General features: G+C 68.0%; 50 protein-coding genes (1 of these 50 running past the window's edge). 25 read left to right on the top strand and 25 right to left on the bottom strand.

Annotated features, from left to right (window positions below; genetic code table 11):
• From VFW04_18650 to VFW04_18635, 4 genes are all read left to right on the top strand, one after another.
• On the top strand, positions 1-24 hold the final stretch of the coding sequence (locus VFW04_18650; GenBank protein ID HEX5181358.1) for an MFS transporter. Its footprint begins 1,176 nt before the window's first position; the window shows 24 of its 1,200 coding nt (coding positions 1,177-1,200); the start codon falls outside the window, past its left edge; it ends in the stop codon at positions 22-24.
• A gap of 97 nt (positions 25-121) precedes the next feature.
• A complete protein-coding gene (locus VFW04_18645) occupies positions 122-1,330 on the top strand; it encodes an amidohydrolase (protein HEX5181357.1) in 1,209 nt (402 codons plus the stop codon).
• Positions 1,327-1,536, top strand: a complete 210-nt coding sequence (locus VFW04_18640) for a DUF3311 domain-containing protein (GenBank protein ID HEX5181356.1) — start codon at positions 1,327-1,329, stop codon at positions 1,534-1,536. Before VFW04_18645 ends, VFW04_18640 begins: the two co-directional genes overlap by 4 nt.
• Positions 1,533-3,002, top strand: a complete 1,470-nt coding sequence (locus tag VFW04_18635; protein ID HEX5181355.1) for a sodium:solute symporter — start codon at positions 1,533-1,535, stop codon at positions 3,000-3,002. Before VFW04_18640 ends, VFW04_18635 begins: the two co-directional genes overlap by 4 nt.
• Here VFW04_18635 and VFW04_18630 read toward each other — a convergent pair.
• Positions 2,953-3,525: a Uma2 family endonuclease gene (locus tag VFW04_18630; GenBank protein HEX5181354.1), complete on the bottom strand. Its 573-nt coding sequence runs from the start codon at positions 3,523-3,525 to the stop codon at positions 2,953-2,955. The two genes, VFW04_18635 and VFW04_18630, sit on opposite strands and share 50 nt — an antisense overlap.
• Positions 3,526-3,651: 126 nt before the next feature.
• Between VFW04_18630 and VFW04_18625 the strand changes: the two genes are divergently transcribed.
• Entirely contained in the window at positions 3,652-5,904 is a 2,253-nt protein-coding gene (locus VFW04_18625) for a hypothetical protein (GenBank protein ID HEX5181353.1), read from the top strand.
• A 238-nt stretch (positions 5,905-6,142) separates the two neighbouring features.
• On the opposite strand, the gene VFW04_18620 is transcribed toward VFW04_18625, so the two are convergent.
• The 4 genes from VFW04_18620 to VFW04_18605 all read right to left on the bottom strand — a co-directional run bounded on the left by VFW04_18620 (position 6,143) and on the right by VFW04_18605 (position 10,045).
• Positions 6,143-6,502, bottom strand: coding sequence for a hypothetical protein (locus VFW04_18620; GenBank protein HEX5181352.1), 360 nt, complete (start codon positions 6,500-6,502; stop codon positions 6,143-6,145).
• Positions 6,503-6,578: 76 nt separating this feature from the next.
• Positions 6,579-7,472, bottom strand: a complete 894-nt coding sequence (gene nadC, locus VFW04_18615) for a carboxylating nicotinate-nucleotide diphosphorylase (protein ID HEX5181351.1) — start codon at positions 7,470-7,472, stop codon at positions 6,579-6,581.
• On the bottom strand, positions 7,472-8,476 hold the full coding sequence (gene nadA / locus VFW04_18610) for a quinolinate synthase NadA (GenBank protein ID HEX5181350.1): 1,005 nt from the start codon (positions 8,474-8,476) through the stop codon (positions 7,472-7,474). Before nadA ends, nadC begins: the two co-directional genes overlap by 1 nt.
• A gap of 12 nt (positions 8,477-8,488) precedes the next feature.
• Positions 8,489-10,045, bottom strand: coding sequence for an L-aspartate oxidase (locus VFW04_18605; protein HEX5181349.1), 1,557 nt, complete (start codon positions 10,043-10,045; stop codon positions 8,489-8,491).
• A 236-nt stretch (positions 10,046-10,281) separates the two neighbouring features.
• On the opposite strand from VFW04_18605, the gene VFW04_18600 reads away from it, so the two are divergent.
• The 10 genes from VFW04_18600 (at position 10,282) to VFW04_18555 (ending at position 22,481) form a co-directional block, all read left to right on the top strand.
• Entirely contained in the window at positions 10,282-11,289 is a 1,008-nt protein-coding gene (locus VFW04_18600) for an AAA family ATPase (protein HEX5181348.1), read from the top strand.
• On the top strand, positions 11,286-12,167 hold the full coding sequence (locus VFW04_18595) for a DUF58 domain-containing protein (GenBank protein HEX5181347.1): 882 nt from the start codon (positions 11,286-11,288) through the stop codon (positions 12,165-12,167). The genes VFW04_18600 and VFW04_18595 overlap by 4 nt, the downstream gene beginning before the upstream one ends.
• Before the next feature lie 2 nt (positions 12,168-12,169).
• A complete protein-coding gene (locus VFW04_18590) occupies positions 12,170-13,129 on the top strand; it encodes a hypothetical protein (protein HEX5181346.1) in 960 nt (319 codons plus the stop codon).
• Positions 13,116-14,144, top strand: coding sequence for a VWA domain-containing protein (locus tag VFW04_18585; GenBank protein ID HEX5181345.1), 1,029 nt, complete (start codon positions 13,116-13,118; stop codon positions 14,142-14,144). Before VFW04_18590 ends, VFW04_18585 begins: the two co-directional genes overlap by 14 nt.
• Positions 14,145-14,146: 2 nt before the next feature.
• Entirely contained in the window at positions 14,147-15,913 is a 1,767-nt protein-coding gene (locus tag VFW04_18580) for a VWA domain-containing protein (GenBank protein ID HEX5181344.1), read from the top strand.
• Between the two features lie 245 nt (positions 15,914-16,158).
• Positions 16,159-17,622, top strand: coding sequence for a hypothetical protein (locus VFW04_18575; GenBank protein HEX5181343.1), 1,464 nt, complete (start codon positions 16,159-16,161; stop codon positions 17,620-17,622).
• Between the two features lie 70 nt (positions 17,623-17,692).
• Positions 17,693-18,121: a DUF983 domain-containing protein gene (locus VFW04_18570; GenBank protein ID HEX5181342.1), complete on the top strand. Its 429-nt coding sequence runs from the start codon at positions 17,693-17,695 to the stop codon at positions 18,119-18,121.
• 136 nt (positions 18,122-18,257) lie between these two features.
• Positions 18,258-18,989: a Bax inhibitor-1/YccA family protein gene (locus VFW04_18565; protein ID HEX5181341.1), complete on the top strand. Its 732-nt coding sequence runs from the start codon at positions 18,258-18,260 to the stop codon at positions 18,987-18,989.
• Positions 18,990-19,013: 24 nt separating this feature from the next.
• Positions 19,014-19,871: a sugar phosphate isomerase/epimerase gene (locus tag VFW04_18560; protein HEX5181340.1), complete on the top strand. Its 858-nt coding sequence runs from the start codon at positions 19,014-19,016 to the stop codon at positions 19,869-19,871.
• Positions 19,872-19,940: 69 nt separating this feature from the next.
• Complete coding sequence (locus VFW04_18555; protein HEX5181339.1) at positions 19,941-22,481, top strand: ADOP family duplicated permease; 2,541 nt, start codon at positions 19,941-19,943, stop codon at positions 22,479-22,481.
• Between the two features lie 57 nt (positions 22,482-22,538).
• Here VFW04_18555 and VFW04_18550 read toward each other — a convergent pair whose 3' ends face one another.
• Positions 22,539-23,195 (bottom strand): NAD(P)-binding domain-containing protein, encoded by a 657-nt coding sequence (locus tag VFW04_18550; protein ID HEX5181338.1) that lies wholly within the window; start codon positions 23,193-23,195, stop codon positions 22,539-22,541.
• A gap of 77 nt (positions 23,196-23,272) precedes the next feature.
• Entirely contained in the window at positions 23,273-24,445 is a 1,173-nt protein-coding gene (locus VFW04_18545) for an alanyl-tRNA editing protein (protein HEX5181337.1), read from the bottom strand.
• A 108-nt stretch (positions 24,446-24,553) separates the two neighbouring features.
• On the opposite strand from VFW04_18545, the gene VFW04_18540 reads away from it, so the two are divergent.
• Complete coding sequence (locus VFW04_18540; GenBank protein HEX5181336.1) at positions 24,554-25,774, top strand: nucleoside permease; 1,221 nt, start codon at positions 24,554-24,556, stop codon at positions 25,772-25,774.
• Between the two features lie 14 nt (positions 25,775-25,788).
• Complete coding sequence (locus VFW04_18535; protein HEX5181335.1) at positions 25,789-27,129, top strand: Gfo/Idh/MocA family oxidoreductase; 1,341 nt, start codon at positions 25,789-25,791, stop codon at positions 27,127-27,129.
• On the opposite strand, the gene VFW04_18530 is transcribed toward VFW04_18535, so the two are convergent.
• Positions 27,126-28,703: an FAD-dependent monooxygenase gene (locus VFW04_18530; GenBank protein ID HEX5181334.1), complete on the bottom strand. Its 1,578-nt coding sequence runs from the start codon at positions 28,701-28,703 to the stop codon at positions 27,126-27,128. The two genes, VFW04_18535 and VFW04_18530, sit on opposite strands and share 4 nt — an antisense overlap.
• A 26-nt stretch (positions 28,704-28,729) precedes the next feature.
• Positions 28,730-29,971: a Gfo/Idh/MocA family oxidoreductase gene (locus VFW04_18525; protein ID HEX5181333.1), complete on the bottom strand. Its 1,242-nt coding sequence runs from the start codon at positions 29,969-29,971 to the stop codon at positions 28,730-28,732.
• Between the two features lie 392 nt (positions 29,972-30,363).
• On the opposite strand from VFW04_18525, the gene VFW04_18520 reads away from it, so the two are divergent.
• Positions 30,364-32,907 (top strand): PAS domain S-box protein, encoded by a 2,544-nt coding sequence (locus tag VFW04_18520; GenBank protein ID HEX5181332.1) that lies wholly within the window; start codon positions 30,364-30,366, stop codon positions 32,905-32,907.
• Positions 32,908-32,911: 4 nt separating this feature from the next.
• Here the strand turns inward: VFW04_18520 and VFW04_18515 are convergent, their stop codons facing one another.
• From VFW04_18515 to VFW04_18505, 3 genes are read right to left on the bottom strand one after another with little or no spacing between them, the layout of a single operon-like run.
• Positions 32,912-33,559, bottom strand: a complete 648-nt coding sequence (locus VFW04_18515) for a gluconate 2-dehydrogenase subunit 3 family protein (protein HEX5181331.1) — start codon at positions 33,557-33,559, stop codon at positions 32,912-32,914.
• Positions 33,556-35,250, bottom strand: coding sequence for a GMC family oxidoreductase (locus VFW04_18510; GenBank protein HEX5181330.1), 1,695 nt, complete (start codon positions 35,248-35,250; stop codon positions 33,556-33,558). The genes VFW04_18515 and VFW04_18510 overlap by 4 nt, the downstream gene beginning before the upstream one ends.
• Before the next feature lie 13 nt (positions 35,251-35,263).
• Complete coding sequence (locus VFW04_18505) at positions 35,264-36,022, bottom strand: DUF1080 domain-containing protein (GenBank protein HEX5181329.1); 759 nt, start codon at positions 36,020-36,022, stop codon at positions 35,264-35,266.
• A 140-nt stretch (positions 36,023-36,162) separates the two neighbouring features.
• Here VFW04_18505 and VFW04_18500 point away from each other — a divergent pair, with 140 nt between their 5' ends.
• Positions 36,163-38,511, top strand: a complete 2,349-nt coding sequence (locus tag VFW04_18500; GenBank protein HEX5181328.1) for a carbohydrate binding family 9 domain-containing protein — start codon at positions 36,163-36,165, stop codon at positions 38,509-38,511.
• Here the strand turns inward: VFW04_18500 and VFW04_18495 are convergent.
• Genes VFW04_18495 through VFW04_18480 form a run of 4 tightly spaced genes read right to left on the bottom strand, consistent with a single transcriptional unit; the run spans position 38,508 to position 42,635 of the window.
• A complete protein-coding gene (locus VFW04_18495; protein ID HEX5181327.1) occupies positions 38,508-39,467 on the bottom strand; it encodes a glycosyltransferase in 960 nt (319 codons plus the stop codon). The two genes, VFW04_18500 and VFW04_18495, sit on opposite strands and share 4 nt — an antisense overlap.
• Positions 39,461-40,465, bottom strand: coding sequence for a polysaccharide pyruvyl transferase family protein (locus VFW04_18490; GenBank protein HEX5181326.1), 1,005 nt, complete (start codon positions 40,463-40,465; stop codon positions 39,461-39,463). Before VFW04_18490 ends, VFW04_18495 begins: the two co-directional genes overlap by 7 nt.
• A 45-nt stretch (positions 40,466-40,510) precedes the next feature.
• On the bottom strand, positions 40,511-41,731 hold the full coding sequence (locus VFW04_18485) for an ABC transporter ATP-binding protein (protein ID HEX5181325.1): 1,221 nt from the start codon (positions 41,729-41,731) through the stop codon (positions 40,511-40,513).
• A gap of 1 nt (position 41,732) precedes the next feature.
• Positions 41,733-42,635 (bottom strand): ABC transporter permease, encoded by a 903-nt coding sequence (locus tag VFW04_18480; GenBank protein ID HEX5181324.1) that lies wholly within the window; start codon positions 42,633-42,635, stop codon positions 41,733-41,735.
• A gap of 213 nt (positions 42,636-42,848) precedes the next feature.
• Between VFW04_18480 and VFW04_18475 the strand changes: the two genes are divergently transcribed.
• Both VFW04_18475 and VFW04_18470 read left to right on the top strand, forming a co-directional pair.
• Positions 42,849-44,177 (top strand): APC family permease, encoded by a 1,329-nt coding sequence (locus tag VFW04_18475; GenBank protein HEX5181323.1) that lies wholly within the window; start codon positions 42,849-42,851, stop codon positions 44,175-44,177.
• 144 nt (positions 44,178-44,321) lie between these two features.
• A complete protein-coding gene (locus VFW04_18470; GenBank protein ID HEX5181322.1) occupies positions 44,322-44,921 on the top strand; it encodes a hypothetical protein in 600 nt (199 codons plus the stop codon).
• A gap of 3 nt (positions 44,922-44,924) precedes the next feature.
• On the opposite strand, the gene VFW04_18465 is transcribed toward VFW04_18470, so the two are convergent.
• Complete coding sequence (locus VFW04_18465) at positions 44,925-45,686, bottom strand: FliA/WhiG family RNA polymerase sigma factor (GenBank protein HEX5181321.1); 762 nt, start codon at positions 45,684-45,686, stop codon at positions 44,925-44,927.
• 284 nt (positions 45,687-45,970) lie between these two features.
• On the bottom strand, positions 45,971-47,398 hold the full coding sequence (locus tag VFW04_18460) for a sigma-54 dependent transcriptional regulator (protein HEX5181320.1): 1,428 nt from the start codon (positions 47,396-47,398) through the stop codon (positions 45,971-45,973).
• Between the two features lie 144 nt (positions 47,399-47,542).
• Between VFW04_18460 and VFW04_18455 the strand changes: the two genes are divergently transcribed.
• The gene (locus tag VFW04_18455) at positions 47,543-47,761 is read left to right on the top strand and encodes a hypothetical protein (protein HEX5181319.1); all 219 of its coding nucleotides are present in this window, start codon (positions 47,543-47,545) and stop codon (positions 47,759-47,761) included.
• 7 nt (positions 47,762-47,768) lie between these two features.
• Here the strand turns inward: VFW04_18455 and VFW04_18450 are convergent, their stop codons facing one another.
• Both VFW04_18450 and VFW04_18445 read right to left on the bottom strand, forming a co-directional pair.
• A complete protein-coding gene (locus tag VFW04_18450) occupies positions 47,769-48,443 on the bottom strand; it encodes an alpha/beta hydrolase (GenBank protein HEX5181318.1) in 675 nt (224 codons plus the stop codon).
• 145 nt (positions 48,444-48,588) lie between these two features.
• A complete protein-coding gene (locus VFW04_18445; GenBank protein ID HEX5181317.1) occupies positions 48,589-49,113 on the bottom strand; it encodes a hypothetical protein in 525 nt (174 codons plus the stop codon).
• 157 nt (positions 49,114-49,270) lie between these two features.
• On the opposite strand from VFW04_18445, the gene VFW04_18440 reads away from it, so the two are divergent.
• Positions 49,271-49,864 carry a YetF domain-containing protein gene (locus VFW04_18440; protein HEX5181316.1) on the top strand — a complete coding sequence of 198 codons (594 nt, stop codon included), beginning with the start codon at positions 49,271-49,273 and terminating at the stop codon, positions 49,862-49,864.
• A 5-nt stretch (positions 49,865-49,869) separates the two neighbouring features.
• Here the strand turns inward: VFW04_18440 and VFW04_18435 are convergent, their stop codons facing one another.
• The 4 genes from VFW04_18435 to VFW04_18420 all read right to left on the bottom strand — a co-directional run bounded on the left by VFW04_18435 (position 49,870) and on the right by VFW04_18420 (position 54,256).
• The gene (locus VFW04_18435; GenBank protein HEX5181315.1) at positions 49,870-51,573 is read right to left on the bottom strand and encodes an amidase; all 1,704 of its coding nucleotides are present in this window, start codon (positions 51,571-51,573) and stop codon (positions 49,870-49,872) included.
• A gap of 85 nt (positions 51,574-51,658) precedes the next feature.
• Positions 51,659-52,690, bottom strand: a complete 1,032-nt coding sequence (locus VFW04_18430; protein ID HEX5181314.1) for a dihydrodipicolinate synthase family protein — start codon at positions 52,688-52,690, stop codon at positions 51,659-51,661.
• On the bottom strand, positions 52,687-53,763 hold the full coding sequence (locus tag VFW04_18425; GenBank protein ID HEX5181313.1) for an NAD(P)-dependent oxidoreductase: 1,077 nt from the start codon (positions 53,761-53,763) through the stop codon (positions 52,687-52,689). Before VFW04_18425 ends, VFW04_18430 begins: the two co-directional genes overlap by 4 nt.
• A 34-nt stretch (positions 53,764-53,797) precedes the next feature.
• Entirely contained in the window at positions 53,798-54,256 is a 459-nt protein-coding gene (locus VFW04_18420) for a SufE family protein (protein HEX5181312.1), read from the bottom strand.
• 176 nt (positions 54,257-54,432) lie between these two features.
• Between VFW04_18420 and VFW04_18415 the strand changes: the two genes are divergently transcribed.
• Positions 54,433-54,864, top strand: a complete 432-nt coding sequence (locus tag VFW04_18415) for an OsmC family peroxiredoxin (GenBank protein HEX5181311.1) — start codon at positions 54,433-54,435, stop codon at positions 54,862-54,864.
• 24 nt (positions 54,865-54,888) lie between these two features.
• Here VFW04_18415 and VFW04_18410 read toward each other — a convergent pair whose 3' ends face one another.
• Positions 54,889-56,868 carry a chloride channel protein gene (locus tag VFW04_18410; protein HEX5181310.1) on the bottom strand — a complete coding sequence of 660 codons (1,980 nt, stop codon included), beginning with the start codon at positions 56,866-56,868 and terminating at the stop codon, positions 54,889-54,891.
• Positions 56,869-57,228: 360 nt separating this feature from the next.
• Between VFW04_18410 and VFW04_18405 the strand changes: the two genes are divergently transcribed.
• A partial coding sequence (locus VFW04_18405; GenBank protein HEX5181309.1) for a transposase occupies positions 57,229-57,671 on the top strand: 443 nt, incomplete at its 3' end.

Here is a 57,671-nt window from a genome sequence, read left to right as displayed (position 1 = left end):
CAGCTCGAGGCGGCCGTGAGATGACGCCGCCGGCACTGGCATCGGCTCTGTACGACGGTCACATTCGCTTGTGTCCCGTTGAGCGTTTCCGCACGGTGATGGCTTCGGACCGGAGAACTTCATGACATCGACGCTGCCTGCGTCCACCCTGTCGCCCCGAGAGCACGCCGCGCAGCTGCGCGACACCGTCGTCGGTTGGCGGCGTCATCTGCACAGGCATCCCGAGCTCTCATATCACGAGGAGCAGACGGCGCAGTTCGTCTACGAGACGCTGCGCGCGATGGGTGGCTTCGAGTTGACGCGCCCGACCAGGACGAGCGTTGTCGCGCGGCTGCGCGGCGTGCACGACGGACCGGTGCTCGCCGTTCGCGCGGACATGGACGCCCTGCCGATTCTCGAGAAGAGCGAGGTCGAGTACGCCTCGCAGGCGCCCGGTGTGATGCACGCCTGCGGACACGACGGCCACACGGCCATGCTCCTCGGCGCCGCCACTGCGTTAGGCCAATTGCGCGAGCGGCTGCACGGCGAAGTCCGCTTTCTCTTCCAGCACGCCGAAGAGCTGTATCCGGGCGGCGCGGAAGAACTGGTCGCCGCGGGCGTCATGGCGGGCGTCGACATGGTGATTGGCTCCCATCTGTGGTTGCCGATGGAATTCGGCAAAGTGGGTGTGGCATCCGGTCCGCTCATGGCGTCGCCCGACGTGTTCGATCTCGTCATTCACGGACGCGGCGGACACGCGGCGGCGCCGCACGAAACCGTGGACGCGATCGCCGTGGCCGCGCAGGTGGTGACGAACCTGCAGCACATCGTCTCGCGCAACGTGGACCCGATCGAGCGCGCGGTCGTGTCGGTCACGCGCATCGCGGGGGGCACGACGTACAACGTGCTGCCCGGTTCGGTCGAGCTCGCGGGCACGATCCGTACGTTCGATGCGGGATTGCGCGATGAGATCCCGGTGCTGTTCGATCGCATCGTGCAGGGCGTGACGAGCGCGCACGGCGCGACGTACACGCTGAAATTCGATCGGGGCTACCGTCCGGTGGTCAACGAGGCCCGTGCGACGGCGTTCCTGCAGCGGGTGGTCGAGCGAACGTTAGGCGCAGCCGCGGTGGTCCAGGCCAGGCCGACCATGGGCGGCGAAGATTTCTCGGCGTACCTCCAGAAGACGCCCGGCTGCTTTTTCTTCATCGGCGCGCGCAACGAAGCGCGCGGCATCGTGCACCCGCACCACCACGAGCGCTTCGACATCGACGAGCGCGCGCTCGAATCCGGCGTCGCGATCTTCATCGGCGCGGCGCTCGACTATCTGAGCGGAGCGCGCGCCGCGTGAAGTGGTACCGATGGCTGGCCGTCGTGCCGGCCATCGGCATGTTGGGCGGCGTGCCGTTCGCCAACCGGGTCACGCCGTACGTGTTGGGCCTGCCGTTCCTGTTGTTCTGGGTCACCGCGTGGGTCGTGCTGACGTCGGTGATCATGTGGATCATCTACGTGCTCGACCGGGCACGTGAGCCACGCAGCGAGCGCGCGCAGCCGTGAATCCGGCGCTCCTGCTCATCGGGATCAGCTTTCTCGCGGCGCTTGCGTTAGGCATCCGGGCGCGGCGCGGCCACCCGATGACGCTCGAGCAGTGGAGTGTCGGCGGCCGCGGCTTCGGCACGGTGTTCGTCTTCGTGCTCATGGCCGGCGAGATCTACACCACCTTCACGTTCCTCGGCGGCAGCGGGTGGGCGTACGGGAAGGGCGCGCCCGCATTCTATATCCTGTGTTACGGCACGCTGGCCTATGGCATGTCGTACTTCCTGCTGCCGGTGATCTGGCGCTACGCCAACGCGCACGCGCTGGTCTCGCAGGCGGACTTTTTCGTGCAGAAGTACGAGAGCGAATCGTTAGGCGTAATCGTCTCGCTGGTGAGCGTCGCCGCGATGATCCCGTATCTGGTGCTCCAGCTCAAAGGCCTCGGCATCATCGTGTCCGAAGCCTCGGCCGGCGCGATCTCGGCCGGACAGGCGGTGTGGGCGGGAAGCGTCGTGCTGGTGATCTATGTCGTCGCATCGGGCGTGCGCGGCTCGGCGTGGACCGCCGTGCTCAAGGACATACTCATCCTGGCGGTCGCACTGGTGCTGGGCATCTATCTCCCCGCGCGGCTGCACGGCGGCTACGGGGCGATGTTCGCCGACATCAATCGCGCCCATCCCGGCTTCCTCACGTTGCCGCGAACCGGTATGAGTCCGGCGTGGTTCATTTCGACCGTCGTCCTGACGACGTTAGGCTTCTACATGTGGCCGCACACCTTCGGATCGTGCTATACGGCGCGCAACGAGAACGTGTTCCGGCGGAACGCGGTGGTGATGCCGCTCTATCAGCTCGTCCTGCTGTTCGTGTTCTTCACCGGCTTCGCCGCGCTGCTCGAGGTGCCGGGCCTCACGGGAACGTCGGTGGACCTCTCGCTGCTGCGCGTCACACGCCACGCGCTCGGCCCGTGGATGCTCGGCGTGGTGGGCGCGGCCGGTCTGCTGACGGCGCTCGTGCCGGGCTCGATGTTGCTCATGTCGGCGTGCACGATTCTGTCGAAAAACGTGTACGCGAAGCTGGCGTCTCCCGAGATCCCTGAGGCCGAGGTGACGCGGCTGGCACGCGCCCTGGTGCCGGCGGTGGCGCTCGTGTCGGTGCTGCTGACCTTGCGCGGCGGATCGACGCTGGTCAAGCTGCTGCTGGCAGCGTACAACGTGGTGACGCAGCTCTTCCCGGCGCTGATGTTGAGTCTGCCGAACCGGCCGATCGCCAGCCGTCAGGGCGCGATCGCGGGAATTCTGGCCGGCGAGGCGACGGTGGCCGCGCTGACGCTCACCGGAGCGACGATGGAATCGCTCTTTCCGTCGTGGCCGGCGGTGATCACCGATCTCAACGTCGGCATCATTGCGATGCTCGTCAACGTGGTGGTGCTGTTCGTGGTCAGTGGATTGACCGGTCGTCGCCCCACAGTTCCGCAAACAGCGCTTTGAGATCGAGCTCGAAGGGTTCGGTCGCCGGTGCCGGTTCCCAACAGAGCCGCTCCTCGACAATTTCCGGTCGCTCATCGTCCGGGCGCCAGCGCTCGACGAGCCGCGAATCGAGATCGACGATCCAATATTCGGGGACCCGGGCGCGCTGATATCGGCGACGTTTAAGCTGGCGATCGTATCGCGCCGTTGATGGCGAGAGCACCTCGATCACCAGGAGCACGGCGCTAATCTCTGCCCAGTCGCGCGGATGGTTGCCGCCGGCGGTGCGATAGACGAAGAGGTCGGGCTGCAGCAGCTCGTCTTCGCCTAACGACAGGTCGGACGGCGAGGTGAGAATCCGGCCCACGCCCGTGCGCTCGAGCCACGTGCGTATACTCCACAGGAGCTCGGCCACCGCCACTTGATGGATGGCACGAGGGGACGGCGTCACGACGAGCTCGCCGGAGATGAGCTCGTGGCGATTCCCATCCTCGGGCAGGGCCCGCACTTCTTCCGCGGTCCAGCGGTGCGCAGCGGCTGGCATACCCATAAGGCTCCGCTCGGCTGTAGAAAAAGACAAGTGCTCACGCGCGCACGGTGGCGCCGGCCCGCGTAAAGATCGTGATCGAATCCTTCCGGTCATCATCGCTACCTCGCACATTGCCGAGCCATGGCGGATTTCGGCGGCCTTTTCGATGTGACCGCGCATGGCGCGACGGCCGGCGTGTCGGGCGACGCGTCGGCCGCGCTGCGCGAGCTCGCGCGCACGATCCCGGCGTGGGGCGGTACGATGTACTTCCCGCCCGGTGAGTACGCGCTCGCCGCGGATCTCGAGATCCCGCGCAACGTCGCGGTGTGGCTGGTGAACGGCGCTCGGTTCGTCGCCCGTGCGGGCGCGAACCCGACGCTCCTCGTGCGCGGCGCGATCCAGGCCGGCCTGCACCAGATCTTCGGGGCCGGTCTAACGGTGCGCTTCGTGCCGCCGAACATCACCGGAACCAACACGCGCTCCGCGCTTCTCTCCGACGTGCTGCCGGAGTGGTGGGGCGCGCACGGCGACGGCGCCACCGACGACACCGTCGCGCTGCAATCGTGCATCGACGCCTGCTGCGGTTCGCCGTTCGAGCCGTTCACCGCGCTGCCGGCCTCCGGCGCCGTGCTGCCCACCACGAAAGGGCCGCCGCGCTGGGCCACGGCGCGCATTCGGTTAGGCGCGGGCGCCGTCTACCGGATCACGCAGCCCCTGCGCATCGTGAGCACCGAGGGCTTTGCGATCACCGGCGCGGGCATGGAGAACTCCGTGATCCGTGCGCACGGCAAGCCGGCCGCGCGCGCGAGCGGCGGCTCGGTCAACACCATCGCCCGCGCCGGCGCCGCATGGCGCACCGATGAGCTGCGCGACATGTGGGTGTGCATGACGGGCGGCACCGGTGTCGGCCAGAGCGCGAAGGTCGCGAGGAACACCTCCGACTTGATCACGTTCACGAAGGCGCTGCACGTGGCGCCGGATGCGACGACGATGTTCGTCGTGCTGCCCGAGGCCGTGCTCGACCTGGACGGCTGCTTCGAGGGGTCGTTCGACCGCTTCAGCGTCGAAGGTGCGTCCGAGGCCGGCGCCTACACCGGCATCTATTACCACCGCAATCCGGAGCTGACCGCGCGCGGATCGTCGTCCACCAACTTCGCGTTCGTCAAAGTTGGCGGCCTAACGTGGGAGGCCGCGTGGCAGATCGGCGGACTCGACGACCGCTACGACAATTTCCAGGAGGACATTACGGAATTCCTGAATTGTCGCGCGCGCGGCGCCGGCGGGCCGGCCTACGCCGGACCGTGGTATCGCAACGGTTGGGTCTTCGGCACCGGCACGTTCGCCAACAATCTCAATCACAACGTACACGGCATCGACGCCGTGCGCTATGGATACAACGTCTCGGTGCGCGCGACCAACGTCGCGATCTACGGCGGCACGCTGCAAACCGCGGGGCACGCGGACATCCAGATCGTGAACGGGCTGCAGGGCTACTTCACGGTGTCGGGGATCCGCTCAGAGGGGAGCCGGGCGTTCCTCGCGTATGCGTACAGCCCGTACAACGTATTCTGGTCGATCCGCGTGGCCGACATCGAGATCGATTCGCCGGCGCTCGTGCCTAACGCAGCTCAGCGCGAGGCCGGCGGCGACGTGATCACGACCGCGGCGCACTACACGGACCTGTCGGGGGTCCGCGTGCTCAACCCGCCGATGGTGGTCAAGCAGTCGACGACATCGGGGACGCGGACATCGATCACCAGAGCCGGCGCCGGCTGGGCGCCGCACCGGTTCACCGGCTGGACGTGGGTGGCCACCGACGGCACGGGGAAGGGCCAGACGGCCGACGTGAGCGACAACACCGCCGACATGATCACCTTTCGCGAGCCGTTAGGCACCCCACCCGACGCGACGACGCAATGGGACGTGTTCGTGCGCCCACTCATTCGCGTCACCAAAGATGGTGCGGTGCTGCGCGTGAGCGGAGTCGCGATGGCCGGCGGATCGATCGACAAGTCGCTGGTCGTGGCCCAGCACGCGTCGAACGTGCACGCGACGGTCGAGGGGTTTTGCGAGCTCGCGTATGCCGGCGCGACGGTCACGAGGATGTGGCCGGGGCCGATCGTGCTCGCGCCTCCCGGTGCCCCGGAGGGCGCAACGGTATCGTTAGGCGAATTCGGCGCGCGGCCGGCGGCATTCCTCGCCCGTGCGGCCGATGGCACCATGCAGGTCCCGGGCTCCGTGGTCCTGGGCGCCGGAGCAGGTGCGCGCCTCGGCTTCTTCGGAGCAGCGCCGGTGGCGCGGCCACGCGTGTCGGGCGGATCGACCGCGGACGCGCTCAGGAGCCTGATCGATGCGCTCGCGGCGCTGGGCTTGATCACCGACGGTACTCGTTAGGCCCCGCTTCGGGCGGCTGGTGGACTGCGTCTGAAATGGTGATCGCATCGGGACAATGCCTCCTGCACGAAAACACAGCGACTGTCGTTCAAGACGCGGCGGAAGTGAGCTCGCGCCAGCGCGGTGCGCGCCCGGCAGCGGAGCGGTCCGTGCCATGCCCGGAGGATCGTGCGTTGCCCGTGTCTTCATGGGCGTCACTACCAGAACCAGATGCTGCCCGGCACTCAGACGCGCTTTACTAGGCGCTCCAGAACGCGACGATCCCGCCGCCGATCACGATCAGCGCCCCGCCCACGCAGATCGGCAGCGTCGGCGCGGTGCGGAAGAACGCGAAATTGATGATCTGCCACACCACGAACAGCGTTGCGATGTAGAGCCCGACGACGCGGCGAAACTCGAGCGCGGTCAGATTCACGAAGCTGCCGTACCCGAAGAGGAACGCGGCGCCTAACGCGAACAATCCGAACCGGGCGACCGTGATGCCCGGACGATCATAGAGGGCGATACGCACGATCGCGTCGCCCGTCACTTCCAGCGTGGTTGCAACGAGCAAAACGACAATCGGGGGAATGGCGCGCAGTGTCGTGATCAGATCCATTGCTCGCACTCCGAAAACGGGAGTCACGGTGATGAGCATCGCGGCCGTGCCGTGGCGTTCGCGTGCTACCGGAAATTCAGGAGTTGAACGACGACAGGTAGTCCAATCCCAGGTCCAGCGCGGGCGGCGAGTGCGTCAGCCCGCCAACGGAAATCCGATCGACGCCCGTCTCCGCGATTGCCCGCACGCGCTCGAGCGTCACGCCGCCCGACGCCTCGAGCGGGACACGTCCCGCCACGCGCGCCGCGCACGCGCGCATCGCATCGAGCGACATGTTGTCGAGCAGGATGACGTCCGCACCGGCCGCGAGGGCGGCATCGACCTGCGCGACGTCGTCGCACTCGACTTCGATACAGATGCCGGGCCGCCCCGCCCCGCGCGCCCGGCGCACCGCGAGCGCGATGTCGCCGCCTAACGCAGCGAGGTGGTTGTCCTTGATCAAGACCCCGTCGGCCAGATCAGCGCGGTGGTTGACGCCGCCGCCGCACCGCACCGCGTACTTCTGGAGCGCCCGTAACGTCGGCGTCGTCTTCCGCGTGTCGTAAATGCGAGCCGCGGTCCCGCGCGCGGCCTCGACGTACCGCGCGGTCAGCGTCGCCACCCCGGACAACCGCTGCACGAAATTGAGCGCTACGCGCTCGGCGCTCAGCAGCGCGCGCCACGGGCCCGCGACTTCGGCCACCACGCTGCCGGCGCCGACGTGCTCGCCGTCGCCCGACACGACGTGCACGGTCACATCACGGCTCATGGTTTCGAACGCCGTGATCGCGAGCGGCAGCCCCGCGATCACGCCGGCCGACCGCGCGACGATCGCCGCACGCCCCTCCGCCTCGGCGGGCACCGTGGCGAGCGTCGTCACGTCCTCGAATGCCCGGTCCTCATCGAGCGCCGCCCGCACCAGTGCGCGCGTCGCGGCCGCCGACAACGGGAAGCCTAACGATAGACTCGTCCCGGCCAGATCGGAGGCCATCACTCCCCCACCATCGCCGCCGGCGCGCTCGCCGCGGGCGCGGCGCCGCCGATCGCCACCATCCGATCAATCGCCCCGCGCGCCCGATCCGCAATCTCCCGCGGCACCGTGATGCGGTACTCCATCGCCTCGAGCGAGTGCTTCACCTTCGGCAGCGTCGTGACCTTCATGTACTGACACGATGCGCGATCGTCGGCGGCAAGGAAGGTTCGATCGGGATACGCCCGCTCGAGGCGATGCAGGATGCCCACTTCCGTGGCCACGATGAACGTGTCCGCGCTCGATTGCGACGGCCGTCGAATCATTCCTTCGGTGGACAATATCTGCACCCCCGACGGATCGATGTCGCCCGCCGACATCGCTTCGAGCAGGCTCGTCGAGCAGCCGCACTCGGGGTGCACGAGAAACTCGGCCTCGGGATGCGCCGCGCGCTGCTCGGCCACGCGTGCGGGCGTGATGCCCGCGTGCACGTGGCACTCGCCCATCCATACGTGCATGTTGGCCCGCCCCGTGAGGCGCCTAACGTGCGCGCCGAGGAACATGTCGGGGAGGAACAGGATCTCGCGGTCGGCCGGCACCGATTGCACCACTTCCACGGCGTTGCCCGACGTGCAGCAGTAGTCGCTCTCGGCCTTGACCTCCGCCGTCGTGTTCACGTAGCTCACGACCACCGCGCCCGGGTGCTCGGCTTTCCACGCGCGCAGCTGCGTGGCATCGATGGTCGCCGACAACGAGCAGCCGGCGCCGAGGTCCGGGAGCAGTACGGTTTTCTGCGGCGCGAGAATCGCCGCCGTCTCGGCCATGAAGTGCACGCCGCAGAACACGATGACGTCGGCATCCGTCCGCGCCGCTTCGCGCGATAGGCCTAACGAGTCGCCGACCACGTCGGCCACGTCCTGCACTTCGGGCCGTTGATAATTGTGGGCGAGAACGATCGCGTTGCGATCGCGCGCCAGCGCGCGAATCTCGTCCTGTATGTCCGAATATCGATCAGTGGATGACATAAGGTCTCCGGATCACGTCGTCACGAGCGCACCGCTGCCCCGCCATAACACGTGCCGGTGCTGCCAGCTGGGACGCGGGTGCGGGAAATCGGTGCGGTAATGTCCGCCGCGCGACTCTTCGCGCAGCAGCGCCGCCAGCGCGATGAGGCGCGCCGTCTCGACCAGATTCGCCTCTTCGGTGGCGCCTTCGGGAAGCCGGCGCTCGATGTCCTCGAGCGTGGCGAGGCAAGTGCCCAACCCGTACGCGGAGCGCACGATGCCGGCGTATTTCCACATCGTATCGCGGACCATATTCGCCGCCACTTGGGCCGCGCCACGGTCGGTGAGCGGCGGTACGCGCCAGTCGCGAGCCGGCGGCGTTGCATCCAGCGGAGACACGGTCTCGAGATCGCGCGCCACGCGCTCGGCGAACACGAGTCCCTCGAGCAGGGAATTGGACGCGAGCCGATTCGCGCCGTGCACGCCGGTGCGCGCCACTTCGCCGCACGCGTAGAGGCAATGCAGGGTGGATCGTCCCGCGAGGTCGGTCACGATGCCGCCCATCGCGTAGTGCGCCGCCGGGGTGACGGGGATGGCCTCGACGCGCGGGTCCACGCCCCGCGCCATGCACAGCGCGAAAATGCCGGGGAAGCGCTGGGCGAACCCGGCGCCTAACGACGTCGCATCGAGCCGCACGGCGCCGGTGGCCTGCTGCTCGCGAAACACCTCGCGCGCCACCACGTCGCGCGGCGCGAGCTCGGCGTCGGGGTGGCGGCCCGGCATGAAGCGCTCGCCTAACGCATTGACCAGGGTCGCGCCTTCGCCGCGCACCGCTTCCGAGATGAGCGCCAGCGGCGTCTCGGGCGTGTCCAGCGCCGTCGGATGGAACTGGACGAATTCCATGTCCTCGAGCTCGGCCCCGGCGCGGTGCGCCAGCGCGAGCCCATCGCCGGTCGCGACAACGGGATTCGTCGTGTAGCGATAGACCTGACCGCATCCACCCGTCGCCAGCACGGTCGCGTCGGCGTGAATCTCGAGCGGCGCGCCCGCCTGGCTCGCGCGCACGCCGAAACAGACGCCGTCTTCGACGATCAGCTCGAGCGCCCGCGTCCGTTCGAGCACCGTCACCCGGCTCGTCGCCCGCACGCGCTCGACCAGCGCGCGCACCACTTCGGCGCCCGTCTGGTCGCCGTGCGCATGCACGATGCGCCGCTCCGAGTGCGCCGCTTCCTTGCCTAACAGAAACTCGCCGCGCGGGTCGAGGTCGAAATGCACGCCGGCCGAGCTCAGCTCTCTCACGCGCGCCGGCCCTTCGCGCACCAGCACGTCCACCGCCGCGCGGTCGCACATCGCGGCGCCGGCGGCGAGCGTGTCCTGTTGGTGCAGCTCCGGCGAATCACCGGCGCCAATGGCCGCGGCAATGCCGCCCTGGGCGTACGCCGTGGCGCTGTCGAAGAGCGACCGCTTCGTGAGCAGCACGACGTCCCCCGACAGCGACGCGCGCCATGCCGTGTGCAGTCCGGCAACCCCGCTGCCGATGACCAGGTAGCGGCACCGAAGTGCTCGCCGTTCTATTGAAGACCCAAGCATAATGTCGCCGAACGGACGGTGAACGTCCGGTCGGTACTATGCGAACGGGTTGATCGGGCGGAGCGTTCGGGCGCGTAGGTTCATCTGATCTCCCATTGGTGATGAGTGGAACCGAGCTGGGGGGCCGGTTGGGAAACGCCTTGGTTCCGCGGTGCGGAACCCTCCCAGCACCTACAAATATAGCAGCTTGACGGCCAAACGGCGCCACGCGCTGCTCTCCCTTCTATAGTTACGTCATGGCCCTGGACCTCCGAACCGCGACAGATCTCGACGAGCTCAACGCACGCGTGCGCGGCGAAAGTTCCTTCGCCGAGCGTATTCGCGCCGAGCTCGCCGGCGTGGTGATCGGGCAGCGCGCGATGCTCGACCGGCTGCTCGTTGGGCTGCTGGCCGATGGACACGTGTTGCTCGAGGGCGTGCCCGGCCTGGCAAAAACGCTGGCCGTGCGAGCGCTCGCCGCCTCCATCGACGCATCGTTCCGTCGCGTCCAATTCACGCCGGATCTGCTGCCCGCGGATCTCGTCGGCACGATGATCTATGACCAACGGAGCGGCGGGTTCACGGTCCAGCAAGGTCCCATCTTCGCCAACATTATACTCGCCGACGAGATCAATCGCGCGCCGGCCAAAGTGCAGAGCGCGCTGCTCGAGGCGATGCAGGAGAAGCAGGTGACGATCGGCGGCGTGACGTATCCGCTCGAGGAGCCGTTCCTCGTGCTCGCGACGCAGAATCCGATCGAGCAGGAAGGCACGTATCCGCTGCCCGAAGCGCAGGTCGACCGCTTCATGATGAAGCTGATCGTCACCTATCCGGCGAGGGACGAAGAGAGCGCTATGCTCGACCGGATGACCGGCGGCGCGCTGCCGGTGGTGCAACCGGTCGTCGATGCCGCACGCATTCTCGCGGCGCGCCGCATGGTGGACCAGATCTATCTCGACCCCCGCGCGCGAGAGTACGCGCTCGATCTGGTGCGGGCGACGCGCGATCCGGCCGCGGCCGGTCTGGCGTCGTTAGCACCGTTGGTCGCGTACGGCGCCAGTCCGCGCGCGGCGATTGCGTTGGTCCGCGCGGCGAAGGCGCATGCCTTTCTCGAGGGACGCGGCTACGTCGCGCCATCGGACCTCAAGACGCTCGCGCACGACGTGCTGCGCCACCGCGTCATTCTCACCTACGAGGCGGACGCCGAGAGCGTGACGGCCGATCAAGTCCTCGACCGCATCCTCGACGCGCTGCGCGTGCCGTGAGTCTGCCCGACGTCCTGCGACAGGTCCGCCAGCTCGAGATCCGGAGCCGGCGACTGGTGCAGGATGTATTGGCCGGCGAGTACTCGAGCGTGTTCAAGGGCCGGGGCGTCGAGTTTGCCGACGTGCGGCCCTACCTGCCCGGGGACGACGTCCGCACCATCGACTGGCGCGTCACCGCGCGCACGGGCGCGCCTTACGTTAGGCGATACACGGAAGAGCGGGAGCTCACCGTGCTCTTTCTCATCGACCACAGCGCCTCGGACGCGTTCGGCACGCGCCGCCGCACGAAAGCGGAGCTGGCCACGGAAGTCAGCGCGGTCCTCGCGCTGGCCGCCGTGCGCAACAACGACCGCGTGGGTGCGATCCTCTTCTCCGATCGCGTCGAGCAGTTCGTCGCGCCGGCCAAGGGCAAGCGGCACGTGCTGCGCGTGATTCGCGAGATGGTGTCGTTCGAGCCGCGCGGACGGGGGACGAACCTCGCGGCGGCATTCGAATTTGCCATGCGCATTCTCAAGCGGCGCGCTGTGATCTTCGTGTTTTCCGACTGGCTGGCGGGCGAGTACGACCGTGCGCTCGAGATGGTCGCACGGCGGCACGATACGATCGGCGTGCACCTGATCGATGAGCGCGACGTAGATCTGCCCGATGTGGGGCTCGTCGCGCTCCGGGATCCGGAGCGCGACGAGTGGCGGTGGGTCGACAGCGCCCGCGGCGACGTCCGCGCCGCGTTCGGCCGCGCTGCGGCCGCACGCGACGCGGCCGTCGCCCGCCGGCTGCGCTCCGCCGGCGCCGACCTGATCCGGCTGCGCACCGCCGACGGCTACATCGGTCCCTTGTTAGGCTTCTTCCGGCGGCGCGAACGCCGCATGCGGCACTGACCATGCGCCGGCAGCTCGCCTGCGCCTGCGCTGCGGCGCTGGTCCTGAGTGTCGCGCCCGCACGCCTCTCCGCACAGCGCCTCGAGGCCTCCGGCGGCGGCTCGGTCACCGTCGGCGATACGGTGACCATCGTCCTGCGCGCCACGCTTCCCGAGGGCGCGTCCATCGCCGGCGATCCGCATCCGCGAGACTCGCTGCCGAACAGCGTCCGCCTGCTCTCGATGGACACCATGCCGCGGGCCGCCGACGGCTCGCGCCGCTACCGCGCGCGCGTCGCATTCTTTCAAACGGGGAGTCTCACCACGCCCGCGTTCGCGCTGCCGTATCGCCGCGCGGGCGCCGAGGTCCCGGATTCCGTCGTCAGCGGCGCCGTGCTCGTCACGGTCGCCGCGACATTGCCCGACACGGCGATCGCCATGCGCGACATCCGGCCGATCGCATCGTTAGGCGGAGCCCAGGGTGCATCGTCGCACTGGTGGCTCGTCGTCATCGCCGTTCTCCTGGCTGCCGCCGGCGCCATCATCGCGCTCCGCGGCCGCCGGCGCGGTCACACCGCACCGCCCGTCGCGGTCGCCGAGCCTCCGTTAGGCGCGTACGAGGCGGCGCGGCGCCGGCTCGAAGCGCTCGGCGCCTCGGACCTCGCGGCGCGCGACGTGGGACGCTTCTACGATGAGGCCACGGACACCCTGCGCCGCTACCTCGAGGCCGCCCACGACACCCCCGCCGTACATCGCACGACGCCGGAGCTCCTCCGCGCGCTGCCCGCCGATCTCGCCGATAGTCGAGCCCACGCGGCCGCCGTGTTCGGCGAAGCCGATCTCGTCAAATTCGCGCGGCTCCGCCCCGATGCCGCCGCGGCGCGCGCGTTCCTCGACCAGGCGTCCGCGCTGCTCGATCACTGGCGCCTCAGCCTGACGCCGACCGTCGTCGCCGCCGATCCGGCAGCCCATGCGATTCGCTGAGCCCTGGGCCTTCGCCCTGCTCCCCATCATTCCGGCGTATCTGTGGTTCGCCTGGCCGCGCCGCCGCCGCGCCCCGCGTGCTGCGCTCGGCCTCCCCGCATTGCGGCTCCTCGAATCGGCGCCGCCCTCCCGGCGCGAGCGCGCCCTCTGGTGGCCCGTCGCCCTGCGCGCCCTCGGCCTGCTTGCGTTAGTCACCGCCCTCGCCCGCCCGCGCTCGCCCGGCGAGGTGCGCGACATTTCCACCAAAGGCCGCAACATCGTGATCGCGCTCGACATCTCGAGCTCGATGAAGGCGCTCGACTTCGCGCCCGATAACCGCATCACCGCCGCCAAGCACGTCCTCGCACGCTTCATCGACCAGCGCCGCGGCGACTTCATGGGCCTCGTCATCTTCGCCAGCCGGCCGTTCACCCAGGCGCCGCTCACCGATGATCGCGGCGTCCTCACCGAGCTGCTCGATCGCGTCGACATCGGCCTCCTGCCGGATGGCACCGCCATCGGCACCGCGCTCGCGATGTCCGAGAATCACCTCAAGGACCTGCCGCGCAACAGCGGCGTCATCGTGCTCCTCACCGACGGCGGCAACAACACCGGCGCGCCCGATCCACTCGTCGCCGCGCGAATTGCGCGCGCGATCGGTGTCCGCATCTACGTGATCGGCATGAGTGCCCGCCCGGGCTCGCGCCTTCCTTCCGATGCCTGGGTGCGCGGCATGGGCCAGCGCTACCAGCAGCGCGAGCTCGCGTACGGCGAAGAACCGGCCGTCCTGAGCGCGCGCGATGAACAACTGCTTCGTTCGGTCGCGGCCATCTCCGGCGGCGCCTACTACCGCGCCACCGATGAGCGCGCGCTCGACGACATCGTGGGCGAAATCGACCACGTGGAGAAATCCTCACTCGACGAACGCGAGGTGCTCACCTGGAACGAGCACGCGCGCTGGCTTCTGGTGCCGGCACTCGTGCTCCTGTCGCTCGAGCTGGCGTTGCGCACCACGTGGCTCCGGACGGTGCCCTGACGATGCGTCTGGATGCTCCGCTCTGGCTCGCCGCGCTCGCCGCGCTGCTGCCGTTAGGCGTGTACGCGTGCGTTCGGCGCAGCCGGCTGAATCGTGCCGATCGCGCCCGCTATGGCGAGGCCTCCCTCATCGCGCGTGCCTCGGCGCTGCCGCCGCGCCGCCGCCGCCTCGTCGCGGATGCGGTTGCCCTCGCCGCGTTGGTATGCATCGGCCTGGCCCTCGCGCGGCCGCAATGGGGCGAGTCGCGCGCCGCCGTCGAGCGCTCGTCGCGCGATGTGTTGTTCGTGCTCGACCTCTCGCGCTCCATGAACGCGGCGGATGCGTATCCATCGCGTCTCGCCCAGGCCAAGGCGGCGGCGCGCACGATCGCCGATTCGCTGCCGCACGACCGCGTGGGCCTCGAGGTGTTCGGCGGCAACGCGTTCCTGCAACTCCCGCTCACGACCGACCACGGCATCTTCTCGCGCTTCGTCGATGCCGTGAGCACGGAAGACATCCCCGACCCCGCCACCGACATCGAGGGCGCGCTCGATCTCGCCGCGACCGCCTTCGCGCGCGACGGCGGCGCCGGCTCCCACACGGTCGTCCTCCTAACGGATGGCGAAGCGACGCAGGGATCGATGCGCGACGGCGCGAGTGTCCTGGCGCGCTCGCACATCCATCTGTATGCTGTCGGCGTCGGCTCGTCCGCCGGCACGACGGTGCCCCAGAGCCCGACGGACGCGCGCCCGCATCGTGATTGGCGCGGCCAGGTTGTCGTCTCGCGACTCGCCGAATCGGATCTCGACGCGACGGCCGCGGTCGCCGGGGGGAAATATGTCCGCTGGTCGGGTCCACCCGCCGCCGCACCGGTGATCGCCGCGATTCGTCAGTTAGGCGCCGCTCGCACGGCGTCCCGGGAACGGGCCGGCCTCATCGACCGCTTCGAATGGCCGGCCGCCCTCGCGCTCGCCGCCCTCGTCCTCGAGTCGCTGCTGCTCGGCCTGCCCGTCGGCCGGTCGCGCCGCGGTTCGGCGACACGCGCTGCCGCGCGCGCAGCCGCCGCCGTGCTCGTTGCCGCCGGCCTGTCCGCTGCGTTAGGCGCGAAGCCGCGCGTGGATGGACGTCGGGCGGCGCGCGCCGTGTCGCTCTACAATGCCGGCCGCTATCGCGACGCGCTCGATGAGCTGCGCGCGCTCGTCCGCGACGCCCGGCAAGCCAATGACGCCGACGCGCAGGCGTTCTTGTCGTACGACATCGGCAACACGCTGTACCGGTTGGCCCAGTTCGACGAGGCCGTCACGAACTATCGCCTCGCCCTCGGCGGTCCCCCCGAGATCCGGCGTCAAGCGCTGTTCAACCTCGGCAACGCCTATATGCACGTGGCCGACGAGGAGCCCGACAAGCGTCCCATGCTCCACGCTGCCATCAACGCGTACACCGAGGCGCTGGTGCTCGACCCCGCCGACGTCGACGCCAAATGGAATCTCGAGCTTGCGCTGCGTCGGCTCGGCGACGAGGAAACGCGGTTCGGCGGCGGTCCGCACCGGAAGGCCGACTGGGGCGGCGGCAATCTCACCAAGTCCGGCTACGCCGGCGCGCCGCGAACGGGCGCCGGCGCAACGCAGGGCGGCGGATTCGGAAACCCGCAGGGCGGCCAGTCGGCTCCGCAGATCTCGGAATCGCAAGCACGGCAGATGCTGGATGCGCTGCAGCGCGCGATGGTGACCGGACAGGTGGGTGGGGGATCACGTGGCGCACAGGCGACATCCACCCGGGCTGATTGGTGATGTACTCGCGCAACGGCACTTCGCGAGACACGGTAAGCAATTGATGGCCAATAGGTTGGATGCTCCCAGACACGCGCCGATGCAGGCGCGTCCCTTGCACCGCAGGCCGCCGCGGCTTTGCTTCGGCCATTCGGGACAGCCGAAAGTATGATTCCCGAGGCCGCGACTGATTCGGAAGGCTCATGCGCGATGTCGCGCAGCGGCCGGTGTAGGCCGCAATCGCTTCGATGCCGAGGTTCCATCTCGTGGGTTTGCCAACCCAGTGGGTGATTCTGTGGCTGGTGGTCGGCGCCGTCGTGGGCGCGCTGGTCACCGCCCTGTTCGTTAGGCGGCAGCGGCGCGTCACGCGCCGCGAGCACGTCGTGCAGTTGCGCCGCCGCGAAGCCTCGATCGACCGGCTCAAGGCGACGATCAAGGAGCACGCCGAGCGCCTCCGCCATCAAGATGAGGAGCTGCGCGAGCTCGGTCTGGTGCGCCGCGAGCGCGTGACGTTGGGCGGCGATCTCGATCAGGCGCGCCGCACGATCGCCGAGCTCCAGCACGCTGTCGACTCGAGCCGCGCGGCCGCGCGCGAGACCGAGCTTCGCCTGAGCATGGCGCTCGAAACCGAGCGTCAGGAGGCGGCCTCCCGCCGCGCCGCCGCCGCAGCCGAGCTCACCGCCTCACAGGAAAGCGCCCTCGGCTTGCGCTCCGAGCTCGCAGCCGCGCGCGAGAGCGCCGTCCGAATCACATCGCGTTTGGAGGCCGACCTCGCGGCCACGCGCGCGCTCCTCGAGCGTACGGCGGAGGATCTGCATTCCGAGCGCGCCGCGTCGGCGGACGTGCGCGCGGACCTGGCGCGTCGCGTGACGCTCCTCGAGGAGGAGCGCATTCGCCTCGAGACGGAACTGTCGAAGGAGCGTCGCGAGGGCAACGAAAAGCAGCAGACGCTGCGATCGTACGTGAGCACGCTCCGGGAGCAGTACGCGTTGGCGTGCACGGAACGCGACGCCGCAAGCCGTGAAGCCGAGCTGCGCCGCAAGCAGGCCGACGACATCTCGCACGCACTCGACGAAGCGTACGCCGAGTTCGGCCGCCGCCTGGACGAAGAACATTCGGAAGCCGTGAACGTGCTCTCGAAGGTCTGGGACTACGTCCACAACTATCCGCGACTGCGCGACCGTCCCGTCTCGTTAGGCGGCGCGCCGTTGGCCGATGCGCCGCCCATGGACGAGCCGCCCGAAGAGCCGTACGATCTCGGCGGAGCGCCGTCCGCCAACCGACCGGAAGACGCCGCGCCTGCCCGCGAGTCCGAGACGCCCGCCGCCAAGCCCGCTACATCGGAGGTTGCTCCGGCGTCGCCGGCCGAGCAGCCGGCCACTGGTGAGCGCGAAGTGCCTACGGCGCGGCCGCGCGGCCTCGCCGATGCGCCGCGCACATCCGGTGGACGCGAATACGACATCGAGGAAGCGCTGTCCGACAGCACGCCGCACCCCGATCGTCAGCCCGGACTGCCGACGCACAGCACGCGCGTTCGCCGGCCCGTCTCAGCCATGCGTCGCGACGACGACATCCTCGTCATCTGCGACGACGGATCAGTTTGGTCCAAGCGGCCCACGGGCTGGGTGCAGGAATCCGCGGTTCCCGGCTCGGAAGTGGAGCGCGGGTCAGGCGCGACCTCTGGCACCGAAAACCCCGATCGCGAGCCCGAACGCGGCGACATTCGCTGATCGATGTTCGGCGCGCAGGCGACGCACCCGCGCTAGCTTTTGGCAGCCGGGAGTTCGCATGCCGCAACCGATGAGATTGCCAATTGAATGGTCGCTGCCGTCGCCGCCCAAGATGATCGTGCGCGCCGTGCGTCTGCGTTGCCCACGATGCGGCGGGAGCGGGATCTGGCGGTCCTGGTTCAAGACCAAGCACGCGTGCCCGACTTGCGATCTCGTCTTCGAGCGCGGCGAATCCGAGGACTACTGGCTCGGCGCCTACATGTTTAATCTCGTGGCGGCCGAGCTCGTATCCGTGGGGATCGCGGTGATCGTCATTATCGTGCTGTGGCCCAACGTGCCGTGGAACTTGGTATGGGGTCTGTCGGTGATTCTTGCGATTCTGATGCCCGTCCTGTTCCTGCCATTCGCGCGCAATCTCTGGCTCGCGTTCGACCTCATGTTCCGGCCGCCGCATCCCGATCATGCAGCACAGGACCGAGTGCCGCCGGGTAGTCACTAGGTTCGGCTGCGCGGACTCCCTGAAGACCCAGCCTTTCAGAATCTTGCATAGATTTGTAGTGTAGAACGGATGTCTACTGCTGCCGCGTGCTTTCGCGCGCGGGCATCGGGCCATTTCCCATAGCGTCGAGAATTCCATGGCACGTTCGAATCCCGCGTTGCGTGAATCTGTTTTCCGGAACGCCATTGCCGGCGTAAGCGCCGAGCGAATGACCGTCTCGGGCACGGCGTTCAAGTCGCTGTTGCTCGTGGCACTCACGATTTTTTCGGCCGGGTGGGTGTGGACGGCAACGGTGTCCAATCCCGCGGTCGTCGGCCCGGCAGTCATGATCGGCGTGTTCGGCGGGTTGATCGTTGCGCTGGTTGCGATGTTCAAGCCCCAGACGTCGCCGATCACCGCGCCGCTGTACGCGGTGCTCGAGGGACTGGCGCTCGGCGCGATCTCGGCGATCTATGCCGCGGCGTACCACGGCCTTGTGCTCCAGGCGGTCGGCCTCACGTTCACCGTCGCGTTAGGCATGCTGCTGGCGTATCAGAGCGGCCTCATCCGCGCCACGCCGATGTTCCGCCGCATCATCATCTCGGCGACCATCGGCATCATGCTGTTTTACGTGCTCACGATGGTGCTCGGCTTATTCCACGTGTCGATGCCCATTCTGTGGAGCTCCAGTCCGTTGGGCATCGGCTTGAGCGTGGTGTTTGCCGGCGTCGCGGCGCTCAACCTGATCCTCGACTTCGATCTCATCGAGCGCGGTGCGCAGATGGGCGCTCCGAAATACATGGAGTGGTACGGCGGATTCGCACTGCTCATGACGCTGGTCTGGCTGTACCTGGAGATCCTGCGCCTCCTGTCCCGGCTTCGCCGGTAACTCGGCGAATCACCGGGTCGGACGATGGACTCCGAGCGTCGCGACTTCTTGCGGAACGCCGGCGGCATGCTTGCCGCCGGCGTTTTGCTTGGCGCGCGGGCCGTGCCACACGTCGCCCGCAGTCAGAGTGCGCCGAAGGCCCGGTTAGGCCAACTCGGCTTGCAGCTCTATACCGTTCGCAGCTTGATGGATCGGGATGTGGAAGGCACGATCGCGGCCGTTGCGGCAATCGGCTACAAGGAAGTCGAGCTCGCCGGCCTCCACGACAAGACCGCCAAGGAAATGCGCGCGATCCTGGACCGGCATGGAGTTCGCGCGCGGTCGTCCCATAGCAGCATGCAGGACATCCGGCGCAACTGGGATCGCACGCTCGATGACGCCGCGATGCTCGGCCAGACCTACATCGTCAATCCCTGGATCGATGAGCCCGAACGCACCGTCGCCGGGTACACCAAGGCCGCGCACGAGATGACGGTGGCCGCCGAAGCCGCGCGCAAGCGGGGCATCGGCTTCGCCTACCACAATCACGACTTCGAGTTCGCGCCTGTCGATGGACGCCTCGGATACGACATCCTGCTCGCCGAAAGCGATCCCGCCCTCGTGAAGATGGAGCTCGACATTTTCTGGATCGTGAAGGGCGGCCAGGATCCGCAGCGGTACTTCGCGCAGCACGCCGGGCGCTTCCCGATGATCCATGCGAAAGACATCACCAGAGACGGCAGGATGGTCGATGTGGGCAAGGGCACGATCGACTGGCCTCGAATCTTCCGCTATGCCAAGCGCGCCGGGCTCGAGTACACCTTCGTCGAGCACGACGAGCCACCGTCGCCGATCGCCGACGCAGAAACCAGCTTCACCTATCTGCATGGTCTGACGTTCTGAGCCGTCGCGCCGCTTGACGCCTTCGGATGACCGCGACATATCCGTTTGAGGTCCGGCGATGGAGGGCCCATGCGGCGTGCTCGCAATGCGAAAGGATCGTTAGGCAGCGGCTCGACTGGCCGCGGCTGGAACCGTGTCCCGTCCTGGCTGGACGGGTTGCAGACGGACGCGAGGCTGTCACTGCGCAGTCTGCGTCGACGGCCGGCCCTCGCAGCCGGGATCGTTGTCACTCTCGCCGTCGCGATCGGCGTGACGGTGGCGGCCTTCGCGATCGTCAACGCGGTGCTGCTGGCGCCGCTGCCGGTGCGCGATCAGGACCACCTCGTCGTGCTTCGTTTGCGCAATGCATCGCAGCCGGCGGCTCTCGGCGACATCGCGCTCACGAATGGATTCCTCGACTCCCTGCGTGCTCGGAGCACGGCCTTTCGTGCGTTCGGGCGCGTGTTCTCGGCTGGGGCGACCCCGTTCGCGGCACGCTACGGCGATCACCTGACGACCCTCGCGACGACTGCGGTCGGCGGCGAATTGTTCGAGGTCCTCGGCGCGCGTCCTGCGTTAGGCCGGCTCATGCGGCCCTCGGACGACAGCGCCGGTGCAGAACCGCCGCTCGTGCTCAGCTATGCGGCGTGGCGGTCGACGTTCGGCGGCGACTCGCAAGTCGTCGGCCGCATCGTGGCGGTCCAGGGAATGCAGGCCCGCGTCCTCGGTGTTGCGGTACCGGGGTTCGATTATCCCGAAGGAACCGAGGCCTGGGTCTCGCTCGACCAAATGGAACGGCCGTACGGAGCAGACCGATCGCCCGATGGAGGCTATTTCAATCTTGTCGGCCGGCTCCGCGACGGCGCGACCATGTCTGCCGCGCGCGCCGATTTCTCCGCCGTGGCGCGAACATACGGGTCACGCTCGATGGGCCCGGCGGCAAGCCGCGTGGTGGAGGTCGCCTCGTACGCGACCGCCGTAACAGGCAAGACCCGGACGGTGCTGCTCGTGGTCGGCGCCGCGGCGCTGCTCGTGCTCCTCGTGGCCTGCATCAACGTCGCGGGGTTACTGCTGGCTCGTGGCGTCGAACGGACACCGGATCTCGTGGTCAGGGCGGCCATCGGCGCATCGCGTGCACGCATCGTGCGGCAGCTCCTCACCGAGAGTGCGATGCTCGCTGCGTTAGGCGGAGTCGCCGGGCTCGCGCTCGCCGCGGCGCTGGTGCGGCTCGGCGTCGGACTGGCCCCGGCAGACTGGCCGCGGCTCGATCAGGTGCACATCAGTGGTGCGGTCGTCGCGTTCGCCGTGGGCCTGACCGCGTTCGCCGTTCTCCTGTTCGGGGTCACGCCGGCCCTGTCGATTGCCGTACCGCATCTCGAGCGTGAGTTGCGGTCGAGCGGCGTTCGGGTATCCGCCGACCATCGCACCAGCCGGCTTCGGAGCGCTGTCGTCGTCGTGCAGGTCGCTTTCGCCGTCGTGATTCTGGCGGGTGCGGGGCTGGTTGCGCGGAGTCTCGCGCACATCGACGAGATCGATCTTGGATTCACGCCTCGACAGCAGCTCATTGCGGGACTCGAGCTCATGGTGCCGCCGACCACGGATACCGCCGAGCTCGCGCGCTACGGCGCGCGCTTTCGCAGCCTGGTGACGCAATCGGTGCAGCGTCTTGCCGTGACACCGGGCGTCGTCGGCGTCACCACCACGGCCGTCGAGCCGTTCTCGGCCACGGGTTTGACATCGCACTACCTGGCCGCCGGTCAGCCGCCGGAGGCGGCCTCGCACAACCCGATGGTCGATTGGGACGTTGCAGCGCCGGGCTACTTCCAGGCGTTGGGCATGCGCCTCGAGCGCGGCCGGTTCTTCGGACCCCAGGACGTGCCTAACGGAACGCCCACGGCGGTGGTCAGCGAGGCCCTGGCGCGTGCGGCATGGCCCGGACGCAACCCCATTGGGCAGCAGCTCAGCCTGGGGCTCTCGAACGCCCATCGGAAGTGGTACACGGTGGTCGGCGTCGTGGCCGACACGCGCTTTCGCGGCCTAACGCAAGCGCCGAGGCCTGCGGTATACGTCTCGGCGCCGGGAGAAGCGTTCCTCGGCGTCTGGCTCGCCGTTCGCACGCGGGGCAACCCGCGATCCATGCTCCCGGCGCTCACCCGCATCGTACGCGACATCGATCCCGACGCCGGCATCCGCAAGGTCGAGACCGGGGCCGCGCTTTTGTCCGCCCAAACGGCGCGCGCCCGCGCGCTCGCCACGACGTTAGGCGTTCTGGCCGCGACCGTCCTCCTGCTGGCCGCATTGGGCGTTTTCGCGCTGTTGGCCGCGCTGGTCCGCGGACGCACGCACGAGATCGGCGTCCGCATGGCACTCGGCGCGTCCGACCGGAACATTCGGTGGCTGGTGGCCGCGCACGCCGTACGCATGGGCGCTCTTGGGGCCGGTATCGGCCTCGCGCTCGCCCTCGCCGGCACGCGGGTTCTCCGCACGCAGCTCTATCAGGTAACGGCAACGGATCCACTCACCATGGCCGCGGTGGTTCTCGTGCTCATCGCCGCCGTCTTGGTGGCTGCGTACCTGCCGGCGCGGCGCGCGACGCGTGTCGATCCGATGATCGCCCTGCGCGCAGAGTAGCCCGGTCGTCCCGCGGCGCTCCCCAGCGGGCGCCGCGGAACATCGGACACTCATTCGTTAGGCGCGGAATTCCTTCGGCCGCTCGTGGTGCGCCTCGGACAGCGCGCGTTTGACGCCGTTCGCGTCGAGCTCCGTGCCGTACACCGGCGTGCCCGGCTGCTGCCGCCAGGAATCATCCAGGCCCCCCGCGTCCACGCTGTCGAAGCCGATTTCGTCGATCACCTTCATCACCACCTGCTTCGCCCGCGTATCGTCGCCGGCGACAGGCAGCGCCAGCCGCTTGTCGTCGCCTTTGGGCCGCGGCCGATCGACGATGTTGTGCGCATAGATCGTGTTGAATGCCTTCACCACCGGACGCCCCAGCTGCTCCGACACCCAGCGGCTTTCTGTCGTGCCGTCTTCGATCGATGCAATCTTTCCGTCGCGCTTGGGATAGTAGTTGCCCGTGTCCACGACGACCGTGTCGGCTTTCGCGGATGCGAAGAGATCCTTGGGCAGCTCTTTCACGTCTTTTTCGGGAATCGTCACGATGACGAGGTCTTTCTCGCGCGCCGCGTCTTTCGCCCACACGGGCCTGGCGCCCGTTTTCGATGCGACATCGACCAGCGATTCGGGACCGCGCGAATTCGCGATCGAGACGTCGTACCCGGCGGCCGTCAGCCGCCGCGCAAGGTTTCCTCCGATGTGCCCCGCGCCAATGATGCCGATCCTCATAGCTGCCTCCTGCGGAAGTTGAACACGTGCCACGAGCATCCTTCACGGGACGTGCCACCACGGGCCCGACCCGATGCCTAACGGGCACCGCCGAGGGATGCCATCGCACCGTCGAGCGCGTCGCGCGAGGGAAGGGTGCCCTGCGCCAGCCGCGCCGATCCGCCCCCGCGCCCGCCGGCGTCGGCGAGCACGGCCTTGAGCGTCCGCCCGGCGTCGACGCCGGAATCCTCGGACGCGGCAACGAGCACCGACGCATTCGGCGACTCGACGGCGCCGATGAACATCGCGCGCGGCAACGACGACGTCGCAAGCGCGAGCGGCCGCAGCTCGTCGAGCGAGCCCGCGACACGCCGCTCGACCACGCGTCGCACGCCGGCGGTGTCCGGTTGCGCGGCGTCGTACCTCTCGCGCGCGACGCGCGATGCCAGCTCCGTCTCGAGCTGCCGCAGCCGTGAGTCGGCGTCCTTGAGGCGCGTGCTCTGCCGCGCGACGAGGTCGGCCACTTCGTGCGGCGCCGCCGAGAGCGACTGCGCCAACCGCGACAACGCGTCGTGATCGGCCCGTGCTCGCTCGACCGCACGCATCCCGCACACGAACTCGATCCGCGCCGACTGACGCACCTTGTCGATCTTCCCTACGAGGATCGCCCCGATCTCTCCGGTCGCGCGCACGTGCGTGCCGCCGCAGGCGCTGCGGTCGAGGTCGGCGATAGTCACGATGCGAAGGGTCCCTTCACGCGCCGACGCTTTGCGCAGTCCGGACGCGGTTGCAGCTTCTTCATACGACACGGTCACGGGCCGATTCTCGAATACGATTTCGTTCGCGCGGCGCTCGGCGCGCGCCGCCTGCTCGGGCGTGATCGAAGCGACGTCGACATCGAGTGTCGAAACGCCGGCGCCGAAGCGCACGCTCACGGTTGCCCAACCGAAGAGATCCGCCACCACGGCGGACAAGAGATGCTGCCCCGTGTGCTGCTGCATGTTGTCGAAGCGGCGCGCCCAGTCGATGCGGCCGGTGACCGAGTCTCGCTCCACCGGAGCGTCGACCACGTGCGCAATGCGCTCGCCTTCGTCAATCACGTCGCGAACGGCGGCGCCGCCGAGCGTGCCCGTGTCGTGCGGCTGTCCACCCGACGTCGGATAGAAGGCGGTGCGCTCGAGATAGATTCGGCGGCCGTCATCTGCGCGCTCCACGACGCGCGCGTCGAATTCGGTTTGGTACGCATCGGAGTAGTAGAGGCGTGTGGTCATACGTCGAACCATGCGCGCGCGGCGCGCGTCGCGGTAGAGCCGCGTCCCTTGCTGCGCTCGGTGCGCGCGGTATCTTCTCGCGCGCCGTTATTTTTCTGGAGACCGGACATGACCGCGGTTCGCGTCAAGCTCTCGACGATGATGTTCCTTGAGTACTTCGTCTGGGGCGCCTGGTTCGTCACCATGGGGACGTACCTGGGGACGTCGCTCAAGTTCGACGGCACGCAGGTCGGCCTCGCCTATGGCGCCACGGCCATCGCGGCGATGATTTCGCCGTTCTTCGTCGGTATGGTGGCCGACCGGTTCTTCGCCACCGAGAAGATCCTGGCGCTGCTCCACATCGTGGGGGGCATCGTGTTGTGGATCGCATCCACGATGCACGGGTTCGGCGGGTTCTACGCCGTGCTCATCGTGTACGCGCTCTGCTACATGCCGACGCTGGCGCTCACCAACTCGATTTCTTTCGACCACATGACCGACCCGACGCGGGAGTTTCCGCTCGTGCGGGTGCTGGGCACGATCGGGTGGATCGTGGCCGGGCTCATCGTCGGCTTTCTCAAGCTCGAGGCGACGGCGGTGCCGCTGCAGCTGGCGGCGGCGGCCTCGATCGTGTTAGGCCTATTCTCGTTCGCGCTGCCGCACACGCCGCCCCACGCCGCGGGCAAGACGATCACCGTGCGCGACGTGCTCGGCCTCGATGCGCTGTCGCTGCTCAAGGACAACGCGTTCGCGATTTTCATCCTCGGCTCGTTCCTGCTCTGCATCCCGCTGCAGTTCTACTACACGTTCACCAACCCGTTCCTGAACGAAATCGGAATGCAGGACGCCGCGGCCAAGATGACGTTGGGCCAGTTCTTCGAGATCGGCTTCATGCTGCTGCTGCCGTGGGCGCTGTCGCGGTTAGGCGTGAAGCGGATTCTGCTGTTGGGCATGGCGGCGTGGGCGGTACGCTATCTCTTCTTCGCGTTCGGCAACGTCACGGTGAACGTGTGGATGCTCTATGCCGGCATCATCCTCCACGGCGTCTGCTACGATTTCTTCTTCGTGACGGGGCAGATCTACGTCGACCAGCGCGCCCGCGTGTCGATCCGCGCCGCGGCGCAGGGATTCCTGGCGTTCATCACGCAGGGGGTCGGTCTCTTCATCGGCTCGCTCTTGTCCGGTCCCGTGGTTGACAGGTACCGGCTGCCAGGCGGCGCCCACGACTGGCGGTCGGTGTGGCTCGTGCCGGCATGCGGGGCGGCGGTGATTTTCGTGCTCTTTGCCATGCTGTTCCGTCCGCGGGTGCCGACGGAAGAGCCCAAACCGGCGGCGGCCATCGCCGCCTAACGCGACCGCATCGTATGGCCCGCGAACCGGTTTCGCGTCGCGAGTTTATCGGCGACGTTGCGCTCGCCGGCGCGGCGTTCACCATCGTGCCGCGCCACGTGCTCGGCCGCGGCTATCGCGCGCCCAGCGATACGCTCAACATCGCCTGCATCGGCGTGGGCGGCAAAGGCGAAAGCGATGTGCAGGGTGTGAGCACCGAAAACATCTACGCGCTCTGCGACGTCGATCTGCACAGCGCGGCGACGTCGTTTCGCCGCTTCCCGAAAGCAAAGCAGTATCGCGACTACCGCGAGATGCTGGACAAGGAAGCAAACAACATCGACGCGGTCACGGTGACTATCCCGGATCATTCGCACGCCGCCGCCGCGCTGCTCGCCATGAAACACGGCAAGCACGTCTTCTGTCAGAAGCCGCTCGCACACACGCTGACCGAAGTGAAGGCGATAATGGATGCTGCCGCGCACACGAAGGTCGCCACGCAGATGGGCAATCAGGGTCACGCCGGCGCCGGCACGCGCCTCATCCGCGAACTCGTGGAAGCGGGTGCGATCGGGACCGTGCGCGAAGTGCACTACTGGACCGACCGGCCGATCTGGCCCCAGGGCCTCGAGCGGCCGCTGGCGGCATACGAAGTGCCGCCGTGGCTGGACTGGAATCTCTGGTTAGGCCCGGCGCCGGCCCGCCCGTACAATCCCGCGTACGCGCCGTTCACCTGGCGCGGCTGGTGGGACTTCGGCTGCGGCGCGTTAGGCGACATCGCGGCGCACGCCATGGATGCGGCGTTCTGGACCTTGAACCTCGGCTTCCCGGCGCGCATCGAGGCCGAGACGACCGAGCTCTATCCCGAGACCGCGCCCAAGCTGTCGCGCATCGTCTACGAGTTCGGCGCACGCGGCGCGCGCGCACCGGTGCGCGCGGTGTGGCACGACGGCGGTCTCGCCGAGGCGCGCCCGGTGGAGCTCGCACCCGAATTCGACTGGCCGCGCTACGCGGATGTCGGCACGCAACTGTGGATCGGCACCGACGGCAAGCTGGTCGCCGATTGCTATGGCGATGCGGTGCGCTTGCTCGACCCCAAACGGCAGGCGGAGTTCTCCGCGCACCCGCCACCGCAGAAGTATCCGCGCACACCGGGCGTGTACCAGGAATGGATTCGCGCGTGCAAGGGCGGTCCGCCGGCGGGTTCCAACTTCGCCGGACACGCGGGGCCACTCACGCAGATGGTGCTCCTCGGCAACCTTGCCATCCGCATGAATCAGGCGCTCGAGCTCAATCCTGAAACGGGCGACGTGACTAACGCAAAGGTGCCCGAGGAGTACGTCCGCACCGAGTACCGTTCCGGCTGGACCCTCTAGACACGGACACGGTCCAGGTCCTCCATGGGATCGCCGCGCACCCACGGCCGGTCGGCAACGTATGCCTCCAGCCGCTCCGCGCCACCAGTCGCGTCGGCGAACGCGACGTAACCGTCCGGCCGCACCAGGTAGACCGCGCCGCGCGCGAATCCCGATCTCGCCATCGCTGCTCGCCACGCGAACGCGTGATATTCGACGCCTAGCTCGGCGCACGCCTGTCGTACGCCCGAAGCGGCTTCCCCGTAGGTGTGAACTTGCCAACGCAGCGACGCCAGCGGCGCGAAGTTCCCCGCCGCGGTCCCATCGCCGTTGGGCGCCACCCACGGGAGCCGATCGCCGGCGCGTATCGATCCAGCCATCCCGACGCTGAGCGCGCTCTCCGGATAGCGGATGCCGAGTTGCGATACCGTGTGAAAGAGAAGATACCGCACCGCGCGAAAACGAAAGAGCAGCGACGCGGCTAACGGAAACAATGTCGTCCGTGCGAACGCCGCGGCCGGGCCTCGCTTGGTCGCGATGGCGAACACGCGATCCGTCGTCGCCACCAACCGGCGTGCGAACGCGATGCGCTCGGTCTCATAGGTGTCGAGCAGGCTCGGATCCGCGCCATCGCGGACGACCGCGGCGAGCTTCCAGGCGAGATTCACGGCGTCGCCGATTCCGGTGTTCATGCCCTGCGCGCCGACGGGACTGTGCACGTGCGCGGCGTCGCCGACGAGGAATGTCCGACCCGTCCGGAACCGGCTCGCCACCTTGTGGTGAACACGGTACGTCGAAAACCAGTTCACCTTCTGCACCTGGAGGTGCATCTGATCCATGGGACGGCGTGCGACGTCATCGAACCCGATGGCCTTCCCGCCGTTAGGCGTCGTGCCGGCCTTGACGGTCCCCACCAGCCGGACGCGCCCCGCGCCTTTCATGTCGAAGATGGCGAGCAGGTCCGCCTCGTCGAGGTCCACGTGAAGTCCGGTGCCGACCGTTGGGCCGCTGGCGTCGACGTCGGCGACGTAAAACAGATGCTCGTACGTTCCGCCGGCGAATCGGGCGCCGGCTTTCTCGCGCACGATGGAGTGCACGCCGTCGCAGCCGGCGAGATATGAGCTCACGCACTCTTCGGTCGATCCGTCCGCATGGCGAAGCGTGGCGCGGATAGCGTCGCCGTCATCCGTAAAGGCGGTGAGCTCGGTTCGTCGCTCGACCACCACACCCATCTCACCGAGTTGCGACACCAACAGGCGCTCGTGCGCGTCCTGCGCGAAGTCGAGCACGAAGGGGAAGGGCGTCGTACCTTCCCCCACGTTCCTGAACGGCACGGTGAGCACCTTCTTGCGCCGCGCCCACAAGGTAATGCTCGGTACGATGAGCCCGCCGGCGATTACCTGCTCGGCGAAGCCCAGTTGCTGGTAGAGCTCGAGCGTGCGCGCGTGCACGCCGAGCGCCCGCGAGAACGGCGCGACATTATCGGTCTTGTCGATGAGGCGAAACGCAACGCCTAACCTGGCGAGCCAGAGGGCGAGCGCGAGGCCTGTTGGCCCCGCTCCGGCGATCAATACCGGCGTGTCGACGCCGTTCATGTGGTTAGGCGGCAACCCAAATCATGTCACGGCCTCCACTCGCCCCTGGCAACCTGCGGCACGAACCCCTCCAATCCGCGCGGCGGAAACTCGACCGTTTTGCCCCGCTCCGCGCTCATGTACGCCGCCATGAGGATGCGCACCACGTCCAGGCCATCGTCGAACGTGAGCAGCGGGGTTTCTTTTCCGAGAAACGCCCGCACGAAATGCCGATCTTCCGCTTCGTAGCCATAGACGGCGGCTTCGCCCGCTACGACGGGCATGAGTCCCATCTCGGCGTTCTGCTTTTCGACGAGATCCTCGCCCGCGCGACCGTGCACTTCGCGGCTGAAAAATACCGTGAGGCCGCTGTCCAACGAATTCCACGCCATCGAGTATTCCGGACCCAGCAGCTCGGCCGAGAGCCGCAGCCCGGCGCCGATGAAACTCCAGGATGTGCTCGCTTCGCCTAACACGGTCCGTCCCTCGGCGTCCTCGAACTCGAGCGTGACGCTCGCGAAGTCCTCCGACGGATGTTTCGTGTAATCGACGTCCTTGCCCATGGTGCGCGCCAGACGCTTTGCGTACTCGGGTCGCGACCACTTGAGGCTTGCGATATGCCCGGTCACCCGCCTCACGGCAAGCGATGACAGCGGGTGACCGGGTTCGGTAAGCAGATGTCGCACCACGAGCGCCGAGTGGCACATCATGTCGTTGAGCACGCCGCCGCCTTGCAGTCGCCCCTGCCAGAACCACGGCGCGTGCGGGCCGCTGTGTTCTTCCGCCGCGCGCGCGAGATACGGGCGGCCCGTTAGTCGCGCACCGCGCGACCAGATCAGATCCCGCCCCTGAACCACCGGAGGCGCGAACGCCTGATTCTCGAGATACCCGTGCATGATGTTCGCGCGCTTCACGGCGCGCGTCAGCCGCGTTGCCTCGGCGACACTTCGCCCCAGGGGCTTCTCGCAGGCAATGCCGCGCAACGGCGCTGCGCGCCCGGCCGCCGCGTCGACGATGGCTTCGATGTTCTCGACGCGCGCGTCGTTGCGGCCGCACAACCAGATCGCGTCGATCGCCGGATCGGCTACCATCGTGGCGATGGTCCTGAATGCACGTGCAGGACCCACGTCGAGCGACCGAGCCAGCGTGGCCGCCTCGGCGGCATGCGCCTCGTGCGGGCTGTACACACCGCGGATCTCCGCGTCCCGCACCGCACGAAAGGCGTGGAGGTGAAAACGCGCATTGAAGCCGCTGCCAATGACGCCGATGCCGAGTGGACCAGTGGTCATGTCTGGATTCGTGCGTTAGGACCAGGCGAACGCTCTTGCGCGCCCGCAGGCGGTACCTTAGTCATGTCCTCGATCTGTCGAAAGTCGAGGCAACGAAGGTCGATATCCGGCCCGGATGCCTCGCCCTGACGACGATGACTCAGAAAGTGAACGCATGCTGCCATCGATGGCCACCGAAAAGCAAATCGATGTCACGATGAATGTCGATCCCGAGGTTGGCGCGAGTTCACGCCGCACCTGGTATTGATTTACGTGCAGATGCCGATCGACACGCGCACCTTGCCGGACCCCACGACGGTCGATGACGAGCGGCGCCAGCTCGCACGCCAATCAGGCGCGTTCGACCTCGTGAGCCGTTCGCCGGAGATGCCGGATCTCGCTCGGTCATCGGCGTGGCGATCCGTACCCCTTCCGCAGACCAGGCGGTCGGGCCGGCGCCAGCGGTCCAACGCGTCGAATACGATTCGCCGCTCATTCATCAGTTGCAGCGCCAGGTGGCGCTGCGATCCGACATCTCCCGCCGGGTGTCGCTGCGGGCGGCAGCTCTGCCGGTGCTGAACACGATCGCCAACGCTCTTGCCCAACGCGGCGATGCGGAGGGCTCGCTGCAGGATGTCCTGACGCAGTGCGTCGATGCGGCCGGGCTGTCCCGCGCTGCGATCCTCGTGCGCGGCGCCGATGGGTGGCGCTGCGTGGCTCAGGTCGGTTACAGCGAAGACATCGCGGCGGGACTTCCGACGCTGTTCGGGCACGCCGATCTGCTGGATTTGGTCCTCGATGAAGGCAAACCAATCGCGATACCATCGTCCAGCGTGCCGCAGGCCGTGGCCGGTGATTTCCTGCACCGCGCGAGCACGTTGGAAGCGATGCTGGCGCCGATCAGTGCTCGGGGCGAGGAGCAGGGCGTGCTGCTGTTCGACTCGGCGAGCAAATCGTTAGGCGGCGACGAATGGCTCGCGTTCGCCCGCACGGTGGCGTTCCAGGTCGGGCAAGCGATCGCGCTGAGCCGCATTTTCGAGCAGCTGGCAAGCTCGGAACAACGCCATCGACTGCTGTTCGAGCACACGCCGCTGCCCTCGTGGGTCTTCGATCGCGAAACGCACCGCATCCTGGCGGTGAACGTCGCGGCGACGCAGGCCTACGGGTACACGAAAGACGAGTTCCTGTCGCTCACCATCGATGCGCTTCGGCCGCCCGAGGAAGTGCAGCGGCTGCACCACGAGCTCGACCAGCCGCCGCACGCCCTCCACTCCGTGGGCACGTGGCGCCACCGCACCAAATCCGGCGCGGTGATGGACGTCGAGATCAGCGCCTGCAGCCTAACGTGGGAAGGCCGCCCGGCCGAGCTCGTGGTGATCAACGACGTCACGGCGCGCCAGCGTGCCGAGCGCGAGCTGCGCGAGGTGCAGAACCGTCTCGCGCAAGCGCTCACCTCGAGCAACGCGGTGCTCTACGTGACGAAGCTGCGAGGCGCAAACTTTCACGGCGTGTGGGTGAGCGACAACATCACGCGGTTCATCGGGTACAGCGTCGAGGAAGTTCTGGCCGACGGATGGTGGATCGCCGGCGTCCATCCCGACGACATGGCGCGCACCCTCGAGGCGCAGAACGAGTTGGCGCGAACCGGTCGCATGGTCTACGAGTACCGGTTTCGGGAGCGCTCGGGCACGTATCGCTGGATCCGGGACGAGTCACGCGTCGTCGGCGACACGTTCGGCGAGGACGCCGAGGTGGTGGGCGTCTGGGTGGACGTCACGGAACGGCGCCAACTCGAGGAGCAATTCCGACAGGCGCAGAAAATGGAAGCCGTTGGGCGATTGGCGGGCGGCGTCGCGCACGACTTCAACAATCTTCTCACCGCGATCACCGGCTACTCGGATTTGCTGCTCATGGACCTCGATCCGCAGGACGAGCGGCGTCAGGACGTGGCCGAGATCAAGCGCGCGGCGGTCGCGGCGGCGGACCTCACGCGGCAGCTGCTCGCCTTCAGCCGTCGGCAGGTGCTCGCACCGCGGATCATCGATCTCAATGCGGTGGTGTCCGGCGCGCAGAAGTTGTTGGGCCGACTCATCGGCGAGGACGTCACGGTCGAAACGCGGCTCGACCCGGCGCTCGCGTCGGTGCGGGCCGATCCCGGCCAGATGGAGCAGGTGCTCATGAATCTCGCCGTCAACGCGCGCGACGCCATGCCTAACGGAGGTCGGCTGACGATCGAGACCGCCAACGTGATGGTCGATACGGAATTCGCGCCCGAGCGGCCCGGCCCCGCGGCCGGACCACACGTGTTGATGGCCGTCAGCGACACCGGCATCGGGATGGACGAGGCGACCAAGGCGCGCATCTTCGAGCCGTTCTTCACGACCAAGGAGATCGGGAAGGGGACAGGGTTAGGCCTGGCGACCGTATACGGCATCGTCAAACAGAGCGACGGATTCATCTGGGTGTACAGCGAGCCGGGAAAGGGATCGACCTTCAAGATTTATTTGCCGCGGGTCGATGGGCCGCCCGAGTCATTGGAGACGGGCGAGCGACCTGCACGATCGCTGCGCGGCACCGAAACCATCATGGTCGCCGAGGATACCGCGGCGGTGCGCGCGGTCGTGCGTGATGTGCTGGAGCGCCATGGCTACACGGTGGTCGAAGCGGCGACCGGCCGCGAAGCAGCGCAGCTCGCCGGCCGCCGGCCGGGCGGCATCGATCTGTTGGTCACCGACGTCGTGATGCCGGAGCTGAGCGGGCGGGATCTGGTTCGCGAGCTACGGACCGTCAAGCCCGATCTCAAGGTGCTCTACATGTCGGGATACACCGACGACGCCGTGCTGCGGCAGGGCATGCTCGAGCCGGGGGCGGCCTTCATCCAGAAGCCGTTTCGCCCCGACCACCTGGCGCGGCGGATCCGCGATCTCCTCGACGCGACGCCGGCGCGGCCTGTCTAACGGACTAACCGACGCCCAGCTTGTGGAGCGCGGCCGACGGACACCCCGTCCACTGCGGGACGTACACGTTGCCCTCGTACTGCAGATCGGCCACGCCCATCTTGCTCGAGTAAAATCCGGACGCGGTGAAGTCGCGAAACCGGTTGAAGAACGCCACGCCCTGGCTGAATTCGGGCCTGGCGCGGCTCGGCCACGCAATGTCGTCGAGCACGGCGTTGCGCTCGTTCGTCGTGCACTGCACGAAGGGGTGCCCGAATCGATCCGCGCATTCGTGGTCCAGCCACGCCAGGCCGCCGCGAATGGGCAGACTGTCCTCGGGGTACAGCGTCAGGATGCGATCCATGAACTCCGGCACCGCGGCGTCGGTCGCGCTCCCCGATCGCTCGTCGCGCGGAATGATGATGTCGACCAGCACGTTCACCGTCTCCCATTCATGGGGCGTGAAGACGCTCGGCTGATGGGCGCCCGCAACGGAGCGCGCAGTGTCCGCGCCGGCCGTCGCGGCCACCTTCGTCGCCGTGCGTTCCGCGCTGTTGCACGCCGTGGCGAGCGTGCCGAGCACTACGAGCTCGAGCATCGAGCGGCGCGACATGCCGTTGCCGTTAGGCGATGCCGGCTCCGCCCCCTCGCGTTCGTCGTCGTGATCCGTCATATCGCCCCGGCCTTGCGCTGTTCGGTGATGTAGTCCGCCGTCCGCCAGGCCAACGCGAGAATCGTCCACGTCGGATTCTTGTCGGCCTGCGACACGAACGGGCCGCCGTCGGCCACGAACAGGTTGGGTACGTCGTGCGCCTGGCAGTGCGCGTTGAGCACCGAATTGCCCGGGTCGCGGCCCATGCGCGTCGTGCCTAACTCGTGGATGATCTGGCCGCCGTTCGCGATGCCGTAGCCGCGCTCCTTCGTCGGCATCGGCGAGAACACCTCGCCGCCCATCTCGTGCACGATCGCCCGGAACGTCTGCTGCATGTGGCGCACCTGGTTGTACTCGTGGTCGGTCCACTTCCAGTGGAAGCGCAGCACGGGTATCCCCCAGCGATCCACCGTTTCGTGATCGAGCTCGCAATAGCAGTCGGCGTTCGGAATCATCTCGCCGCGCCCCGAAAATCCGACGGACGCGCCGTAGTAATGGCGATACGCATCCTTGAGCGACTTCCCGTACCCGCCCGCGTTCGGATACCGCTGGATGCCGCCCATGGCGCCGTAGGCCGGCATCTCCAATCCGCCCCACAACTCGATGTGGTAGCCACGTGGGAAATCCAGGTGCTTGTTGTCGAGCCACCACGGCATGTAGAGATGATTGCCGCCGACGCCGTCTTCATTGTGCGGAATGTGGTCGACCATCTTCGGGATGTAGCCGGCCACGTCCGTTCCGGTGGTATCGGTCAGATAACGCCCAACGACGCCGCTCGAGTTGGCGAGCCCCTGCGGAAATCGCGAGGACTTCGAATTGAGCAGCAGGCGAGCGGACTCGCACGCGCTCGCGGCCAGCACCACGACGCGCGCTCGCACGTGCTCGACCGTCCCGGTCTTCTTGTCGACGTACGACACGCCCGTCGCCATGCCGCGCCCGTCTGTCGTGACCTCGTATGCCATCGCGCTCGTGAGGAGCGTCAACTTGCCGCTCTGCTTCGCCGGCGGAATGAGCACGCCCGAGCTCGAGAAATTCGAGTTCGTCTTGCAGCCGCGGTTGCACTGGCCGCAGTGATGACAGGCGGGTCGGCCGTTCAGCGGCTGCGTGAGAATCGATAGCCGGGCCGGAATACACGTGACGCGCAGCTTGTCCGCGGCTTGCTTGATCAGCAGCTCGTAGCAGCGCGGCGCGGGCGGCGGCTGAAAAATCCCGTCCGGATTGTTGTGCAGGCCCTCGACGCTGCCGAAAACTCCGATCAGGCGATCGACGCGATCGTAGTACGGTTTCAGATCGTCGTAACTGATCGGCCAGTCGTCGCCTAACCCATCGAGGCTGCGGCGGCGAAAATCATCGGGCCCGAATCGCAGCGAGATGCGGCCCCAGTGGTTCGTGCGTCCGCCGACCATTCTCGCGCGCCACCAATCGAACTTCGTGCCGGCCGCAGTCGTGTAGGGTTCGCCGTCGATGTCCCACCCGCCGATACAGCCGTCGAACTCGCCGAACGGCCGCTCCCTGGAGCCGCGCCCGCGCCTCGGCGATTGGTACGGCCACTCCATCATCTTCGAGTCGGTGGCGTTGTCCCATGGTCCGCCGGCCTCGAGCATCACCACATCCGCGCCGGCCTGCGTGAGCACGTACGCCGACATTCCGCCGCCCGCCCCCGAACCCACGATGCATACGTCGTACGTCTTGCGTGTTCCTGCAGCCTGCATGGATCTCCTCGGATCAGTCGATCGCGCGAATCCAGATGCCGCGATATCGAACGCGGTTGTTGTGGTCCTGCAGCTCGAGCGGCAGGCTGTCGGGCGTCACGTGGTAGGGTGGCCGGACCTTGTTGGCCGTCGGACCGCTCAGCGCCACGTTGTCCTGCACCAGCACGCCGTTGTGGAACACCGTTAGGCGTGCGGGCGACGTCACCGCGCCGCCGGCGTCGAACCGCGGCCGGTGGAAGATAATGTCGTAAGACTGCCACTGTCCCGGCGGTCGGCTCGCGTTGACTAACGGAGGAAACTGGCCGTAGACCGCCGCCGCCTGGCCATCGGGATAGGTGTCGTTGTGGTACGAATCGAGCACCTGCACCTCGTACAGCCCCATCAGGAACACGCCGCTGTTCCCGCGCTCCTGGCTCTCGCCTTTCGGCGGCGTCGGCGTTGCCCATTCGACGTGCAACTGGCAATCGCCGAACGCGCGCGCCGTCACGATGTCGCCCGTGCCGGGCTCGACCTCGAAATAGTCGCCGTGCACCGCCCAACGCGCCGGGCCGCCGTCGTGCTGACGCCACGCCGAAAGCGAGCCGTGATCGAAGAGCACGATCGCATCGGCCGGCGGCGGCACCGGCGGTCGCTCGGGACCGGGATCAACGACCGGCGGCCTGGGCCGATCCATCGAGTGCTGCGGCCAGCGCGTGTCCACCTGGCATCGCGCGCTCGACACGCCGATCGCGGCCAGTGTTGCCGCAATCGCCACGCATGGAGCGAATCGCATCAGGAACGAAGGTGAGAGAAGTGAGCCAACCGACGAGGCCACCTGTTTATACGGCGCTGTCACGCACGTGACAAGTGGCCAGCCCGCGCACCCGTTGGCGATTCCCACGCTTCCGCATAGAATCCACGTCCGGATATCGCATGCTCATTTCTCTCCTGTCGTTCGCGCTGCTCCTCCAGGCGCCGAACCCCGCTCGATCGGACAGCACCGTCTACGACGGACGGTTGCGTCAGCTCGATGTCGCGCCGCCGCGCATCGACACGACGATCACCGTCGACGGCACGCTCGACGAGCCCGTCTGGCGCCGCGCTGCGCACCTCACCGGATTCTCCGAATATCGCCCCGTCGACGGATCGGCGGCGACCGACTCCACCGACGTGCTCGTGTGGTATTCCGGCGATGCGATCTACTTCGGCATCCGCGCGTACGAGCCCCACGGCAACGTCGTCCGAGCCACCCTTGCCGACCGCGACAACATCGACGCGGACGACAATATCCAGATTCTGCTCGACACCTACTCCGATCATCGCCGCGCGTTCATGTTCGCCGTCAATCCACTCGGCGTTCAGGAAGACGGCGTGCGCAGCGAAGGACAGGATGCCGGCGCGGCGGGCGGCGGCTCGGGGCCCAACGCGCGGTTCGATGGCACGATCGATCTCAATCCCGACTTCGTCTGGGAATCGCGCGGGCACGTCACATCCTGGGGATACGAAATCGAAGTGCGGATCCCGTTCCGCAGCATCCGCTTTCAGGGTGTCGATCCGCAAACGTGGGGCATACAGATCGTGCGTGAAGTGCAGCACTCGGGCTACGAGGACACGTGGACGCCCGTCGTGCGCGCGAACGCCAGCTTCCTCATCCAGGCAGGCCGCCTCGTCGGCCTAACGCACATGCACCGCGGCCTGGTCATGAACGTCATTCCGGAAGCCACCACCAAGGTGGACGGCGACTCGGTGAACGGGGTCTACCGCTATTCCACGACGCCCGCGCTCGGCGGGTCCATGTTCTGGGATGTGACGAACGGACTCGGACTGAGCGCCACCGCGCATCCCGACTTCTCACAGGTCGAGGCCGACGTCGCGCAGGTCACGCTCAACCAACGATTCGCGTTGTTCTTTCCGGAGAAGCGTCCGTTCTTTCTCGAGGGTCTCGATCAGTACGACACGCCCAACCGCCTCATCTACACGCGCGACATCGTCCAGCCCGACGCCGGCGCCAAGCTCACCGGCAAAATCGGTGATCTGAACATTGCCTATCTGGGCGCCGTCGACGAGCGCGATACCGCCACCGGCAGCGACCCCGTGTACAACATTCTGCGCCTGCGTCGCGATCTGGGGGCGAGCTCGAATCTCGGACTCGTCTACACCGATCGCATCGATGGCGGCGACTACAATCGCATGGGCGGCGTCGATGCGCGCTTCCTGTGGCACAAGATCTGGTTCTCGCAAGTGCAGTTCGTCGGCTCGGCGACTAACGACAGTTTGGGCCATCGCAATGGCGCACTCTGGGATGTCACGCTCGGCGACCGCACCGGCCGCGCGTACGGCAACCACGTCGAGTTTCTCGGCGTGAGCCCGGACTTCGTGGCGGCGAGCGGCTTCGTGAACCGGACGGGATTCGTCCGCGCCATGATCTTCAACCGCTACACGCTCTACGGCGGTCCGGGCGCGCTGGTCGAGCAGGTCTCGTTTTTTCTCAACGCCCAACCGCTCTGGAACTACGCCGACTTCGGCAAGTTAGGCGGCACGTTCGAGGGCGGCTACTCGGCGCAGGCGTCGACGACGCTGCGTGGCGGCTGGAACATCGGTCTGACCGTCAACGACAACTTTCAGCGATTCGACAGCACGTCGTACCGGGGCTACGGCGTCGTGGCCGGCGCAGACACCAGCGCGTTCGTGCTGCCCCACGGGCTCTACTCGCTGTACGGCCAGAGCGTGAGCCTCACGTCGCCCAACCGCAAAGTCGTCGTGAATGCGACCGCCGGCATCGACGATGCCGTCCTCTTCGCCGAGGCGAGCCGGGGCCGCGAGGTCACCGGCAGTCTGGATGTCGCCTGGCGACCAACGCCGCTGTTTCGCTTCGACGCCTCGTGGATCTACGACCGTCTCTCTCGCCTGCGCGACGGCAGCGAGTTCGCGATCACGAACATCCCCCGCCTGCAGGTGGAATACCAGCTCACGCGCTCGATTTTCCTGCGTTACATCGGGCAGTACGTGGCGCAGCGACAGGCGGCGCTCGAGGATCCGCGCACCGGCGCGCCGCTCGTGCGGCGCGACTCGACGAACGCCGCGTACGCCGCGCTCGGCGCCTTCTCGTCCAATAGCTTCCGCAACGACGTCCTCCTCTCGTACAAGCCGGTCCCGGGCACCGTTTTTTTTGCCGGCTACGGCACGTCGCTCAGCGAACCCACGGCGTTCCAATTTTCGCGCTCGATGTACCGCACGACGGACGGCGTGTTTGTGAAGGTGAGCTACCTGTTCCGCCTCTAGCGTGGCCGCGTCGTGTTCGTTTCTTCGCGAGCTCGCGCCGCCCTGCGAAATTGTCCCAGGAGCCCGTGCCGGATCCAGTACGCCGCCCCGGCGCCGATCTGCGCGTAGTGGCGGAACACTCGCGTCGGAAACCGCGCCCGGCGAACATCGGCTGCGAAGGCACGCCGGTGGAAGGCGAGATCCTGCTGGATGCGCCGGAGGATGACGGCGTCGCCGGCCAGCAAATACTTGCAGAACAGGGCGCCCCGGGCGACGGTGTAGGCGCGCGTCAGATCGCGCACCTGCGCATCCGTGCGCCGGCCATGGTTGTGATAGACGAGGGCCTCCGGCGTGTATGCCATCTGGATTCCGGCCCGCAGCGCGCGGTACACGAAGTCCACGTCTTCCCCCGCGCGGGCGCCTGTCCCGCCGCCTAACGCAACGTCGAACGGCCCGATCGCCTCGAACGCCGATCGCCGGAAGGACATGTTGCAGCCGATGATGTCGTCCAGCTCGAATAACGCCGTGATTCGCCGGCGCTCGCGCGACGTGCGCGTCGTGGTCGGACGGTCCCGAGCGTCGTACAACTCCACCCGGCCGCCCAGCATGCCTAACGTCGGCGCGCGCCTGAACTCCTCGTAGACCGCCGCCAGCCACTTGGAATCGGGAACACAATCGTCGTCCGTGCACAGCAGCACTTGGCCGCGCGCCGCCGCGAGCCCGGCGTTTCGCGCGCGCGCGAGCCCCGGCATCGGTTCCCGCACGATCTGCATCGGCAGCAGCGTCTCGAACGATGCGAGCGTTGCCGGCGTGTCGTCCGACGATCCATTGTCGACGACGATCAGCTCCCACCGCACGCCGGGGGGCACCTCGAGCCGCTGCAGGCTTTCCAGGAGCAGCGTCATCGCGCCGCTGCGATTGCGCGTGCAGACGATCACGCTTGCGTCCACCGCGTCGGCGGTCGGCGTCGTCACCACGACCATTGCTCCACCGCGCGCACCGCGTCCGCCGCGGTCTCTGCCCACCGGACGATCGGCGCATCCCTCGTCCACGTCTCGTAGAACGCACGCACCTTCCCATAGCTGTTGTCGAGCACCACGTGCGGAATGCCGAGCAGCAGGCTGAGAATGTGGCCGTGCAGGCGATCCGTGATCACGGTGTGACCGGCCGCCAGCATCTTGCATCCGCTCCGCACCCGCTGCTTCGATGCGGCGACGCCTAACCGCATCAACGGCCCGTGCGCGTACGGCCCGATGCTCGGGTGCGCCGACACGAAGCTGTGGCCGAGGCGCTCCGCTCGGGAGATCGGCGATCGCCGGCTCAGTGCCCAATCGAACGTCGCGTAGCCGCCCGCGCCGGCGTGTGGCGCGGCCTCGCGATCCTGGCGCCCCAGCCACGCCACGCGCGAGCGCGGCGCCGCCGTTCGGGCAAGCGGGCCCAACGCGAACGCGAGATCGGGACACATTTCGCTCGGCGCGTCGAACTGCGCGCGCGCACTGGCCAGGCTCCGATGATCGCGAAGCAGCACCGTGAGCTTCCGATGCGCCGCGAACGCCGTCCGTGCGCGCGCCAGCGCGGCCGCATCGCGAAAGTGCAGCGATTGCGGCAGCTGAATGACCGGCACGTCCGGGAAGTCGGCCAGCACCCGCTCGCGCAACTGCTGGTGGAGCGGCCACACATCGCCGAGGCTGCCGCCGCCGGAGAGCAGAATCACACCGCCGCCTAACTGACGGGCGAGCGTCTCGCGCGAGTATGTGTCGATGCTGCACGCGTAGCAGACGCGGACGCCCGCGCGGCGCAGCAGCGCGAGCGTGCCGAGATGGATCGCGCTGTCGCCGACGTTCTGGTGCGTCGGCACATCGAGCAGCGCCGCCTGCGATACGCCGGCCAGCAGCCGGCGCACCGTCTCGTCAAGCCTGCTGCCTAACGCCTGCACGAGTGCCGTCGCGCTGCCCGCGGCATCGGCCCGGATCACTGTTCGGGCGCGCGGCTGCGGAGCGGCGGCCACGACCCCGATGCGTCAGCGAGAACCGCCGGCGGCGGTCGAGGGCGCCGCCACCACCCGCGCCCGCGGCAGCAGGTGCGACGTCCCCGAAAATGTCAGCGCGCCGGCCTCGACCTGCACCGTCACGCCGGGACCTGCCACGACGTCGCGCCGCGTCTCGGCGTCCCACACGGCCAGCTCGAGACTGTACACGCCCGGCGCCACGTTGAATTGCAGCTCCACGTCCATCTCGAACGGACCGCGCGCCGGCAGCGATGCGCCGCAGTCGGCGGCCGACGCGCTGAACACGAGCCGCCCCGTCGAGAGCGCCCGCACGCGCAACGAGAAATCCCGCGACGCAGCGTCGCTGGCCGGCCGCACGTCTCCGCTCAGTCGAAACTGCGCCCGCTCGCCCGACCGCACCGGCAGCTCGGATTCGAGCGACAGCGCATCGAACGTGAGCGCCGACGTATGGCTCGCCGCCGACTCGCTGTTGCGCGCGCTCTCGAGATACGCCTCGATGCACTCGGTGGGCGTCCCGCGCTTCGCGATGCGTCCGCGCTCGAGCAGGAGCGCGTGCGTACACAGCGACGCGATGCGCTCCAGCTGGTGCGACACGAGCACCACCGGAATCCCGCTCGTGCACAGCTCCTGAATGCGGTCGAACGCTTTCTGCTGAAACCGCATATCGCCGACCGAGAGCACCTCGTCGATCACGAGAACGTCGGGGCTGATGTGCGCCGCGATCGCGAAGCCGAGCCGCGCGTTCATGCCGTTCGAGTAGCGCTTGACCGGCGTGTCGATGAACGCATCGATCTCGGCGAACGAGACGATCTCGTCGAATCGGGTCTTGATCTCGCTGCGCTTCATCCCGAGGATGGCGCCCTGCAGGAACACGTTCTCGCGGCCCGTGAGGTCGGGGTGGAAACCGGCCGCAACCTCGATCAGCGCGCCCGCGCGCCCGGTGATCGCGCAGCGTCCGCGCGTCGGCACCAGGATGCGCGTGAGCAGCTTGAGGATGGTCGACTTGCCCGCCCCGTTAGGCCCGAGAATGCCGAGCGCTTCGCCGGGGCGCACCTCGAACGAGACGTCGCGCACCGCCCAGAACTCTTCGCCCGACAGCTCATCCCGCGCCGGTCCGCGGCCGGCGAGCCGGCGCACCGCGGCCGGCACGAGATCGCGCAGGCTGTCGTGCAGCTCGCCGCGCGCGAATTTTTTCCATACTTGCTCGAACTGGATGCGCGGCGCGCCGGTCATGTCAGACATATTCGGCGAACTTGCCCTCGGTCCGGTGGAACACGACCACGCTCACGAGGAGGCCGAGCACGGCCCAGGCCGCGCCGTAGGCGAGATACCACGGGCTCCAGGCGACCACCGCGCCCGTCTTGCCCGCGATGACGAGTGGCTGGAGCAGGTTGTGCCCCTCCACCACGCTGAGGCGCAGCCCCTCGAGCAGCGGCGCCAGGGGATTCAACATCATCAGCCGCGCGCCTAACGGGCCGAACATGCGCGGCTCGAAGAACACTGGCGTGAAGAAGATCCCGAACGTGAGCATGACCTGCACAATGTACTTCACATCCCGAAAGAACAAATTGGCGCAACCGAGGAACAACGCCGCTCCCGCCGTCACGCAGAAGATCAACGCCGCCAGCAGCGGCACCCATAACACGGCGAGCCCGTAGTGAATGCCCAACAGCGGAAGCGCGATCCCCACCGTGACCGCGCCGATCGTCGAATCGAACGACTGCGCGAACGTGGCCGACAGCGGCAGGACCTCCCGCGGGAAGTAGATCTTCGAGACCAACGGAAGATTTCCGGTTAGGCTGGTGGTGGCAAATCCGATCGCGCCGACGAAGAACGCCCACGGCAAGGCTTTCACCGCCATCCCCGCGATGACGTCGCGCGCCACGTGGCCGCCCCCCATGTACGCCATCGCAAAGCGCACCAGCGTCCCCGCCGCCACGATCAACGCCGGCATCAGGATCGCCCAGGCGAAGCCCATCACCGCCTGCTTGTAGCGGATACGCACATCGCGCAGCGTGAGCTCGTAGAGCAGCTCGCGATACTTCCACAGCTCGTCCACGGCGATCTGGCGAAGATCGCTCCACAGCGAATGCCGCCGCGGCGCGGGAAGGTCTCTGGTCAGCACGAGGTCGGTCATATCCGGGAGCAGGCGATCCAACGATAAGGCGGGCGGCAAACGGTGCCGCGTGGAACGTGACCCGTTCCGATGAGGGGGCGCGTCATGGTCCCCGCACGGGCCAAGTCCATCGCGCGCCATGATTTCGGCAGCTATCATGCCACGCCGCTCCTCGATGATACGCGCGGTCCAGTCACCGCGACAAGCCATTGCCTGTTGCTTCCACCTCACAGGGTGAACGCGCCGGTGCTCAAACGCTCACTCACCGTCCTCTCGCTCGTCTTCGTTCTCTATTTCACCACCTCGGGCGGGCCGTTCACCACTGAGGGCCTCGTCGCCGAAGTCGGACCGGGGCTGGCGCTGCTCATCATGCTGCTCGTACCGATCCTGTGGTCCGTGCCCGAGGCGCTGATCATCGGCGAGCTCGCCAGCATGCTCCCGGAGGAAGGCGGCTACTACCGATGGGTGCGGCGGGCGTTCGGTCCTTTCTGGGCCGTTCAGAACGGCTGGTGGACCTGGATGTACTCGTTGGTCGACATGGCGATCTATCCGGTTCTGTTCACGCAGTACCTGGGCTTCTTCCTCCCATCCCTCGGCCCGGATGCGCGATGGCTCGTGGCACTGGTGGTCATCTGGACGGCGGCCGCGATCAATCTTCGCGGCGCGCTGCCGGTTGGGCGCGTATCGGTCGTGTCCGGCGCCTTCATCATTCTCGCGTTCCTGGCGATGTCGCTCGCCGCGCTGCCGCACATCACGCACGTCCCGTGGCACCCGCTGCTCAAGCCCGGCCGGACGCCGGCGGGTGCGTTGGGCATCGGGCTCTCGATTGCGCTCTGGAACTACATCGGCTGGGACAACGCCTCGACGGTGCAGGGCGAAGTAGTCGACGCCTCGCGCAGCTACCCGCGCGCCCTCGCCGTCGCCCTCCCGTTAGTCACGCTCGGCTACCTCACGGCGCTCGCGGCGGCGCTCGCCGCCACCGACTGGACCCGTTGGAGCGACGGCGCGTGGCCCGCGATCGCCCGCGCCGCGACCGGATCGTTAGGCGGTTCGGCCCTCGCCGTGTGGATCGGCGCCGCCGGCATGGTGAGCGCGCTGGCGCTCTTCAACGCGCTGCTCCTCTCGTACTCGCGCATCCCGCTCGCCATGGCCCTCGACGGCTATCTGCCCGCGTGGCTCGGGCGCACGGACGACCGGGGCACGCCCCGCAATGCCGTCGTCGTCTCCGCGCTCTGTTACTCGGTGTTCGTCCTGCTCTCCATCCAGGGGCTCGTCGTCGCCGACGTGCTGCTCTATGCCATGGCGCTCTTCCTCGAGTTCGGCGCGCTCATCCAGCTTCGCCGCACCGAGCCCGAGCTGCGCGGCGCTTTCCGCATTCCGGCTGGCCGCGCCACGGTGACGCTCCTGGCCGCGCTCCCGCTCGTGATTCTGTTGGGCGTGCTCGCGCTCGAGATGCGCGACGGCGAGTACGGCCGCCCGGCCGTTGCCGGCGCCATCGCCGCCGCGCTGCTCGGGCCCCTGGTGTACGCGGCCATGCGCCGCCGCCGCCGCGCCGCTGCGTAAGGCATCGACACTCGCGCCCGGCCGCGCCCGTGCTATCTTCGTGTCGCCCGCGCCGTTCTCTTTCCCTCCGCACAGGGATCTCCCACGAACATTCCCACGGGCCAGCCCGGCGAAACGCTCCCGTTGGACAGCGCGTGGGGCGCCGTGCGCGACGCATTGCTGCGCGGTCTCACCCACGCGCTGAGCAATCGCGTCATGGCCATCGCGACGCTCTCCGACCTGGCCGGCGACGCCGGCGCGGCCGTAACGACGCGCAGCGTGCTCGCCTCGGAAGCCGGTCGTCTGGATGCGCTGCTCCAGCAGTTCCGCCTGCTGTCGCCGCCGCCGCCGGGACCTCCGGAACCGCTCAACGTCGCCGACGTGCTGTCCCCGCTCGTCGAGCTCGCGGCGCGTCATCCCGACGTCGCGGGTACGCCCAGCGACATTCGCGTCGCCGGCGGCGTGCAGCCGGCGTTCGTCGACACCGGACATGTCGGACGCATCGTGCCCGCGCTCGTGATCGCCGCCATGCGCGTCGCGCGACGCGTCCGCGCGACCCGCGTCCAGGTGGATGTGCTGGGCGATGCGCGATGGGTGGTCATCCGTGCGACGGCCGGCGACACCGGCCCGACGGGCGCGCAATCGAACGAGGCCGCAGCCGGCGCGCCGGCGATCGGCATCGCCGAAACCGCGCGGGGCGCGTGCTACGAGCTCCTCATGCCGACGCTGGCCGCGGCGCGACGCCGCGAGCGCGGCGCGAGTTAGGCGTTAGGCGACCGAGCGCATCGGCGCCAGCGCCGCGCGCAGCCGGCCCATCGCCTTCTGCTTGATCTGCGAGACGCGCGACTCCGTCACCTCGAGCACCCGCGCGATGTCCTGCAGCTTGAGCTCCTCGAGAAAATACAGCGTCAACACGCGCCGCTCGACGTCCGGCAGCTCGAGCAACGCGGCCCGCAGGTGGGCGAGCTCCTGCTCGCGCGTCAGGCGCGCTTCCACTTCAATGCCGTCGCTCGCCGCGAGCGACTCGCCCAGCGTCCGCACTTCTCCTTGCTCGCCGGTGCCGGGCATCGGATCGTCGAGGCGCAGCATCGCCGTGCTCGCCGCATCCGCCTGCCACCGGCTCACCGTCTCGACGTCGACGCCCATCCGCACCGCCGTCTCCCGCGCCATCGGCGTCCGGCCGAGGTCGTGCGCCAGCCCCGCCTGCGTCGCGCCTAACGCCCGAGCGCGGCGGCGGATCGATGACGGCACGTGATCCAGCCGGCGCAGCTCGTCCACGATCGCGCCGTGGATGCGCGGCACCGCGTACGTGCTGAACGCCAACCCCCGATTCGGGTCGAACCGGTCGATCGCTTCGGCCAGGCCAAGCGTGCCGGCGCTCACCAGCTCGTCCAGCTCCACGGCGCCGCCCAACCGGCGATGAACGCCGCGCGCCACGTGGTATACGAGACTGAGATGGGCCGCCATCAACTGCTCGCGACCCTGCGCGTCACCCGCCGCCAACCGCTGCCACAGATCCGCGTCCGACATCGTGCCTCACCGAAGGAGTCCCGGCCGGACCACTGGTGCGTCGTCCGGACGACCCCCTCAAAAGCAACCGGTGTTCCACACTCGATTGGACGGATTTCATGCGTCCGCCGGCGGCGGCGCCGCATGCCTAACGGCTTGTGCGGGTGTCTGTTAGGCGGTCCCTGAACGGGCGCCGGCATCGCGTCGACCCGGCGCCCGAGGGCGGCCGGACGGCAGGGCAAGAGTGCCCCGCGGCAGGTATTGCCGGACCGGACCGGGCAACCGTTGCCGCGCCCGGCACCGGCTCAGTCGTCGGCAGCTTCCGACGACGCCGCCGGCGGCCCGTTCAATTTGTAGCGCAGCGTACGCACGCTGATCCCGAGCAGCGCGGCCGCCCGCGTCCGGTTCTGACCCGTAACCTCGAGCGCCTTGGCGATCAACACCTCTTCGGCAGCGTCCAGGCTCAGTGACGTAAACACCACGCCATCGCCGAGCGCGCCGGAGGCCGAGCCGTTGGTCGCGCCGTTGGTCGACACCAACTGCACGGGCGCAGCCGCCCGTCCGTTCTTGAACGTGTCCTGGTCTAACGAACGCGCCTGAAGTATGGGATCCGAGCTCAGAATCACCGCGCGCTCGATCACGTGCTGCAACTCGCGCACATTCCCCGGCCACTCGTGCTGCTGCAGCAGCGCCAACGCCTCGGCCGAAATTCCGGCGACATCCTTGCCCGCATCGGCCGCCGCGCGCAGCGCGAAGCGATGCGCCAGCACCGGGATGTCGTCCAGACGCTCGCGAAGCGGCGGAATGCGCACCGGAATCACGCTGAGACGGAAAAACAGATCCTGACGGAACCGGCCCGCCGCCGCTTCCGCGGCGAGATCACGGTTCGTCGTCGCGACCACGCGCACGTCGACGCGAATCGGCGAGGTGCCGCCCACCCGCTCGAATTCCTGCTCCTGCAACACGCGCAGCAGCTTCGCCTGCAGATCGAGACGCATTTCGGAAATTTCATCGAGCAGCAGCGTGCCGCCGTGCGCTCGCTCGAACGCGCCTTCGACTCGCTTGAGCGCACCCGTGAACGCGCCACGCTCGTGACCGAACAATGCGCTCTCGACCAAGCCCTCGGGCAGCGCAGCGCAGTTCAGCTTGATGAATGGCTTCTCGCGCCGGTCGCTCAACTCGTGTATCGCGCGCGCGAATAATTCCTTGCCCGTGCCCGACTCGCCTTGCAACAACACCGTCGCACGAGTCGGCGCCGCTGATGCGGCCGACTGGAGCGCGCGACGAATAGCCTGACTCTCGCCGATGATCTGCCGCTCGCTGCGCGCTTCCATGATCTCGCGCTTGAGCGCCGCGTTCTCGCGGCGCAACCGCACCAGCTCGAGCGCCTGATCGACTGCAAGCTCGAGCTGCGCCGCACGCACCGGCTTGGTGATGTAGTCCACCGCGCCCGCTTTGATCGATGCAACCGCGTGCTCGATGCTCGCGTAGCCGGTCATCATGATCACGGGCGTGTCGATGCCCTCGCGCTCGAGATGCGCGAGCAGATCGAGCCCGGTGTTGCCGGGCATACGATAATCCGAGATGATGAGATCGATGCCGCCGCGCGCGAGAAGCGCCAGCGCTTCCGGCACGTTGGCCGCGTTCAGCGGTTCGTGCCCAGCCTGCTTGAGCGTCTCGGCGAGCAGCAGCGAGATCGATTCATCGTCATCGACGCATAGGATGGTAGCCATGCGTCTGGATGACGCACCGACTCGGCGAGCGGCAACAATTTCCGAGACACGACTGCCGGGCGGAATCGGCGCCCTCGCCATGCGCCGGGTAGTTCAGCGCTAGAGGCCGCTAAAGTTCCGCGCGGACTGACCGATCATCATGGCATGATGACCACACCGCGTTGGAACGACGCCGGCGACCCGCGCGAAAATCGCGATCGCAATGGCGCTCTCGCCCGCAGCCGGTCCCCCTGGTCGGGCGCACGTTCGATCTCGACCCGTCAGGTCGATGAGATCAAGCGGCGACTGCGCAGCGGCGCCTACGACACGCCGCAAACACTGGATGCGCTCGCGCGCCGGCTGATGGACAGCGGCGAGCTCTGAGCGACTCTCAGCCACGCGAGCGAGGTCCCGGCGCCGAATCCTGGGCGCCGATGTGCGGCAAGTGCTGGCTCAGCCACGCACGCGTGTCCTCGAGATCGCCAGGAACGAGCTGATGCCCGGTCCGTTGCCAACGGAGCGACACGTCGGCTCCGGCCGCGCGCAGCACGTCGGCCAGCCGCTGTGTACGCTCCACGGGTGAGAACGGATCCACCTTCCCGGCCGAGATGAGGACCGACGTGCCGGCGAGGTTCGGCTGGGTCGCCGGCTCGAGCGGCATGACCGCGCGCAGGAGCACCGCGCCGCGCAACAGCCCGGGGACGAGCAGGAGCAGACTGGCGGCCATGTTGGCGCCGTTCGAGAAGCCTAACGCGAACACCGAACCAGGCGCGAATTCGTACGTCGTCGCCGCGGCGCCGATGAAGGCTGCAAGCGCCGGCACGCGCGCACGGATGTCGGCCTCGTCGAAGACGCCCTCCGCGTGTCGGCGGAAAAAGCGCGGCATGCCGAGCTCGCTCACCGGTCCGCGCGGGCTGAGCAGCGATGCGCCAGGCGCCAACTCTTCGCCTAACGGAATCAGGTCGGACTCGTCGCCGCCCGTGCCGTGCAGGAGCAGCAAGGTGGGCGATGCGGCGCCGGAGGCGCCGGGCACCCAGCGGTGCGGCCACTCCTCGAGCGTCGTCACCGCGCGAGCTCCGGCGCGGTCGTGCTGATCCGTCGCGCCATCCCCGGCGCATCTGCGGCGTGCATGCCCAACGAACCTCGAGTCGATGTCGACCCGAATGATGTCGCCGTGCGCTCCGCGCGGGCAATCGCGCGGGACAGGAGCGTCAGCCGTGCACGTCGTTCAGTCGGCGCACCACCGCGCGTCCAAGACGGCCGAGATTCATGGCGAACGCCAGTCCGAGGGCGCTCGTCGCCCCGCTGATCCACACTTCCACCACTTGCCGCGTGCACCGCACCTCGGGCCGCGTCGCGGGGAGCGGCGTTCCCGAGTGATGGAGCTCGTCGATGTAGAGCGGCTCGGTGTCGAACAGCAGGCTCGTGAGCAACGCGGCCATCGATTCATCGCCGCCACGGTGGCGCCTGAGATCCAGGATCAAGCGCTCCCCACGAGCGACGCGCGCCATCGCCGCAATTGCAGTCATGCGCGCCGCCGGTGTGCCGACGAACTTGCGCACCTCGATGATTCCCCGCCCGGTCGAATCGACATCCGCCGACTCGATACCATGGCGGTTGAGCCAGCCCTCGCGCTGCGTCTCGGGCATCCGCTCGACCGCGCGCATCGCTGCAACGGGACGCCGGCGCGACAATCCCGTATCGAGCATCCACAGGTTCAAGGCCATCGTACTCATCGGCAAGCTCCGAACGGGTCGCACCATCGGTGTCACTGATTCGACACTGGTGAAGCGTGAAGGGTTTGCATGCGACCTCTGGTCGCTCCGACACGGCGTGCAGTACTATCAAGCCTTCCCGCGCCCCACCCGTTCGCCCTCTTTCTCGCATGCCCATATGCATCCGATCTGGACCGACATCCTGACGCCTGGTGTTCCGCTGCTCGACAAGGTCATCCGCACTGTCGTCGTGTACCTCTTCCTGCTCGTTGGGCTTCGACTGGCGGGCAAGCGCGAGTTGGGCCAGCTGAATCCGTTCGATCTGGTCGTGCTGCTGGTGCTCTCGAACACGGTGCAGAACGCGATCATCGGAAACGACAACTCGCTCGTTGGCGGGTTGTTCGGCGCCGTAGTGCTCCTCGTGCTCAACTACGCCGTGGTGCGGTTTCTCTTCTTGCACCCGCGACTGGATCGCCTTGCCGAGGGTCGCGAAGTGATGCTGATCAAGGACGGGAAGCTTCTCGAGCGTCGTCTGCGCCGGGAGCTGATCACGCGGTCGGAGCTCGCGTCGGCGGCACGCAAGCAGGGCATCGATGACCTGAGCACCATCGAGTGCGCGCGGCTCGAAGTGGGCGGGACGCTCACGTTCGTGTTGAAGCATCCGACCGGTGAGGAGGGCTGGCACGACGTCATCACGCAGCGCATGGACCGCCTCGAGGGCAAGATCGAGCGGCTCCTGGATGAGGTGCGGGCGCGCCGCGATGGCGCTTGATTCCGTTAGGCAGTCAGCAGCCAGTCGGGATGTTTGAGGTGGAATCCGGTGTGATTCTGGTAGGCGCGCGCCAGGGCGAGGGCCGGCGCTTCACCGTACAACCGGCCGAGGAAGGTCAGCGATACGGGCGTGCCGTCGTCGCGGAATCCGTTAGGCACGATCACCGCCGGATGCCCCGTCAGGTTCGTCGCCACGAGCTGCGCGCCGAACGTCGGCGTGACCACGACATCGACGTCGGCGAACGTCTGCTCGATCGCCCGCATGGCCAGCGTCCGCGCCCGGTTGGCGTTCACGTACTCTACCGCAGGGATGAACCGCGCGACCCGGAACGTATTCGGCCACGCGTCCGGACCCTGCTGGGCCATCTCCTTGTCGCGCCCCGACCGCGTGAGCTCATCGAACGCCGCCGCACCCTCGGCGCGCAGCACGATCGTCATGGCGCCCCACGGCTGGTCGGGCAGTTCCACCGGCACGAGCTTCGCGCCGATCTCGCGTAAGGCATCGAGCGCTGCGTCATCGAATTTCTTCGTCGGGTGATCCGCGTCGAACGCGCTCTTGATGTATCCCACCCGAAGCGAGGACGGCGCGGTGCGCGCGTCGAACGGGAACGCCGCATCCACCGCCGTCGGATCGCGGCCGTCGCTGCCGCGAATCGCGTCCAGCACCAGCGCGCAGTCCTCGACGCTCCGACAGATCGGTCCCAGCTTGTCCATCGTCCACGAGAGCGCCATGGCGCCCGTGCGCGGCACACGCCCGAACGTGGGCCGCAGGCCGGTCGCGCCGCAGCGCGTGGACGGCGATGAGATCGAGCCCAACGTCTCGCTGCCCACCGAAAAGCCCACGAGTCCGGCGGCCGTCGCGCACGCCGGCCCCGCCGACGAACCGCTCGACCCTTGATCCGGCTTCCACGGGTTGCGGGTCATGCCGCCGAACCACACGTCGCCCATGGCGAGCTCGCCTAACGAAAGCTTCGCGACGAGCACCGCGCCCGCCGCGTCCAGGCGGCGCACCACGGTAGCATCCTCGGGAAGCATCTGATCTTTGAAGGGGGTGCTGCCCCAGGTCGTGGGATAACCCTTCACCGCCAGCAAATCCTTGGCGCCCCAGGGAATGCCGTGCAACGGCCCGCGCGATCGGCCGCGCCGCGTTTCCTCATCGGCCGCGCGGGCGTGCTCCAGGGCCCGGTCCGCCGTCAGCGTGATCACGCAGTGCAGTTTCGGATCGAATTCCTGCAGCCGATCGAGCGATAACCGCGTCAGCTGCTCGCTCGTCACCTTGCGCCGCCGCACGAGCGCTGAGAGCTCGGTGACGGGCAGAAACGCGAGCTCGGCGTGCGAGGCGGGCACCGCGCGCGGCGCCACCGTCGACCGCACGATCGGGTGCCCGCCCGTCGCGAGGGTCGTCCCCGGCGGCACCGGAGTGAAGTGCACGGCCGGCACGACGTCGTTGGTGAGCGTGATTCCGTGCAGCGTGCCGAGCTGTTTTTCCTGTTGCGTTAGGCCGGCAACCATCATCGCCCGCTCGTCGTCATCGAACTCGAGCCCGGCGAGCTCCGCTGCCTTGGCCACCGATTCGCTCGTGATTTCTTCGCCGGCCGATGTCTGCGCCCAGAGTATGCCGGGCAGCAGCGTCGTGCTCAGCCCAACGGAAGCGAAGTACTCGAGAAACGCGCGGCGAGAGCGGCGAGGAGATGACGCGAGGGTGGACATGCGCTCGACCCGGAGATGGTTGGAATGGGACGGACGGGCGTGAAGCTACCGGCGCGCACGCACGTGCGCGAGAGTCCGCCGGGCGCTAGCGCAACCACTCGTCGAGATGGGCCCGCACGAAGTCGTCGTCGCGCAGCTCCGGATACGCCGCCGAGACACGGGTGATGGCCTCTGCCTGCCCGGGCGAGAGGACGTCTCGCGCATCGAGGCACCGCGTGCTGCGCACGAGCCCCTGGCGGTGCAGCACCTCCTGGATGCCCGCAATGCACCCCGCGAATCGGTTGGCCGCATCGAAAATCGCCGCGTTCGCATCGGTCAGCGCGGCGGCGCGCGCGAGCCATTGCGCCGCGGGCGCCGCGGATGCGGATGTCCTGATCTCGTGGAGCAGCGCGACGGCCCGGTGCGTCCACACCGCCCACTGCCCGAGCAAGCCGCCCGCCATCCGCATCCCGTTAGGAAACGTCGTCAACAGGTCGGCGACGATCGCGTCATCGTTTCCGGTGTAGAGCGCGATGTCGCGGCGGCCCGCATCGCCCACCGCGCGCACCACATCCCAGGTGGCATAGCGGTTGAACGGCGCGATCTTGATCGCCACCACCGCCTCGAGCGCCGCGAACCGCCGCCAGAACTCGTAGCCTAACGGACGGCCGCCCACGGCCGGCTGCAGGTAGAACCCGAACACCGGCAGCACCTCGCCGACGGCGCGGGCGTGTTCGAGCAATGCCGCATCGGGCGCATCTCCCCAGCCGCCGTAGCTCACCAGCGCCGCGTGATATCCGCGATCGCGCGCCAACGCCGCTTCGGCGACAGCCTGCGTCGTTTGGCCGCAGACGCCGGCCACGCGCGCGATGGCGGCGCGTCCGCCCGCCTCGAGCTCCTCCAACACCTCCGCGGCCAGCGACAACACCGGCTCGAGCAGACCGTGCTCTCGAATCGCGAACTGCGTCGTGTGAACGCCCACGGCCAATCCACCGGCGCCGGCGCTCGCGTAGTAGCGCGTCAGCGCTCGCTGACACCGATCGTCCAGACGGCCGGATGCATCCAGCGCCAGAGGATGCGCGGGAATCGCCTGGCCCGCAGCCAGGTGCGCGCGGATGTCGAACGGCGCCGGGATCAAAACGCGCCCCGCCGCTCCTCAAAGTGCGTCGGCTTGTCCAGCACGCGGCCGCCGCGCTGGAGCCAGTCGGCAATCCACGCCATCATCTGCCCAACGGACACGGCCGGCGGCCCGAAGAGCGCGATCGACCGGCTCGCATCGCTCAGCAACGCATCCGGCGCTTCGTCGCCCTCGATGCGCGGCGTGCGGCCTAACAGACGGCCGGCATGCTCGGCCAGATCGCGAACCGATAGTGTTTCGCCGCCCGTAATGTTGATCACGAACGGCGGCGACGCCGCGTGCGCGAAGCATTGCAGCGCGCGCGCGTTCGCATCGCCCTGCCAGATCACGTTCACGTAGCCCATGCGCACGTCTATCGGGTCGCCGCGCAGCACGGCGCGCACGATGTCGACGAGCACGCCGTACCGCAGCTCCACCGCGTAATTGAGGCGCACGATCGCCATCGTCGTTCCGTCGCGGCGCGACGCGAACTCCAACACACGCTCGCGGCCGAGGCACGACGCCGCGTATTCGCCGACCGGTGCCGGCGGCAGGTCTTCGCGTGCGCCGCCGCCGGCCGCTGGAGTGAGTGGATACACGTTGCCCGTCGAAAACGCGATGATACGCGCGCCCGCATACCGCTCGGCGACGTACGCCGGGACCACCGTGTTCATCATCCACGTGGCGCCGGGTGCGTCAGTCGTGCCGAATTTCTGACCGGCCATGAACACGACCAGCGGCGCCTCGGGCAGCGCGCGCACCGCCGCATGGTCCGACAGGTCGCAGCGAATGGTTTCGACGTGTCCCATCCGGAGCGCGGCATCGGCACCGGGAGAGGCGAACCGCGAGACGGCGATGACGCGGTCGCGGCGGCCTAACAAGTCCAACGCGCGCCGCGCCATGCGCGCCAAGGTCGGGCCCATCTTGCCGCCCGCGCCCAGCACCACCAGGTCGCCGCCCAACGGCCGCAGCGCGTCGAGCACCGCCGGCGTCGGCTCGGCGAGCCGCCGGTCCAGGTCGTCTTCGGTGTTCGGGGCGGGATCACCCGCGGGCCCGGACGCCGGCATCGCCGGCATGACGCGGCGCTGCACCATGCGCGCCTCGCCTAACGGAACGCGGCGGCGCCGCTCATGCCGCGGCGCGCGCGTAGCGCTTGAGGCGGTCGACCATCGCCGTGAGCCCCGCCTCGCGGGCCCCCAACCCGATGTCGTGCATCATCGTCGGCACGATGTCCGATGGGATCGCCAGCGTCGTCGATGGCGGTTGGTCGTTCACCGCCGAAAACAGGATGGCGAGAAACGCCGCCACCGTCGGCGACTGCCGCACGTTCACGTCGGCGAAAAAATGCAGCCGCCCTTCGCGGACTTCCGGAAAGATGTCCACGCGCGTCTGACATTCGGGCACGGTGAAATTCGACCGGTCGATGGCCGTGTAGCGCTCGGGCAGCGGCTCGAGCTTCTTCGCGTACGAGACGAGCGCCTGCATCTTCTCCTCGCGGCCGAGCGAGCGAAAGTACCGCAGCACCCGGTCGAGAGACGGCGGCAGCGGCGCGGCGTCGTGTTCGTTAGGCGTCGATTCGTTGGCCATATGACTCGTCCCGCACAGGTCGTTCACGCGCGAAACATATACGACGGCCGGGGCTGCCGGCCACGCGCTGTCGCACGTCCGGAACGCCGCCGCGGTTGCCGCCGCCCGGTGCGCGGGAGATCTTGGAATGGACGCCCGACGGCGTCACGAATCGACAACACAGCAAGGAGCAAACGATGCCGACACGTGTGGCGACGGCCGTGTGGGAAGGCGGCCTGCAATCTGGGACAGGGTCATTTTCGGGGCAGAGCGGCAAGATCGGCGGCGCGTATTCGTTCGGCACGCGGTTCGGCAATACGCCGGGCTCGAATCCGGAAGAATTGCTCGCGGCTGCCGAGGCCGCTTGTTACAGCATGGCGCTCTCGCTCGGCCTGGAGCAGAACGGCACACCGCCGCAGCGCGTCGAAACCAAGGCCGCGTGTACGATCGACAAGGTCGGTGAGGGATTCAAGATCACGACCATGGTGCTCACGGTGCGCGCCAAGGTCCCGAACGTCGACGCGCCCACCTTTCGAAAGATCGCCGAGGCCACCAAGGACGGCTGTCCGGTGTCCGGGGCACTCAAGGGCAATGTGAAGATCGACCTGAACGCGTCGCTCGACGCGTGACCCATCCTGCCTAACGCTTGACCGTCATCCCTTCCGCGGCGGCGTCTGGTCGTCGTCCGTCTCGGGAGGGAGCGTCGACGGCGCCGTTTCGACGGTCGTGATCGTCGCCGTCTCATCGCCGACGCGCACGTGCGACCGCCGGAAGCGCCACGGCAGCGCGCGGAACTCGAGACGAATCGTTCGGCTGGCCCGATTCGCGGAATCGAGCCGCGTCGCGTGTGCGGCGAGAAGGTCGCTGCGCGTCACGATGCCGACAACGTGATCCGGATCCGCCCGCGTCACCACCGGCAGACGCCCGACGCCCTGGCGCACCATGTGGTCGGCCGCCTGTCGCACCGTGCTCTCCGCGAAAATCACCACCGGCGGCCGCTTGATCACATCGCGCACCTTCGCATCGATCGGCAGCTCGAGATCGAGCAGGTCCCCGCGGCCCACGACGCCTAACAGCGTACCATCCTTGTCTACCACCGGGAACCCCTGGTGCCGCGACTCGTCTTCACGCGATGCCATCCAGTCGCGCACTTCTTCGATCGCATCATCGGCATCGAGCGCGACGACATCCGGTGACGCGACATCCTTCACCAGAATCTGCGACAGATAGTCGACGGCATAGTCCGATTCCACGTCCGTCCCGCGCCGCGCCAGCTTCTCCGTCATGATCGTGCTGCGCATCATGAGCAGCGACACGAGATAGGCGGCGCTGCACCCGCCGAGGAGCGGCAGCAAGCCTAACGGTTGCCGCGTTGTTTCGAACGCGAACACGACCGACGCCAGCATCGCCCGCGACGCGCCCGCGAAAATCGCCGCCATCCCGACCAGCGCCGCCACGCGCACGTCCAGGCCCAACCCGGGTGCCAGCGCGATCACCACGCTGCCGAGCAGCGAGCCCAAGCCGCCGCCGATCGTGAACAACGGCGCCAGCGTTCCGCCGGACGTGCCGCTGCCCAACGAAATCGCCCAGGACACGAATTTCGCGACCACCAACACCAGCAACGCAACACCGACGATGTTGCCGGCCACGATGTGCTCGATGTTGTCGTACCCGACGCCCATCGTGTGCGGCGCGAAGTACCCGATGATGCCCACCGCCAGCCCGCCGATCGCCGGCCACCACATCCAGTGAATCGGCAGCTTGTCGAATCCATCTTCGATCGCGTACACCGCGCGCGTGACGTAGACCGATGCCAGGCCGACCACCGCGCCGAGGACGATGTAGGTCGCCAACGCCGCGCCGCCCGGCTGCACGATGTTGCTCATCGGGAAGATCGGACCCGAGCCCATGAAGGCGATACGAACGGCGGTTGCCGTCGCGCTGGCCAGCGCCACCGGCACGAGCGACCGCGCTCGATACTCGAACAGCAGCAGCTCGATGGCGAGCAGCACGGCCGACACCGGGCTGCCGAACGTCGCCGCCATGCCCGCAGCGGCGCCGGCGGCCAACAGGACCTTCCGCTCGTCCGCCGTGGTGCGCACCAGCTGCCCAACGAGCGAGCCTAACGCACCACCCGTCGCGATGATCGGGCCCTCGGCGCCGAACGGACCGCCGGTACCGATAGCGAACGCCGCCGACACCGGTTTGAGAATCGTGACCCGCGGCGGGACGCGGCTCTCGTTGTACAGCACCTGCTCCATCGCTTCGGGAATGCCGTGGCCGCGAATGGCCGCCGAGCCGTAGCGCGCCATGATGCCCACGATCACGCCGCCGACCACGGGCACCAGGATCACCCACAGCCCGAGATGATTGTCCGCCGGCGACGAGAATTCGGTCGAGAACCGCCCGTAGAACGACAGGTTCGTGATCAGCCCGATCAGCCGCATGAGGACGACGGCGACGAATCCCGCCCCGAACGCGACGAGGATGGCGAGTCCGCTGATGAACACGATGCGGCGATGATTTTCCGCGCGCTCGTGCGGGACATGCGCGGCGTCGAGGGCGGGTCCCATCGATGGCGCAACCGGCAACCCGCCAGTGGTGCTTGCGCTCGAGGCCGTCCGATCTTTCATGCAGAAGCTCGTCGGGTGTACGGGAGGCGCCGCGCTCCAGCGAATCCAGAGCGCGGCGCCGGGATTAATGTATAGACATCCAATATAATCGCCCCAGGCCACAGGCGGACACTACAGGCGGACACTACAGGCGGACACAACAGGCGGACACAACAGGCGGACAACAGCGACAGGCGGACAACAGCGACAGGCGAACAACAGCGACAGGCGGACAACACCGAACAAGGCGGACACCGCGCGGATGTTCGGCGCTGTAGTTGCATTCCGCCCCTAGCAGGTTGCGGAAAAAGGAGGAATTGAGGATGGCGCGGCAGATGCGCGATGGTTAGTATGGCGCGACCTCAACATCGAGCGTGAGCGATGCGCGGGAGCGAGCCGCAGCAAGGAGCGCTATTCAGTGTGGTATCGATCGAGGACCGGATTCCGGCGGACCATCCGCTGCGCGCGATGCGTCCGGTGGTGGATCGGGCGTTAGCGACGCTCTCGCCGACCTTTGATCAGATCTATGCCGATGGCGGCCGGCCCTCGATCCCCCCCGAACACCTGCTGCGGGCCCTCTTGCTCCAGGTGCTCTATACGGTGCGGAGCGAGCGGCAGTTGATGGAGCAGCTCGAATATAACTTGCTCTTCCGGTGGTTTGTGGGGTTAGGCATCGACGACGCGATCTGGGATGTGACGGTGTTCACGAAGAATCGGGAACGCTTGCTGATCGGCGATGTCGCGGACGGCTTCTTCGCCGCGGTGCTGGCGGAGGCGCAGGCGGCGGACCTGCTCTCGTCCGAGCACTTCACCGTGGACGGCAC

The organism is Gemmatimonadaceae bacterium (assembly GCA_036273715.1).
In the GTDB taxonomy this organism is placed as follows: domain Bacteria; phylum Gemmatimonadota; class Gemmatimonadetes; order Gemmatimonadales; family Gemmatimonadaceae; genus JADGGM01.
This window is presented reverse-complemented; position numbering and strand designations above follow the sequence as displayed.

Bases quoted from the DNA above. Each gene is read 5' to 3' on its own strand.
- VFW04_18645 (HEX5181357.1), top strand. From the start codon at position 122: ATGACATCGACGCTGCCTGCGTCCACCCTGTCGCCCCGAGAGCACGCC.
- VFW04_18630 (HEX5181354.1), bottom strand. From the start codon at position 3,525: ATGCCAGCCGCTGCGCACCGCTGGACCGCGGAAGAAGTGCGGGCCCTG.
- VFW04_18625 (HEX5181353.1), top strand. From the start codon at position 3,652: ATGGCGGATTTCGGCGGCCTTTTCGATGTGACCGCGCATGGCGCGACG.
- VFW04_18620 (HEX5181352.1), bottom strand. From the start codon at position 6,502: ATGGATCTGATCACGACACTGCGCGCCATTCCCCCGATTGTCGTTTTG.
- nadC (HEX5181351.1), bottom strand. From the start codon at position 7,472: ATGGCCTCCGATCTGGCCGGGACGAGTCTATCGTTAGGCTTCCCGTTG.
- nadA (HEX5181350.1), bottom strand. From the start codon at position 8,476: ATGTCATCCACTGATCGATATTCGGACATACAGGACGAGATTCGCGCG.
- VFW04_18605 (HEX5181349.1), bottom strand. From the start codon at position 10,045: ATGCTTGGGTCTTCAATAGAACGGCGAGCACTTCGGTGCCGCTACCTG.
- VFW04_18600 (HEX5181348.1), top strand. From the start codon at position 10,282: ATGGCCCTGGACCTCCGAACCGCGACAGATCTCGACGAGCTCAACGCA.
- VFW04_18590 (HEX5181346.1), top strand. From the start codon at position 12,170: ATGCGCCGGCAGCTCGCCTGCGCCTGCGCTGCGGCGCTGGTCCTGAGT.
- VFW04_18585 (HEX5181345.1), top strand. From the start codon at position 13,116: ATGCGATTCGCTGAGCCCTGGGCCTTCGCCCTGCTCCCCATCATTCCG.
- VFW04_18580 (HEX5181344.1), top strand. From the start codon at position 14,147: ATGCGTCTGGATGCTCCGCTCTGGCTCGCCGCGCTCGCCGCGCTGCTG.
- VFW04_18570 (HEX5181342.1), top strand. From the start codon at position 17,693: ATGAGATTGCCAATTGAATGGTCGCTGCCGTCGCCGCCCAAGATGATC.
- VFW04_18565 (HEX5181341.1), top strand. From the start codon at position 18,258: ATGGCACGTTCGAATCCCGCGTTGCGTGAATCTGTTTTCCGGAACGCC.
- VFW04_18560 (HEX5181340.1), top strand. From the start codon at position 19,014: ATGGACTCCGAGCGTCGCGACTTCTTGCGGAACGCCGGCGGCATGCTT.
- VFW04_18555 (HEX5181339.1), top strand. From the start codon at position 19,941: ATGCGGCGTGCTCGCAATGCGAAAGGATCGTTAGGCAGCGGCTCGACT.
- VFW04_18550 (HEX5181338.1), bottom strand. From the start codon at position 23,195: ATGAGGATCGGCATCATTGGCGCGGGGCACATCGGAGGAAACCTTGCG.
- VFW04_18545 (HEX5181337.1), bottom strand. From the start codon at position 24,445: ATGACCACACGCCTCTACTACTCCGATGCGTACCAAACCGAATTCGAC.
- VFW04_18540 (HEX5181336.1), top strand. From the start codon at position 24,554: ATGACCGCGGTTCGCGTCAAGCTCTCGACGATGATGTTCCTTGAGTAC.
- VFW04_18535 (HEX5181335.1), top strand. From the start codon at position 25,789: ATGGCCCGCGAACCGGTTTCGCGTCGCGAGTTTATCGGCGACGTTGCG.
- VFW04_18530 (HEX5181334.1), bottom strand. From the start codon at position 28,703: ATGAACGGCGTCGACACGCCGGTATTGATCGCCGGAGCGGGGCCAACA.
- VFW04_18525 (HEX5181333.1), bottom strand. From the start codon at position 29,971: ATGACCACTGGTCCACTCGGCATCGGCGTCATTGGCAGCGGCTTCAAT.
- VFW04_18515 (HEX5181331.1), bottom strand. From the start codon at position 33,559: ATGACGGATCACGACGACGAACGCGAGGGGGCGGAGCCGGCATCGCCT.
- VFW04_18510 (HEX5181330.1), bottom strand. From the start codon at position 35,250: ATGCAGGCTGCAGGAACACGCAAGACGTACGACGTATGCATCGTGGGT.
- VFW04_18505 (HEX5181329.1), bottom strand. From the start codon at position 36,022: ATGCGATTCGCTCCATGCGTGGCGATTGCGGCAACACTGGCCGCGATC.
- VFW04_18500 (HEX5181328.1), top strand. From the start codon at position 36,163: ATGCTCATTTCTCTCCTGTCGTTCGCGCTGCTCCTCCAGGCGCCGAAC.
- VFW04_18485 (HEX5181325.1), bottom strand. From the start codon at position 41,731: ATGACCGGCGCGCCGCGCATCCAGTTCGAGCAAGTATGGAAAAAATTC.
- VFW04_18480 (HEX5181324.1), bottom strand. From the start codon at position 42,635: ATGACCGACCTCGTGCTGACCAGAGACCTTCCCGCGCCGCGGCGGCAT.
- VFW04_18465 (HEX5181321.1), bottom strand. From the start codon at position 45,686: ATGTCGGACGCGGATCTGTGGCAGCGGTTGGCGGCGGGTGACGCGCAG.
- VFW04_18460 (HEX5181320.1), bottom strand. From the start codon at position 47,398: ATGGCTACCATCCTATGCGTCGATGACGATGAATCGATCTCGCTGCTG.
- VFW04_18455 (HEX5181319.1), top strand. From the start codon at position 47,543: ATGATGACCACACCGCGTTGGAACGACGCCGGCGACCCGCGCGAAAAT.
- VFW04_18445 (HEX5181317.1), bottom strand. From the start codon at position 49,113: ATGAGTACGATGGCCTTGAACCTGTGGATGCTCGATACGGGATTGTCG.
- VFW04_18440 (HEX5181316.1), top strand. From the start codon at position 49,271: ATGCATCCGATCTGGACCGACATCCTGACGCCTGGTGTTCCGCTGCTC.
- VFW04_18435 (HEX5181315.1), bottom strand. From the start codon at position 51,573: ATGTCCACCCTCGCGTCATCTCCTCGCCGCTCTCGCCGCGCGTTTCTC.
- VFW04_18425 (HEX5181313.1), bottom strand. From the start codon at position 53,763: ATGGTGCAGCGCCGCGTCATGCCGGCGATGCCGGCGTCCGGGCCCGCG.
- VFW04_18420 (HEX5181312.1), bottom strand. From the start codon at position 54,256: ATGGCCAACGAATCGACGCCTAACGAACACGACGCCGCGCCGCTGCCG.
- VFW04_18415 (HEX5181311.1), top strand. From the start codon at position 54,433: ATGCCGACACGTGTGGCGACGGCCGTGTGGGAAGGCGGCCTGCAATCT.
- VFW04_18410 (HEX5181310.1), bottom strand. From the start codon at position 56,868: ATGAAAGATCGGACGGCCTCGAGCGCAAGCACCACTGGCGGGTTGCCG.